The organism is Azospira sp. MPR-E4 (assembly GCF_058809645.1).
This window is the reverse complement of record NZ_JBXAST010000012.1, coordinates 1-56,416: the sequence shown is the minus strand read 5'-3', so window position 1 is coordinate 56,416 and position 56,416 is coordinate 1. Positions and strand designations below refer to the sequence as shown.

Genomic DNA, 56,416 nt, shown 5'->3' with positions numbered 1-56,416 from the left:
CGTTCCGCAAATACCCCCTGTACTTCGACGCCCTGTTCTGCAACCTGGTGGCCGCTGGTGAGCAGGCCGGCATCCTGGACTCCCTGCTAGACCGCCTGGCCATCTACAAAGAAAAAATCCTGGCGGTAAAGAGCAAGATCAAGTCGGCTCTTTTTTATCCGATCGCCGTTATCGTCGTCGCCTTTGTCATCACTGCCGTGATCATGATTTTCGTCATCCCGGCCTTCAAGGAAATCTTCAAATCCTTTGGCGCCGATCTGCCCGCCCCGACACTGGTGGTCATCGCCATGTCCGATTTCTTTGTACAGTTCTGGCCCATCATCTTCGGCATCGTTGGTGGCGGCGTGTATGGGTTCCTTGAATCGTGGAAACGCTCCGAGAAAGTACAGATTGTCATGGATCGACTGATGCTCAAGGCCCCCATTTTTGGAGACATCATCCGCAAAGCCGTCATTGCCCGATGGACCCGTACCCTGGCCACCATGTTTGCCGCAGGGGTGCCGTTGGTCGAGGCTCTCGAGTCGGTGGGAGGAGCCTCCGGCAATCACGTCTACAAGGTGGCAACCCGCCAGATACAGAACGAAGTCAGTACCGGTACCAGCCTGACCAATTCCATGCAGAACGTGAACCTGTTTCCCAATATGGTGATCCAGATGGTCGCCATCGGCGAGGAATCAGGTGCCCTGGATTCCATGCTGTCAAAGGTTGCAGACTTCTTTGAACAGGAAGTGGACGACGCAGTGGAGGGGCTCTCCAGCCTGATGGAACCCATCATCATGGTCATCCTCGGGGGCCTGATCGGCGGCATGGTGGTCGCCATGTACCTGCCGATCTTCAAGCTGGGCTCGGTGGTATGAGCCCGATGGAAGAGTTCCTGGCAAACCCCGCTCTCGCAACGACTCTGGCCGGAATCCTGGGCCTCCTGGTCGGCAGCTTCCTCAACGTCGTCATCCACCGCCTGCCACGGATGATGGAGCGGGACTGGCACCTGCAGTGCGCCGAACTGCGGGGGGAAACGGCTCCGGAAAAGGAACGGCTGAGCCTCGCGACCCCGGCCTCCCGCTGCCCCCATTGCGGCCACGCCATCCGGGCCTGGGAAAACATCCCGGTCCTCAGCTTCCTGCTCCTCAAAGGCCGCTGTTCCGGTTGCCAGGCCCCGATTTCCCTGCGCTACCCGTTGGTGGAGGCCTTCACGGGCCTGCTCTCCGCCTTCACGGTGTGGCACTTCGGTCCGACCCTGGCAGCTGCTGCCGCCCTGTTGCTGCTGTGGGCCATGGTGGCCCTGACCGGCATCGACTTCGACACCCAGCTGCTGCCAGACTCCATCACCCTGCCCCTGGTCTGGCTCGGCCTGCTGTTCAATATCTCCGGCACCTTCACCGACATCAGCTCCGCCGTCATCGGCGCCATGGTCGGCTACCTGTCCCTGTGGAGCGTCTACTGGCTGTTCAAGCTGGCCACCGGCAAGGAAGGTATGGGCTACGGCGACTTCAAGCTGCTGGCGGCCATCGGCGCTTGGCTCGGCTGGCAGATGCTGCCCCTGACCATCCTGCTCTCCTCCCTGGTCGGTGCCGTCGTCGGCGTGGCCCTGATCGTGCTGGCCCGCCGGGGCCGCAACGTGCCCATTCCCTTCGGTCCCTATCTGGCTGCAGCGGGCCTGCTGGCCCTGTACTGGGGCCAGGAACTGACCCAGTCCTACCTGCGGCTGCTCTAGCCGCTTGAATTCTCCGGGTTTCACCCCCATTTTCCCAGCCGGGGCCTGCATAAGGCCGGCCCCGGTTCGGGTATAATTTCGCTTTTCCGGAGTTCCTCATGCCGATTTACGAATACCGTTGCCCCGCCTGCGGCCATCAGCAGGACCACATGCAGAAGATGAGCGACGCCCCCCTGACCGCCTGTCCCCAGTGCGGCAAGGACGGCTACGCCAAGCAGATTTCTGCCGCCGGCTTCCAGCTCAAGGGTTCCGGCTGGTACGCCACCGACTTCAAGGGCGGTAACGGCGCCTCCCCGGCCAGCAGCAAGAAGGCCGACAACCCGCCGCCCTGCCAGGGCGGCGACGGAGCATGCGCGTGCGCGGGCAGCTGATCAAACGCTACTTCATCACCGGACTGCTGATCTGGGTGCCCCTGGCCATCACGGCCTGGGTGCTGAACCTGATCATCGGCACCATGGATCAGTCGCTGCGGCTGCTGCCGGAGGCGATCCATCCGCGCAACCTGTTCGGCTTCGACATTCCGGGGGCCGGCGCCATCCTCACCCTGCTGATCATCCTCGTCACCGGGGTGGCGGCGGCCAACTTCATCGGCGAAAAGCTGGTGCGCTGGTGGGAAAAGCTGCTGGCCCGCATTCCGGTGGTCAATTCGGTCTATAACAGCGTCAAGCAGGTTTCCGACACCCTCTTCTCCCAGAGCGGCCAGGCTTTCCGCAAGGCCCTGCTGGTGCAATACCCGCGCCAGGGTTCCTGGACCATCGCCTTCCTCACCGGCCAGCCCGGCGGCGACGTGGTCAATCACCTGGTGGGCGACTACGTCAGCGTCTATGTGCCGACCACGCCCAACCCCACTTCCGGCTTTTTCCTGATGCTGCCGCGCAGCGACACCATCGAACTGGAAATGAGCGTGGACGAGGCCCTCAAGTACATCATTTCCATGGGCGTCGTCGCACCGCCGGCCCGGCACCTGCCGCCGCCCCAGCCCCATCACTGAACCACAAGAATCAACCCTTCTGGAATCACCATGCGTACTCATTATTGCGGACAACTCAATTCCGGCCTGAACGGCCAGGAAGTCACCCTTTGCGGCTGGGCTCACCGGCGGCGCGACCACGGCGGCGTCATCTTCATCGACCTGCGGGACCGGGAAGGCCTGGCCCAGGTGGTGTGCGATCCGGACCGGGCCGACATGTTCAAGGTGGCCGAGTCCGTGCGCAACGAGTTCGTGCTGAAGATCACCGGCAAGGTCCGCCCCCGCCCCGAAGGCACCGTGAACCCCAACATGGCCAGCGGCGAGATCGAAATCCTCTGCCATGAAATCGAAGTGCTCAACGCCGCGGTGACGCCCCCGTTCCAGCTGGACGACGACAATCTGTCCGAGAACGTGCGCCTGACCAACCGGGTCATCGACCTGCGCCGGCCCCAGATGCAGAAGAACATGATGCTGCGCTACAAGACGGCCATGGCCTTCCGCCGCTTCCTCGACGGCCAGGGCTTCATCGACATCGAAACCCCCATGCTCACCAAGAGCACCCCGGAAGGCGCCCGCGACTACCTGGTGCCCTCCCGCGTGCATCCGGGCCAGTTCTTCGCCCTGCCCCAGTCCCCCCAGCTGTTCAAGCAGATGCTGATGGTGGCCGGCTTCGACCGCTACTACCAGATCACCAAGTGCTTCCGCGACGAGGACCTGCGCGCCGACCGCCAGCCCGAATTCACCCAGGTCGATATCGAGACCTCCTTCCTCAGCGAAGACCAGATCACCGCCATCATGGAAGAGATGGTGCGCTACGTCTTCAAAGAAGCCCTGGCCGTCGAGCTGCCCGCCCCCTTCCCGCGCATGACTTACGCCGAAGCCATGAACCGTTTCGGCTCCGACAAGCCGGACTTGCGCGTCACCCTGGAACTGACCGAAGTCACCGACCTGGTGGCCGACGTGGCCTTCAAGGTCTTCTCCGGCCCGGCCACCAGCGGCGGCCGTGTCGCCGCCCTGCGCGTGCCCGGCGGTGCCAGCTTGACCCGCGGCGAGATCGATGAATACACCAAGTTCGTCGGCATCTACGGCGCCAAGGGCCTGGCCTACATCAAGGTCAATGACGCCTCCCAGCCCAACGAGACCGGCCTGCAGTCCCCCATCGTCAAGAACCTGCACGAAGCCGCCCTCAAGGGCATCCTGGAGCGCACCGGCGCCCAGTCCGGCGACCTGATCTTCTTCGGCGCCGACAAGACCAAGGTGGTGAACGATGCCCTCGGCGCCCTGCGCGTCAAGCTCGGCCACGAGAAGGGCTACCTCAACGGCAAGGCCTGGGAACCCCTGTGGGTGGTGGATTTCCCCATGTTCGAGTACGACGAGGACGACAAGCGCTGGACCGCCTGTCACCACCCCTTCACCAGTCCCAAGGACGGTCACGAGGAGTTCCTCTTCACCGATCCGGGCAAGTGCCTGGCCAAGGCCTATGACCTGGCCCTCAACGGCTGGGAAATCGGCGGCGGCTCCGTGCGTATCCACAAGGCCGACGTGCAGGCCAAGGTTTTCGAAGCCCTCAACATCGGCGCGGAAGAGCAGCAGATCAAGTTCGGCTTCCTGCTCGACGCCCTCAAGTACGGCGCCCCGCCCCACGGCGGCCTGGCCTTCGGCCTGGATCGCATCGTCACCATGATGGCCGGCGCCGAATCCATCCGCGACGTCATCGCCTTCCCCAAGACCCAGCGCGCCCAGTGCCTGCTCACCGACGCTCCCTCCGACGTGGACGAGAAGCAGCTGAAGGAGCTGCACATCCGCCTGCGCCAGAAGGTGGAAGCCCAGGTCGAAGTCAGCAAGGGCTAAAGCAAGCCCGCCGCCATGCGCCGCTCCCGCCTCCTGCCCTCCCTGCTGACCGGCCTGGCCCTGCTGGGCGGACTGCTGGCGGGGCCGGCCGCGGCCCGGGAACCCAATCCCGGCCCGGCTTTCGGCGATGCCAGCGTCTCCGTCCAGGAGCTGCCGGCCGAGGCCCGCAGCACCCTCAACCTGATCCATCGCGGCGGCCCCTTCCCCTACCCCAAGGACGGCAGCACCTTCGGCAACTTCGAACGGCGCCTGCCCCTGCAGCCCCGTGGCTATTACCGCGAGTACACGGTGGACACCCCCGGCGCCCGTAACCGGGGCGCCCGCCGCCTCATCGCCGGCGGCCAGCCGCCGGTGGTCTTCTACTACACCGACGACCACTACCGCAGCTTCCGTCGTCTGCGGGACTGAACCATGACCGGCAAACCATCCCGCACGCCCGACTTTCCCGCCCTGCTGGCCAAGGCCGACCTGGCCGGCCCCTACCGCCTGCGCCCGGACCAGGCGCCGACTGCCCTGGCCGCCGCCCGGCAACTGGGCCTGAGCGTGGCCGAGATCGGCCTGGACGGCGACTTCCTCGCCGAGCTGGGACGGCAGCTGCAATTCCCCGAACACTACGGCGCCAATTTCGACGCCCTCTACGACTGCCTCACCGACCTGGCGGCCAGCCCGGGCCAGGGCTGCCTGCTGCTGTTCACCGGCGCCCCTGCCGCGGGCGTGGATGAAGATGACGAGGGCAGCCCGGTGGACACCCTCATCGCCGTGCTGCAGGCCGCCGGCGACGAATGGCGGGAGCAGGGCCGCCCCCTGTGGGCCCTGTTCGCCGTCCCCGGCCTGGCCCTGGATTCCCTGCCGGCGTGAGCGCCACCCCGGGCGAAACGCCCAAGCCCTACAAGCGGCCCGTTTCCGTCCTGGTGCTGATCCACACTCCGGAGCGGCAGATTCTCCTGCTCGAGCGCGTCTCCCACCCGGGCTACTGGCAATCCGTCACCGGCAGCCAGGAGGGCGACGAGCCCCTGGACGCCACGGCTCGGCGCGAGGTGCTGGAGGAGACCGGCATCGACATCGCCGGCGAAGGCCTGCCCCTGCGCAACTGGCAGCAAAGCCACGTCTTCGAGATTTTTCTCGAATGGCGCCATCGCTACGCCCCCGGCGTCACCCACAACACCGAGCACGTCTATTCCCTGGAGCTGCCGGCACCCCGGCCGGTGACCCTGGCACCGGGCGAACACCTGGACTACTGCTGGCTGCCCTGGCAGGAAGCTGCTGACAAGGTCTTCTCCTGGACCAACCGGGACGCCATTCTCCAGCTGGCCCAGCCCTAGAGGCCCAAGGGACGGCCATCCCAGGCCGCTACTGCCGCAGCGCCCCACCACGCCTTGCTCTGCCGGCACCCCGGCTCGTCATGCCCTTCCCTTTTTGATGCCAGCCCTGGCGCTGCTGGTGGCCTTCGTGCTTCCATTGGCCATCGTCATTCCCGTCCCATCTCCGCCATGCGCCGTCCCGCCCTGTTCTGCCTGCTGCTCCTCTGTTCCTCCCTGGTCCTGGCCCATGGCCATCCGGTGGCGGTGGCCGACGACCACCCGGACGCGCCCCGCCTGAGGCTGTGCAACCGGGCCGAGGACGTGGCCCTGCAGGCCCTCGGCGACCGGGACAAGGGACGTCCCCTGCGCCCCCTGCCGGCCGAAGAGGCCCATGCCGCCTTTCTCCAGTCCCTGGCGCGCCAGGTCTATGAGGAGCCCCAGATCCGCAGCCCCAAGTTCGCCCAGAGCCTGGCCCGGGGCCGCTGCAACGAGTACTGGGAGGCCCGCGGGGAGGGGCAGAACGCTCGCCCTTGAAAAGTTTTTGCCATGCCCTATATAGGAAACAGAAGGTGCCGTATGGATATGGCATCCGCCCTGAGTCCTTGAAGGAGAGATCATCATGAGCAATCACCTGACCCGCCTCAGCCAAGCCGGACTGGACCCGCTCGACGACCTGTTCCGGGGTTTCTTCGTGCGCCCGGTGGAGTTTTCCAACCAGACCCAGGCGCCCAGCATCAAGATGGACGTCAAGGAAGATGAAAAGGCCTATCTGGTGCACGCCGAACTGCCGGGCGTGAAGAAGGAGGACATCCATGTCCATGTGGAAGGCAATACCGTGGCCATCAGCGCCGAGGTCAAGCAGGAGAAGGAAGTGAAGGAAGGCCAGCGCCTGCTGCGCTCCGAACGCTACTTCGGCAAGGTTTCCCGCTCCTTCCAGGTGGCCCAGGACATCGATGACGCCCAGGCTTCCGCCAGGTTCAACGACGGCGTGCTGGAACTGACCCTGCCCAAACGGGCAGCCGCCAGCAGCAAGCGCCTCACCATCGACTGAGCCTGCGCCGCTCCCCAGACAGCCGGCAGCCACTGCCGGCTTTTTCTTTCCGCCCCCCGGCGGGTAGAATTCCCGGGTCTTTCATTCGGGAAACACCATGACCACCCCCACCCCCGCCCAGCAGGCCGCCATCCTGGCCGAAGCCCTGCCCTACATCAAGCGCTTCCACGGCCGCACCATCGTCGTCAAATACGGCGGCAACGCCATGACCGACGAGCACCTCAAGCAATGCTTCGCCCGGGACGTGGTGCTGCTGAAGCTGGTGGGCATGAACGTGGTGGTGGTCCATGGCGGCGGCCCCCAGATCGAGAACATGCTCGGCCGGGTCGGCAAGAAGGGCGAATTCATCCAGGGCATGCGCGTCACCGACGCCGAAACCATGGAAGTGGTGGAAATGGTCCTGGGCGGCCAGGTGAACAAGGACGTGGTCAATCTCATCAACCGCGCCGGCGGCAAGGCCGTGGGCCTCACCGGCAAGGATGGCGGCATGATCCGGGCCAAGAAGCTGCTGCTGCCCAACAAGGAAAACCCCGACGACCTGATCGACGTGGGCCAGGTGGGCGACATCGTGCAGATCGACCCCTCCCTCATCGGCAACCTGGAAGGCGCCGGCTTCATCCCGGTGATCGCCCCCATCGGGGTCGGCAAGGACGGCGAAACCTACAACATCAATGCCGACGTGGTGGCCGGCAAGGTGGCCGAGGTGCTCAAGGCCGAGAAGCTGGTGCTGCTGACCAACACCCCCGGGGTGCTGGACAAGGCCGGCCAACTCATCACCGGCATCACCCCCAAGCAGATCGACGACATGGTGGAGGACGGCACCCTCTCCGGCGGCATGCTGCCCAAGATCAGCTCCGCCCTGGATGCCGCCCGCAACGGCGTGAAGAGCGTGCACATCATTGACGGCCGGGTGGAACATGCCCTGCTGCTGGAAATCCTCACCGACCACGGCGTCGGCACCATGATCAAGAGCCACTGATGGCCATGCCCCGGGGCTGGCGGCAGGGTGGCCAGCCGGTCTGGATCTTCGATCTGGACAACACCCTGCACAACGCCAGCCCCCACATCTTCCCCCACATCAACCGGGCCATGACCGCCTACATCCAGCGCCACCTGGCCCTGGACGAGGCGGCCGCCCAGGCCCTGCGCCAGGACTACTGGCACCGCTACGGCGCCACCCTGCTGGGCCTGATCCGGCACCACGACATCGACCCTCACCATTTCCTGCGGGAAACCCACGACCTGGAGGTATTGCTGCCCGGCATCGTCTTCCAGCGGGGGGTCAAGGCCATGCTGCAGCGCCTGCCGGGACACAAGATCGTCTTCTCCAACGGTCCCCAGCACTACACCGAGGCCGTGCTCGAGGCCACCGGCATCGCCGACTGCTTCACCGCCGCCTATTCGGTGGAGCGGGTGCGCTTCCGGCCCAAGCCCGAGAGCCACGGCTTTCGCCACCTGTTCCGGGCCGAGGGCCTGAATCCGCACCGCTGCATCATGGTGGAGGACAGCCTGCCGAATCTGGCCACGGCCAAACGGCTCGGCCTGAAGACCGTCTGGGTGAGCACTGACTCCGCCGCCAGACTGCGCCAGCCGGCCTATGTGGACGTCACCCTGCGCAACATCCTGGACCTGCCCCGGGCCCTGCGCCAGCTATAATTTCCCCACCAATAACAAGGGGGAGAAGCACCATGGCCAGCAAGCCCGGCGAACGCAAGCTGCAGATTCTGCAAACCCTGGCGGCCATGCTGGAACAGCCCCAGGGCGAGAAAATCACCACGGCCGCCCTGGCCGCCCGCCTCGAATGCTCCGAGGCCGCCCTCTATCGTCACTTCGCCAGCAAGGCCCAGATGTTCGAGGGCCTCATCGAATTCATCGAGACCAGCCTGCTGGGCCTCATCAACCAGATCACGGCGGAAGAGGAAATGGGCCTGAAGCAGGTGGAACTGATCCTGCACCTGCTGCTGGGCTTTGCCCAGCGCAACCGGGGCATGACCCGGGTCCTCACCGGCGATGCCCTGGTGCACGAAAACGAGCGCCTGCAGGCCCGCATCAACCTGCTGCTGGAGAAGCTGGAGGCAGCCCTGCGGCAATCCCTCAAGGTGGCGGCCACCCAGGAGGGCCTGAGCCCCGCCACCGACTTCGCCGCCCTGGCCAACCTGCTGCTGTGCCACGTCAGCGGCCGCTGGCAGCAATACGCCAAGAGCGGCTTCAGCCGGGAGCCCCTGGCCCAATGGCCCCAGCAATGGCCCATGCTGTACGGGGCCTGCCTCAGCCAGGCAGCCTGACTTCCAATCGCCATGGACAATGAAAAAGGGCGCCGCAGCGCCCTTTTTCATTGGAGTAAGCGACCGCTTACTTGCGCAACCACTCCGCCGCGTCCAGGGCGAAGTAGGTGAGGATGCCGTCGGCACCGGCCCGCTTGAAGGACAGCAGGGCCTCCAGGACGCAAGCCTCCTCGGCCAGCCAGCCGTTCTGGATGGCGGCCTTGAGCATGGCGTACTCGCCGCTCACCTGATAGGCGTAGGTCGGCACGCCGAACTGCTCCTTGACCCGGCGCACGATGTCCAGATAGGGCATGCCCGGCTTCACCATCACCATGTCGGCACCCTCTTCCAGGTCCTGGGCCACTTCCCGCAGGGCCTCGTCCGTATTGGCCGGGTCCATCTGGTAGGTGTACTTGTTGCCCTTGCCCAGGTTGGCGGCGGAACCGACGGCGTCCCGGAAGGGGCCGTAGAAGGCGGAGGCGTACTTGGCGGAATAGGCCAGGATGCGGGTGTAGATCAGCTTTTCCGCTTCCAGGGCCTGGCGGATGCTGCCGATGCGGCCATCCATCATGTCGGAGGGCGCCACCACGTCGGCGCCGGCCTGGGCGTGGCAGACGGCCTGCTTGATCAGCACTTCCACGGTCTCGTCGTTGAGCACGTAGCCGCTGGCGTCGATCAGCCCGTCCTGGCCATGGATGGTGTAGGGGTCCAGGGCCACGTCGGTGATGACGCCCAGCTCCGGAAATTCCTTCTTCAGGGCCTGCACCACGGTGGGCACCAAGCCTTCCGGATTGTAGGCCTCGGCCGCATCCAGGCTCTTGCGGCTGCCGTCCACCACTGGGAACAGGGCCAGGGCGGGCACGCCCAGCTTGAGGGCGCGCTCGGCGGTATGCAGCAGCAGGTCCAGGCTCTGGCGGCAGACGCCGGGCATGGAGGCGACGGCTTCGCTGCGCTGGCTGCCTTCGAGGACGAAAACGGGATAGATCAGGTCGTCCGCAGTGAGCACGGACTCACGCATCAGACGACGGGAGAAATCATCGCGGCGCATGCGCCGCATGCGGGTGGCGGAGAACTTTCCGGGGATGGTTTGGCTAGTCATGGCAGGCGGTTCTGAACCCAGTAAAAAATTTTCAAAAAAATTGCACGGTTTGGGAACTTCTCTCCCCCAAGGCCTCTCTTAGAACGCAGATGGCTCACACCGTCTCCCGCTTTACCTCCCTGAGCGGGTGCCTTAATCAAGTTAATTAAGGCATTTCGGCCCCCGGTTACCCCTTTACCGGGGGCTTTTTTATTTCTGTGCCGGAGCCTTGGCTGGCTTCGGTTTGCCCCCCGCCAGGACGGCTTTCTTGTTGCCCGGGGCGTGGGTCCGGTTCTGCTTGGCGCCGGCGGCGCTCTTGGCCGAACGGATCGGCCGGGGCGGCGGCGCCGGGCGCGGCGGCGGCACTTCCATGCCCATCCAGCCGGCGATCACCTTCTCCGCTTCCTCGACGCCGGTCTTCTTCAGGCTGGAGAACAGCTGGACGGTGCAACGTTCCCCCAGATCGGCCATGGCGGCCTTGACCTGACGCAAAACCAGGGACTGTTCCTGCCGCGTCAGCTTGTCCGCCTTGGACAGCATGATGTGCAGGGGCTTGCCCGTGGCGGCAAACCAGTCGATCAGATTCTGGTCCAGCTCCGTCAGGGGATGGCGGCTGTCCATGATCAGCACCAGGCCGGACAACGGCCCGCGGTGCTGCAGGTAGGGGCCGAGCAGGCCCTCCCACTGGGAACGGATTTCCTCCGGCGCCTTGGCATAGCCATAGCCGGGCAGATCCACCAGGAACTTGCCCTCTTCCAGCTTGAAGAAGTTCAGGTGCTGGGTACGGCCGGGGGTTTTGGAAACGAAAGCCAGCCGGGTGTGGTTGGCCAGGGTATTGATGGCGGACGACTTGCCGGCGTTGGAACGGCCGGCAAAAGCCACCTCCGCCAGGGCGTCCTCGGGCAAATCCCGCAAATGGGCGACGGTGGTTAAAAAAACCGCCTTTTGAAACAGGGCCATGGTGGGCCTTCTCCTTTTTCCGCTCCTCGCTTCGGAGCACCGAAGTGATATAGAATAGCAGGGTTTCGGCTTTTGCTTTCACGGGGTTCAGCCCCCAGGCGAGGCAAACTCCGGCCGCAGCAATGCTCAAAGAATAACCCTGGCCTCCCGGGAGGGGCCGCGCGATCCCGCTCCGGCGGCCTAGCGTCTATACCGAATTTTTTGGATCGATAGAAGGAGTTTGGACATGATTCGCACCACGGCTCTGGCGCTTCTGCTCGCCGCCAGCTTCACCGCCCACGCCAACCCGGAAGCTGCTGCCAAACCGGACCCCGCCAAGGGCAAGCCCATTGCTGAAGCCGTCTGCGGCGCCTGTCACGGCACCGACGGCAACAGCCTGGCTGCCGCCAACCCCAACCTGGCCGGCCAGATCCCCGAATACATCGTCAAACAGCTGTCCAACTTCAAGCCCGGTGCCGACGGCAAGGCGCCCCTGCGCAACAACGCCATCATGGCCGGCATGGCCGCCACCCTGGCCACCGAAGACGACATGAAGAACGTGGCCGCCTACTTCGCCGCCCAGACCCTGAAGCCCCAGGTGGCCAAGGACGAAAAGCTGGTGGCCCAGGGCCAGAAGCTGTGGCGCGCCGGCGACGTGAAGAAGGGCATCCCCGCCTGTGCCGGCTGTCACGGCGCTGCCGGTGCCGGCCTGCCCGCCCAGTTCCCCCGTCTGGCCGGCCAGTGGGCTGAATACACCGAGAACCAGCTGAAGACCTTCCGCTCCGGCGAGCGCGGCAACGATCCGGAAAAGATGATGCGCACCATCGCTGCCAAGATGAGCGATCAGGAAATCAAGGCCGTGGCCGAGTACGCTGCCGGCCTGCGCTAAGCCGCACTCCCAGCAGCACCGAAAAGGGTGGCATTTGCCACCCTTTTTCTTTTTCCGCGGCATTTTTTCCGGCGCCGGCGGTCCTACCGCCAGCTACGGAAATTATTTGTCGCCGGAGGGAATTGGCGGCCGGGGATTTCCGTATATCCGTATGCAACATCACCCTACGGAGATCACCATGAAAATCCACACCTGCATCGCCGGCATCGTTCTCGCCACCGGACTGGCCGCCTGCGCCAGTTACGGCGGCGGCCCCGCTCCAGCCATGGTCGCCCAGGACGCCCTCACCGGCAGCAACGGCATGACCCTCTACGTCTTCGACAAGGACCCGGCGGACGGCAGCAAGAGCGTCTGCAACGGCCCCTGTGCCAGCAACTGGCCGCCCCTGTTCGCCAACGAGATGGACCGGGCCAACGGCCACTTCAGCGTCCTCACCCGGGACGACGGCAAGAAGCAGTGGGCCTACCGGGGCAAGCCCCTCTACTACTGGGTCAAGGACCAGAAGCCGGGAGACCGCAGCGGCGACGGCGTAAACAACGTCTGGCACGTGGCCAAGCCCTGAACCATGGAGGAAGCGCCGCTCCTGGCCGAGATTCCCCGGCTACGCCGCTACGCCCGGGCCCTGGTGGGCGACCGGGCGGCGGCGGACGACCTGGTGCAGGACACCCTGGAACGGGCCTGGAGCCGGCGCCACAGCTGGCAGGATGGCCGCCCGCTGCGTCCCTGGCTGTTCTCCATCATGCACAACCTGCGCCTGGATCAGCTGCGCCGCCCCGGCATCGCCCCCCAGCCACTGGACGAGCGAATCCCGGAACCGGGTACCCGGCCCACCCAGAGCGACGCCCTGGAACTGGCCGACCTGGCGGCAGCCCTCTACCGCCTGCCGGAGGAGCAACGGGCGGTGATCCTGCTGGTGGCACTGGAAGACATGAGCTACGACGCCATAGCCCAAACCCTGGCCATCCCCCGGGGCACCGTCATGTCGCGCCTCTTTCGCGGCCGCGAGCATCTGCGCCGCCTCATGGCGCCGGAGTCCGGCGTCACCCATTTGAGGGTCGTACCATGACGCCCCAACCCATTCACGAAGACGAGCTCCAGGCCTGGGCGGACCGGCGCCTGCCCGCCGAGCGGCAAGCGCAGGTGGAGTCGTACCTGGAACAGCATCCCGACACCCACGACCGACTGCAGGCCTACCAGGCCCAGAACCGGGGCCTGCAATCCCTCTTCCAGCCGGTGCTGGAGGAGGACATTCCACCGCACCTGCAGGAACTGCCCCGGCCGGCGCCCCTCCTCCGGCAGCGCTTCCTCACCTGGCCCTGGCAGAGCGCCGCCGCGGTACTGCTGGTGCTGTCGGGCGCCCTGGCCGGCTGGCAGGCCCATACCTACCTGCCGTCGCCCAGCCTGGCTGCAGCCCTGCCCCGCCAGGCGGCCATCGCCCACGCGGTGTATGCACCGGAGGTGCGCCACCCGGTGGAAGTCGGCGCCGACCAGGAAACCCATCTGGCCGCCTGGCTGTCGAAACGGCTCGGCGCTCCCCTGCACCCGCCCCGCCTCGGCGCCCAGGGCTTCGAACTGGTGGGCGGGCGCCTGCTGCCGGGCGGCCAGGGCCCCGTGGCCCTGTTCATGTACCAGGACGGGGGCGGCCAGCGCCTGACCCTCTATGTCAGCGGCGAAGGCACCGGCAGTGGCGACACCTCCTTCCGTTTCAGCCGGGAAGGGGACGTCAGCGTTTTCTACTGGGTGGACGGTCGCTTCGGCTATGCTTTGTCCGGCACGCTGGACAAGGCAAGCCTGGGCACCATCGCCACCCAGGTCTATCAACAACTGGAAGCCCGCTAGGCCGGCCCGCCCCGAGCCTGCCCAATCCTCACCTCCGGAGCCGCCCATGCTGATCCGCCGCCCCCCCGACCTGCAGCCATCCGAGATTACGCCGGAGCCCCTGGCCCGGGGTCGCCGTGCCCTGCTCAAAGGCCTCGGCGCCGGCGCCGCCCTGGCCGGCCTGGGACTGCCCCAGATCAGCCAGGCCGGCAGCCTCGGCACCCTGCGCCCCAGCCCCTTGAGTAGCGACGAAAAGCTGACGCCCCTCAAGTCGGTCACCGGCTACAACAACTTCTACGAGTTCGGCACGGACAAGGAGGACCCGGCCCGCCACGCGCCCGGCCGCCTCAAGACCCGGCCGTGGACCGTCACAGTGGAAGGGGAGATCAAGCGCCCCCGCACCTTTTCCATCGACGACCTGCTGAAGCTGGCGCCCCTGGAGGAGCGCATCTACCGCATGCGCTGTGTCGAAGGCTGGAGCATGGTGATTCCCTGGGTCGGCTTTCCCCTGGCGGAGCTGATCCGGCAGGTGGAACCCAACGGCCAGGCCCGCTTCGTCGAATTCGTCACCCTGGCGGACCCCCAGCAGATGCCCGGCGTCCGCTCTCCGTTACTGGACTGGCCCTATGTGGAAGGACTGCGCCTGGACGAGGCCCAGCACCCCCTGACCCTGCTGGCCGTCGGCCTCTATGGCGAGGTGCTGCCGGCCCAGAACGGGGCGCCGATCCGTCTGGTGGTGCCGTGGAAGTACGGTTTCAAGAGCGCCAAATCCATCGTGCGCATCCGCTTCGTCCGCGAACAGCCCCGCAGCACCTGGATGAAGGCCGGCCCCAGCGAATACGGCTTCTACTCCAACGTCAACCCGGCGGTGGACCATCCCCGCTGGAGCCAGGCGACGGAACGGCGCATCGGCGAATTCATCAAGCGCAAGACCCTTCCTTTCAACGGTTACGCCGACCAGGTGGCCGGCCTCTACAGCGGCATGGACCTGCGCCGCTTCTTCTGACATCTTTTGCCCATGACCTTCCAGCCCACCCCGCGCCAACTCTCCGCCATCAAGGCCGCCCTGTTCCTGCTCACCCTGCTGCCGGCCCTGCACTACGCCCACGGCCTGTGGTCGGACAGCCTTGGGGCCAATCCCATCGAAGCCCTGACCCGGGGCATGGGCATCTGGACCCTCAACTTCCTCTTTCTCACCCTGTGCGTCTCGCCCCTGCGCAAGCTCTCCGGCTGGCACTGGCTGCTGCGCCTGCGCCGCATGCTGGGGCTAACCGCCTTCGCCTACGGTTGCCTGCACCTGCTCACCTACCTCTGGCTGGACCAATTCTGGGACGTGGACGCCATCGCCCGGGATATCTGGAAGCGCCCCTTCATCACCGTCGGCGCCACCGCCTTCCTGCTGATGCTGCCCCTGGCCCTGACCTCCAGCCACGCCGCCATCCGCAGCCTCGGCGGCAAGCGCTGGCAGAGCCTGCACCGGGCCGTCTATGCGGTGGCGATCCTGGGAGTGGTGCATTACCTGTGGCTGGTGAAACGGGTGGCCCTGCTGGACCCCATCATCTACGCCCTGGTCCTGGCCATCCTGCTGGGATGGCGCGTGGTGGAACGCATCCGGCTGAACGGCCCCTGGCCGACCCGCAGCACGCCGCCGGCAGTGCAGCCTGTCGTCTTCCACCCGTATGGCAAATCAACGCCGGGCGGCCGCCATGGTCGCCCGTAGGTAAGCCATCCCCTCAGTTGGGCAAACGGATATGGTCAGGCCGCAAGGTCAGATAGGGCGATGCGTCGCCATGGGCCGCCACCATCCAACCGGGCCTTCCCTCTAGCGGATTGGGGCCGATTCTCCGCACAGGGTCTTCGCCCCGGCTGACCTGCTGCAATTGCCCGCCCGTCGGCGCCCGGATGCCATCCACGGCGTCCGGCAGCGAAATCACCAATGCTCCATCGACAAAGCTGATGGCGTAATTGTTGCTGCTCAAACCCGAGGCGCTCAACGTATAGGTTCCGGCCTTGGAGGCGCCAAAACCATTGCCGCTGAAGACCAGACTGCCCTGAAGATCGCTCAGGTCGTCGCCATTAACCAGGCCACTGACGCTGATGCCCGGCGTACCGTTCCAGGCCTTGCCATCCTCCATGCGGTCTACATTGTTGACCCGGATGGTCAGCGGGGCCTTGGCCACCTGCAAGCTTCCATCCACATAGGTAATGGCATAGTTGCTGGCGTTCCCGGACGTGAAAGCCGCATTGCTGCCGGAAAGTGCAAAACTCTGGCCCGCTGCCGCGTTGCCCGGAGCACTAGTGGTCAGGACAGAGTTGCCCAGGGCGTCGCTACCGACCAAGGAGCCTCCAACCAGGTGCACACCACCGCGACTGGGATTACCGTATCCGTAGTAGCGAGACTGGTCGTTCACCTGCACGGTAATGGCACGGGGTGTGATGGACAGGACTCCATCGACAAAGGCGATATCGTAATTGCCGCTACTTAGGCCGCCAGGGCGTAGGGCGTACTGCCCGGCATTTTCCGCGCCTTGGGCGCTGCCGCCGAAGGTCAAACTACCGCTCAACACGCCGACGCCCTCACCGTTCACAAAGCCGCTGTAGCTGGCGCCATTGCCGCCGCTCCAGGCCTGACCGTCATAGGTCTTGCTGCCGTTGTTGGCGGCAACGGTCAATGCCGCCTTGTTGATGGTCAGATTGCCCGCGAGGTAGGAAATATCATAGTTGCCGCTGGAAAGCCCGCCGGGGATCAGCGTGTAGGAACCGGCATTGCTGGCTCCCTGGGCGCTACCGCCGTAGCTGAGGCTACCGGAAAGAACGCCGGCCCCCTCGCCATTAACAAAGCCGCTGTAACTCACCCCGCTGCCGCCACTCCAGACCAAGCCGTCATAGGTCTTGCTGCCGTTGGTGGCGGCGACGGTTAGCGCAGCCTTGCCGATAAACAGATTGCCATCCACGAAGCTAATGTTGTAGTTGCCGCTGGAAAGCCCGCCGGGCGTCAGGGTATAGGTACCAGCATTGGTCGCCCCTTGGGCGCTACCGCCGTAGTTGAGGCTGCCGGAGAGAACTCCTGCCCCCTCGCCATTGACGAGGCCGCTGTAGCTCACCCCACTGCCGCCATTCCAGGCCAGCCCGTCGTAGGTTTTGCTGCCATTGACTGCGGTGACGGTGAGAGGCGCCTTGCCGATGACCAGGCTGCCGCCCACGAAGGTGATGTCGTAGTTGCCGCTGGAAAGCCCGCCGGGCGTCAGGACATAGGTGCCGGCATTGCTGGCCCCCTGCGCGTTGCCACCGTAGCTGAGACTGCCGGAGAGTACGCCAGCCCCCTCGCCATTGACAAAGCCGCTGTAGCTCACCCCATTGCCACCGCTCCAGGCCAAGCCGTCATAGGTCTTGCTGGCGTTTCCGGCCGTGATGGTCAGGGGCGCCTTGGTAATGGTCAGCGTCCCGTTCTGATAGGTGATAAGGTAGTTCCCCACATTACCGCTGGCAAACTCGGCGCTGCCTGAAGTCAGAGCGTAGCTCTGACCGGCATTGGACATCGCCGTGGCTGAGGTGCTGACCGTGGTAGTTTTCAGGCTGTCACCATTGGCGAGAGAGCCACTACTTAGAACGAACTGGGCATTCCCCGGGTTGGCACTACCGTAGGTCCGGCTGAGATCCTCTGGCCTAAGGGTAATGGGGCGGGGAGTAATGGTGAGCGTACCGTCCACGTAGGTGATGCTGTAGTTGCCAGCATTGCCGGAGGTAAAGGCCGCATTACTCGGTGTCAGGGCATAGCTCTGACCTGCGTTGCTACCGGCAGTGGCAGCGCTGCTCAGTGATGCATTACCCAATGCATCACTTCCCACCAGAGAACCGCTGACCACGGATACCCCGCCATTAAGGGCATTGACATCGCCATAGTATCGGCTCTGGTCGTTAGCCTTGACGGTGATGGAACGGGGGGCGATGGTCAGGGCGCCGTCCACATAAGTGATGGCGTAGTTGCCGCTATTCAAACCCCCGGCCGTGATGGCATAGGTGCCCGCATTGGCTGCGCCCTGGGCGCTGCCCGAGAAGCCCAGCGTGCCGGAGAGGGCGCCGGCATTTTCCCCATTGACGAAGCCGCTGTAGGTGGCGGAACCTCCGCTCCACGCCTGGCCATCGTAGGTCTTGCCCGCATTTCCGACAGCAATCGTCAGCGGCGCCTTGGTAATGGTCAGGATCCCGTTTGCAAAGGAAATGTCGTAGTTACCGCTGGAGAGTCCCCCCGGTGTCAGGGTGTACGTCCCAGCATTGACAGCCCCCGCAGCCCCGCTAACGGAAAGTGAGCCGCTCAGGGAGGCAGCGCTATCGCCGCCGACTAAACCGGTGTAGATGGCGCTGGGCAGGCCTGCCCAGGTGAGGCCGTCGTAGGTCTTGCTGACATTGCTTGCCGTAACCGTCAGGGGAGCCTTGGTAATGGTCAATGTGCTGGGTACATAGTAGATGGTGCCGTAGTGCTGATAGCTATCCGGATCGTTAACATTGGTGGGAAAGCTCAAACCCTGGGGAGTAATGCTGTAAGTACCCACATTGACGGCGCCTTGGTAACTGCCAGCATAGGAAGTGGTGCCACTGACATCGGCCCCGACAACTGTTGCACTGGGATTGCTGAGCACTTGGCCATCGTAGGTTTTGCTAACGTCATCGGCAAACACATAAGCATCACGCTGGAATCTGCGCAAAACAGGAGTGCTGTTCTGGCCTGGCGGGAATGACCAAGTATTGGTGAAGTCAAAACCCGTATAGCTGCTGGATTGACCAGGGGATAGGCCGGTACCAACGATGGAAACCCCCTGATCAAGCGTCCAAGAGGTATTAAAGTAATTATCTGCGGATGCAAAGAAGGGGTGATTGCTATCCGCATTTCCGATAATTCCTCGGCTTGTTGCGTAGCAATTTCCATAGTTGTACATGTTGGATGCGTGATTGCCGAACAGCCTTACTGTGTTACCAAAAGAATTTCCAAAAATTGGATCCCCTATGAATCCAATCAAAGCCCCGAAATAGGAATCCCGGGGTGCGTTCGTCACCAAAAAATTGGATTTCGAATAGCTATCGGAAATCTGTGTGTTGCCATATGCGATGCCAACCAAACCGCCAATAAATTGGTAAGGAGCACCGCTAGCCGCATCGATGGTTCCTGTGGAATAGGAATTAAGCAAGCGTGATCCATCCAACGTACCAGCTAGTCCGCCTATTGCGGTGTAGATGGTTCCTTTGACCGCCCCATTTTCCGAAAACACGCCATCAATCGCGGTTGCCCTTGCGTAACCTACAACCGTACCTATTCCATAGACTAATTCGCCACTACCATCATGGCCTCCCGCGGAAACGCTGGCATTGAGCAGCCCGAAATCGGAAAGCCTGCTGTTGTTCGAATAGCCGAAGAGGCCGGCTAACATTTGGTTGGGCCGGTTAATGGTCAGATTTTTGATGGTGTGTCCAAGGCCGTTAAAGTTACCGACGAACGCTTGCCCTGCATTACCAATCGGGTTGAAACCCGCGCCACCATTCCAGCTGGCAGTTGCGCTCGCATCGATATCGACAGCCAACGCGTAGTTGCCACTGGGCGCATCAGCCACGGACTGAAGGTCCGTTACCGAACGGATCAGGCGGTAAACCGCCTCCGTCCCAACAGTGCCCATTTTTAAGCTCGCATTACTGCCGCTGAGGGTAATGCGCGCCCCGTGGCCAAAAACTGGAAGGCCAAGGGTATATAGCCCACCGCCTAAAACCAGACCGGCACTATTACCCGTGGCAGTAATATCGGCATTGACGTTGACATCGTTCTGGGCCTGAAGTGTTAACGTGGTATTGGTACTCCAACTGACCGGCGCATTGACGTTGATATCGCCGTTCCCGGCCTGGCCGCCGTCGGTACTCCGAATGGTGACGTTGTTGCTGGCCAGGTCTGCGGAAAGCTGCCGTCCAGTCAGATCGCCGCTGGTCAGGCCAATGGTAAAGTCGTTGGGGTCGATCAGCCAGGTGCCCGTCTTGCCTTTGGCCGCCAGCGTTGTCACCTTGCGCCCCTCGGCGAGGCTGACCTTGGCGGCACTGGTCTCGACAAAGCCACCGTTTCCCTCGGTGGGCGCGGAGGCATCCAGCAAGCCGCTGTGCTTCACCTCCCCATGACCAAGATCGGCCAGCAGCAGGATGCGGCCTTCGTGCTCAGTCAAGGTCCGAGCTTGAATGGTGCCGCTGTTGGATACCACGCCAGCAGACAAGGTATCTGCTGCCTTGCTGGTCATGATCACCTGGCCACCATCGGCCACGATCATCTGCCGGTTTTCCACCAGGGTTTTAACCGTAGCCGGCTCTACCGCCACTTGCAGGTAACCGTTGGCTCCGCCATCCAGGGTAATGCGATCCCCTGCCGCCAGCACAACATTGCCCAGACGAGCGGAGAGAACCCCCTCGTTCTTCACTGTGGGCGCCAGCAAAGCCAGCACCCCCTGATCCTTGACCGTGATTTCGCCTTGCTGGTTAATCCCACCGGAGGCGCCATTGCGCTTGAAGCGAAGCTTGCCTGCAAGAAAATCCTCATTGGTGATATCCAGCGTGGAGGCCACCAGCCCCCCCACATCCACCTTGCTGCCAGCCCCAAAAATGACCCCGGCAGGATTGACAACATAGACCTGCCCATTGGCATTGAGCTTGCCGTAAATCTGACTGGCCTCACCGGACAACACCCGATTCAGGGCCACACTCGAAGCCGACGGTTGGTGAAAAGTGACGCTCGCCTGGCTGCCGATATCAAAACTCTGCCAGTTGATGATGGCCTGATTGCTGCCCTGGTTCACCGTCATGGTTGAGCCGGATTGGCTGATGCCAGCCTGTCCGGCAACTACTTGCCCGCCCGTGGGCAGCGTAGTCGGGGCCGGAGCCGCAGCGTACGCTGCGACTGAAGCGACAGAACCGGCCAGCAGCAGGCCGACAGAACGGGGGCACAAGCTGCTGCCGGAAGATTTTCCGCGCGCAGTTTCCGGGGCAACGGCATAACCGCCATTCTTTGCATTCCAAACTAATCGATAGGCTCGGTTCATGTATTCCTCGACGCTAGCGGGGGAAAAGGTCAAAAGACTGCGGATAGGGATAGCCATAGGCGGGGGTTGCCGCTGGCACTGCCGTCACTGTTTTCACCTTTGCTGCCGGCCCCGGCATTACTGCCGATTGGCGCAGCGTAAGTAGCCGAGAAACGCCAGTCACCTGCTCCTGCCCAACTAACCCCGATACCGGCGCCTTCCAGGTGATATTGGTTAGGTTGAGCGCTGCCCCCCTGCCAACCTGACCATTCCCGTTTGTGCTGTCGGACACGCCCATAGTCGTAGAAGAGCTGGCCGCGCCAACCAAAAGTCAGTTCCCGCTGCAATTCCAGTTTGGCAAGAAGGCCCTCATCACCACTACCTTCATTCACCGGATATGCCCTTACACCACCAGGGCCACCAAGGGAAAAGCGCTCGGAGCTGGCTAGGTTGCGGTCAGCCCACTGGCCGTTGATGCCGAACTGCAGCAACCACCCCGTATTTCCCAGGGACTGCAGGCGATTCCATTGGAGCGTCACCTTGTCGTAGCTCCCAGCGCTCCGGGGCCCGCTAGCATCGGCGGAGCGCTCCCCCCCAATATCCCCGATACGTAGGCGCCCCGAAATCAATTGCAGCGCGCCCCAACTGCTGCCGCCCCCCCACAGAGCGTCGCGAATGTCGCCATTTATCCCGTAGCTCCAGGCTTCCACATTCTGCCGACGCAACGGCGCCGACATTGCATCATCGGCATACTGACGCTGCTCGTGACCCAGGCTAAACCGCAAGTTGCGGTCAGCCTGGCGAACCCAGGCGTAGTTGAGCGTGGCCCCTGCCGTCGTAGCACTCCCCTGGGCCTTCAGGCTGGAAAACCTCTCCCCAAGCCGATAATCCAACACGGATGTGGAAAGGCCGAGAGCCCAACCATCGCCCCCCAACGGCGAGCTGTATTGCAGAGTCAGGCTGCTTAAGTTCTCTGCGGCCAAGGTACGCAGGGAAAGTCGGTCACCGCGACCACTAAGGTTGTTGAGGCCGACCCCGCCTACCAGCTGCCATTCACCGGTGGATTTCACCCCCTGGTTGCTCACCCCAAGGTCTGCGCTCAGAAAAGGTAGGTCATCGATTTTCAGCAGCAGGCGCGAGGTACCAGGCACCTCCCCAGCCTCCAAAATACCTGTAGCCCGAACACCCGCCAGATCATTGGCCAGCAGCAGCCCCCGTTCCAGGACATTAGCCGGTAACGGCTCCCAATTTTTCAGGCCCTGGGTCACCACACTTTCCACATAGACGCCGTCAGTTCGCTGCCCATGCTGCTCACGCCGGACCCCACCGTAGCGCCCCTCCACTACCTGCAAACGCAAGTGGCCAGCAGTAACATCCTGAACCGGAAGATAGACGCGGACATACCAACCCCGTTGCCGATAATAGCGGGCCACCCGCTGAGCAGCACTTTCCAGTTCCGCCAACGTCAATGACTGACCGCGCAAATCTTCCAGCAACCCTTCGAGTTCGGCAGCGGGAATCAGCGTCGCGCCTTCCACGGAAAAGCTCTTGACCGAAACCCGGACAGCTTTTGCACCGTCCGACATCGGGCGTTCCAGGGGCGCATTGGGACGATTAGCTGGCAACTGCCGTTCCAATGCCCGTTCTGCCTCTCTCTGCAATGTCCCTGCATCCGGAGGCATCTGGGCTATGGCAGAAGAACAGGCAAGCAAGAGGGCTATCGGTTTCGCTGCGGTCGTCATGCAAGGGGCCGTACGTGTAAAAATTGCCGCAAGCATAAGAAGCGGGCGTAAGAAGAGCGTAATAGTGTTTCTGTTACGCTAGCCTCCTCAGTCCCATCGGGGACCCTCGACTTATCATGCTACGACCCATGTCACCAACCGCATCACCACCATCGCCCCCCACGTTCCTTAAATTGCTTGGTTGCCCTCGGCTGTATCAAGGGGAGCAGGATCTCACGCCGAAGGTAAAGTACCGCAAAGGCTGGGCCCTACTCGGCTTTCTGGCGGCCCATCCCGGACAATGGCAGCAGCGGGCCCATCTGGCAGAACTGTTGTGGCCCCATCTGAACAGCAGCGCCGCCAGAACCAACCTGCGGCAAGTACTGAACAATCTGACCGGACTACTCGATGGCACCGGTGCATCCGATGCATTGGAGCGGGATGGCCAACGAATACGCTATGTTCTGGGGCAGGGCTTGGATGTCGACATCCATGAGCCGACAGGAGGGAATATGGAGGCCTTACTGTTCCAGGAAGAGCCTCTGGTCGGCATTTCCATTCCCTCCCGGGACTATGAGGAGTGGTTGCTGGAGCTTCGCCGGACGTTGCACCTAAACCGCTTACAGCAACTGCAAGCCGTGGTGGAACGGCTCCAGCGTACCGGCCACCATGCCGAAGCCCTAACCGGTGCTAATCGACTGTGCGCCTTAGTACCACACGACGAAAGCTATGCTCGACTCCAGCTTGAACTCCTGCGCAGCTGCGACGGAGCGCAGGCTGTCACCTCCCCGTTGGCCGATAGCCGCGGGATTCAGCGCTACGAGCCCTCCCCTCTGCCGGAGTTACGACATATCACAGCGCTGTACTGCGACCTGGGGCTGTCCATCGAAGATGGCAGAGGAGCCGACGGGGACTTGCTGCTCGCCATCGTCGCAGTAGTGCAGCGCCACGGAGGCTCACTCACTTCAGCTACCGGCCGCGGCATCCTGGCGCTATTCGGCCTGCCTCCCGCAGTCGAACGATCAACTGAACGAGCACTGTTAGCCGCCAGCGATCTGCGCCGGGGACCGTGCCACCACCTCTGCCTGAACATTGGGATCGCAGCGGGGGAAGTCCTGCACCAGCGGCAAGCGACCACACCTTTTTTCTTCGGCCATGCGCCCGACCATGCAATTTTGCTTGGCTGGCATGCCAAGTCCGGAGATACGCTCCTCAATGAGGCTGCGACTCAGCAGATCGGACACCTGTTTTCCTTGCAGGCGGTACCTGTCGGCCCCTCTCTCCATGGGCAGCCCCCGATTCCCGCCTGGCGACTCGGTGGCGCAACCTCGCAACGCCACGACGGCGATCGCGACACCATGCCCTTGGCTGGCCGCCATGGTGAATTGCGCCAGTTGCAGCAACTGTGGGATGAGGTGCTAAGCGGAGCTCCCCGCATTGCCATTACCCGCGCTGCTGCAGGCATGGGCAAGACCCGCTTGATGGAAGAGCTAGCCCGTCACGTGCACGCTCAGGGAAACCAGGTCTATCGCATAGAATGCCGCCTGGAATTACAGCACCGCCCCCTGGGTGCCGTGATTGCCTGCCTTGAAAGCGAGGCGGATATTGCAGCCCATGACCCAGCACCGCTAAGAAGGGAAAAACTGGAGAGGCATCTATCACTTACGGCCCCCCATATGGCCGATTCGCAGAAAATATCTCTGTTGGAGGCCATTGGCGCCCCAGCCCTTGGTGCTCACCCCCTGCAGGCAAAGAGCCTGCTCTTTGCAGCCATGCTGCAGCTACTGGCAACGGCATCTTCGCGAGGGCCGGTGCTACTTCTGGTGGACGACTTACACTGGGCCGACATGGCCACTCTGGAAATCCTCGAGATTCTGGTTAAAGGTCTGGGCAATCAACCGATTCTTCTCATGCTGACGGGACGGAACGACTTGCTCGCACACTTGACGGAACCCAACATTCTACGGCTGGACCTCCCCCCCCTGGACATGAGCTCGGCGCTAGCTCTGATCAATGCAGCCGATTGGATGAACAAGCTGTCTGAAGGCGCTAAGCAGCACATCGCCTTCGTCTGCGGCGGCATTCCTCTTTTTCTGCAACGTTTGACGCGGGACATGACCGAAGGTCGGACGTATCACCAGCCGATTGCCGAGCTTCTGCAAAGCGAACTGGATCGCCTGGGAGCGGCCAAGGATGTGCTGCGCAGCGCAGCGGTGCTTGGTAGCAGTTTCAGCAGCGCCTTCCTGAGGGAATTACTACCAGACACTGCTGTTGACGAAGCACTGGATGCAGCTCTCGCGCAAAATCTCATCATTCCCTTGCGCGATGACTTGTACGAATTTAGCCATGCACTAATCCGTGACGCCGCCTACAACAGCCTTCCCAAAGAACATCGCCGGCGTTTGCACCGGCATACGGCTTACCTACTCCAGGAGCGAGGTGGAACGCCATCGGAAGCGGTCGCTCGTCATTTTGCCGCGGGCCATTGCTGGGAGGAGGCGACCCACTGGTGGAACCAGGCCGGCAATGAGGCAATGTCCCGAGAGTTCGCCAGCGATGCATTGCGCTGTTTCGAAGCTGCTGAAAAAATCTGCGCAAGCAATGGCTTGCAAGCATTGCAGGCAACCCAACTACAACTGGGCTATGCCGCTCAGATGGCACAGGGATTTGGTTCGCCCCTAGCCCACCGACTTTTTTCTCAGGTAGCCGCCGGCTTGGAAAAGGATGCCCATCTCAGCGGCAATCGGCGGATCGCCTATTTCACGGCCTTGAGCGGTCGCTATATGGGCGGCAGTTCCCAAGGGGAAGTGGAAGGGCTGAAGATTGCCAGACGCCTTCAGTCCATCGCCCAAAGTGATACGGAGCGCCTTATGGCGAGCTTTGCTCTCGGCAACTCTCTCTTCTGGCGCGGGGAGTTGAAGGAAGCCAAACAATGGCAAGAAGCCGGCATCGATATCTCCACCCGACTCTTGCCCCGGGACCGGATACGCTTCTGCGTTGACGACCCAGCGGTCACCTGTCGCGCCTTCCTGGCCTGGAACCTGTGGTTTCAAGGAGATGAGGAGAAAGCAGTCTCGATGGCGAACGAGTCTGTCCAACTGGCACGTCAAAGCGGACGGATCCACACCCTGTGCTTTGCACTGACCTTTGCCGTAGCCGTCCACTGGAGCCGAGACGACTGCGCCGCGGTATTCCGCCTCGGAGAGGAAGGACGGGCTCTAGCGGCCCAGTACGGGTTACCCCTGTGGCAAAGTGTAAACAGCCTGTTCCTACTGGGGGCAGCAGCCCAAAGCGGCGAACTGACAGATAACAGTGCCCTTTTCGCCGCTGCCGCCCAAATGCAGGAGGCCTATCATGCCGGCATCACGACCTCGCGCTGGATCACCGCCCGTGCGCTGCAAGCCCAGGAGGCCTGGCGCGAGGCGGAAACCCTGCTGGACGTTACCATCGACGAGGCGGTGCGCTACGAAGATGAGTACTGCCTTGCCGACATTCTTTGGCTCAAGGGGGAATGCTTGCTGCAGCGGCAGGACTTTGCGGCGGGAGAAAGGTACTTCCAGCAGGCGGAACTACTTGCATCCACGCAGCAGGCGGAAGGATTGTTACGGCGCTTCGCCGGGTGGCGAAAAAGGAATGCGAACCAGCGCCCCTAAGATTTACTCGGCACGCCGAGGAGGTGGCAAGTCCAAGCGCACGATGCTGCGCCCGTCTGCAGTCTTCTTCGGCGCCGTTTTCCAGGCATGGCCGTAGACCATCTCCAGCGTCACCGGCACCCGGCCGTCCCTGGCCTTGGCGGCAAAGGCGGCGGCTGCCTGGCGCCACAGACGGGGCGTCATCAGGCCGTGGCGGCGCGCCGTCATGGCGACGGTGTCGCCGGCGGCCTTCAGTTCGGCAGCCAGGGCGTCAAAGTCCGGATAGGTCAGGGTGAGGATTTCCATATCCATCACCGGATCGGCGAAACCGCAATGGACCAGCAGATCGCCCCAGTCGTGCATGTCGATGAAGCGCTGGGTGTGGGCGTAGCCATCGCCGAAGGCGGCCCGCAGTTCCTTCAGCGTATCCGGGCCGAAGGTGGAAAACATCAGCAGCCCCCCGACTTCCAGGGTGCGATGCAATTCCTTGAGCACCGGTTCCGGGTCATTCACCCAGTGCAGCATGAGATTGGACCAGAGCAGGGAGAAACTGCCTCCGGCAAAGGGCAGCCGGGCCGCCTCGCCGCCCGCCAGGGCCGGCCCCCGGGAGCCACCACCGAGCCAGGCGGGAAGCCGGGAAAGCAACGGGCCGCTGGCCGGATGCTGGCGCCGGGCCTGGTCCAGCATGGCCGGCACGGCGTCCACGCCAACGGTGAGGGCCTGGGGATAGCGGGCCTGGAGAGGCGCCAGGTCGGCGCCGGTGGCGCAGCCCAGATCGAGGATGCGCGCCGGCTCCAGGCGCACGTAGTCGAGACGTTCGGCCATGCGGCCGCCCACTTCCCGGGCGACAAAGGCGGCGCCGTCGTAGCCGGCGGCGGCACGCGCAAAGGCGCGCCGCACCTGGCGGTCGTCCACCAGGGGAGCCGCGGCCTGTTCCATGGGGCTTAGACGGGCTTGAGGCCGAGCTTGGCGAACATGGCGTCGTCCTGGTCAGCCTGGGAGTTGCCGGTGGTCAGGAGCGCTTCGCCGTAGAAGATGGAATTGGCACCGGCCAGGAAGCACAGGGTCTGCAGTTCCTCGCTCATCTCGTGACGGCCGGCGGAGAGGCGCACATAGGAGGTGGGCATGGTGATGCGGGCGGCGGCGATGGTGCGCACGAACTCGATACCGTCCACCGGATTGACGTTGGCCAGGGGCGTGCCGGGAATCGGCACCAGGTTGTTGATGGGCACGGATTCCGGTGCCTTGGGCAGGTTGGCCAGCTGGGCGATGAGGGCCGCCCGGTTCTTGCGGGTCTCGCCCATGCCGATGATGCCGCCGGAACAGACGTTGATGCCGGCATCCCGCACCTGCTCCAGGGTGTCGATGCGGTCTTCCTGGCAATGGCTCTTGATCACCTGGCCGTAGAATTCCTTGTCCGTATCCAGGTTGTGGTTGTAGTAGTCGAGGCCGGCATCCTTCAGCTTTTCGGCCTGGCCGTCCTTGAGCATGCCCAGGGTGACGCAGGTCTGCAGACCCAGGGCCTTGACGGCGGAAATCATTTCGGTGACCTTGTCCAGGTCCTTGTCCTTCGGACCGCGCCAGGCGGCGCCCATGCAGAAGCGGGATGCGCCCCGGTCCTTGGCGGCCTGGGCGGCCTTGAGCACGTCATCCAGGGGCAGCAGGGCTTCCCGCTCCACATCCGTGCTGTAGCGGGCGGACTGGGAACAGTAGCCGCAGTCCTCGGAACAGCCGCCGGTCTTCACGGAGAGCAGGGTGGAACGCTGGATCGCATTGGGGTCGAAGTTTTCCCGGTGCACCTGCTGGGCGCGGAAGACCAGGTCCATGAAAGGCAGATCGAACAGGGCCTGCACCTGCTCCAGGCTCCACACCGGCTTGTCGGTGGCAGCATGGGCGGAAGCACTATTGGCGGCGGGAGAAGTGGCGGAAACGGCGGCTGCGACTGCATTCATGGCAAAACCTTTGCGAAAAACCCTACTGACATCCATACTATTAAGTATGGCTCATAATTATGAATAATCCCGGAGCACGGGTGAAATGTCAATTGTAGCCCAAAGCCGGAAAGTCCTCGGGCGGGCCTGGAAATTCGCTTTGAATTCAGTGCTTCCGGCCAGTTGCCTGCTGTGCCACGACCGCTGTGAGGAAGGCATGCTGTGCACCGCCTGCCGTGACGACCTGCCGCTGCTCGGCGCCAATGCTTGTCCCCGCTGCGCCGAACCCGGCACCGGAGGCCTGACCTGTGGCCACTGCCAGAAACAGCCTCCCCACTTCGACCGCGCCTGGGCCCCATGGCGTTACGAGCATCCCGTGGACCGGCTGATCCAGGCCTTCAAATATCAGGGCCAATTGGGGCTGGCACCCCTCTTCGCCGAAGGGCTGGCGCGACAGCTGGCACCCCTGGCCGACCAGTGGGACGCCATCGTGCCCCTGCCCCTGCATGGGGAGCGGATGAGCGAGCGGGGCTTCAACCAGAGTCTGGAACTAGGCAAGCACCTGGGCCGGCTGCTGAACCTGCCGGTCCTGTCCCAGGTCTGCCAACGGACGCGAGCGACAACGGCCCAGGCAGAACTGCCCATCGACAAGCGCCACGCCAACGTCCGCGGCGCCTTTCATTGCACCACCGCCCTCGACGGCCAACGGCTGCTCCTGCTTGACGACGTCCTCACCACCGGCGCCACCCTCTCGGAATGTGCCAGAACCCTGAAACTGCATGGCGCACGGCAGGTGGATGTAGGCGTCATTGCCCGCACCTGTCATCATTAGCCTTTTTTCGCCGCCGCCCCGATGTCCTTTTCCTATCAGCGCCATCTGCAGTGCAGCCTGTTCCTGGTCGGGGCCATGGCCTGCCTGCCCTTCCTCAATCCGCACCACTACAACCCCATTCCCTCCTTTTATGCGGAGTGGTGGGCCGGCCTGCTTGGCCTGTTGGCCAGCAGCCTGTTCCTGCGGGAGCCGGCACGCCAGGATCTGCGCCTGCCCCTGGGCGCCCTGATTCCCTTTGCCCTCATTGCCCTGTTCCTGTTTCAGCTGGTTGCCGGCAAGGTCCATTTCCTGCACCAGGGCCTGCTCTTTTGCCTCTACCTCATCTGGGCCTGCCTCATGCTGCTGCTGGGCCGGGTGCTGGTCAGGGAAGCCGGCCTGGAACGCCTGGCGCAGACGCTATCCATCGGCTTTCTCTGCGGCGGCCTGATGAGCCTCCTCATCGTCGGCCTGCAGTCGTATCGTCCCGACTGGCTGGGCCTGGAATTCATTTTCCCCACCCGCAATGGCCAGGTCTTTGCCAACCTGGGGCAACGCAACCAGTTCGCCGACTATCTTTGGCTGGGTGTCCTCTCCGCCATCTATCTCCAGGCCCGGCAGCGCCTGCGCCCGTGGCAGTTCCTGCTGGCCGCCATACCTCTGGCCCTGTGCGCCGTCTTCACGGCCTCCCGCTCCGTCTATCTGTACATCGCAGCCACGGCCATCCTGAGTTTTGCCATGGGCTATCGGCAGTCCGACTTTGCTTCGATTCGCAAAGGTACCGGGTGGGTCATCGCCGCCGCATTGCTGGTGGAGCTTGCCAAGCACTTCGGCAACGTGAGCGACGTTGCCATGGTCACGGCCGGTGAGCGCCTGTACAGCGACCCCGGCGGCATTTCCACCCGTTTTGCCTTGTGGCAGATCGCCTGGAACAGTTTCCTCCAGGCTCCCCTGCTGGGCGTCGGCCTGGGCGCCTTCTCCTGGCAGACCTTCGTCCTGGCCGGTTCCGTCCCACCGGGCAGCCTGCCGGGTGCGGCGGAACACGCACACAACCTTTTCGCCCAGCTGCTGGCCGAATTCGGCATCGCCAGTTTGCTGACCCTGATGCTCGTCGGCGTGGCGCTGTGGCGCGAATTCCGGAAGCAGGCATGGGGGCATGGGCATTGGTGGGGACTGGCCGCCATCACCATCGTCGGACTGCACAGCCAGCTGGAATACCCCCTGTGGTACGCCTTCTTCCTCGGCCCCATGGCCATCCTCCTGGGAGCGCTGGCCCCCAGGCCCATTTCCATCGACCTGGGCAAGCTCGGCCCCCGGGCAATGGCGCTGCTGCTGCTGGCCGGCATCTGGGTCATGGGCAACCTGTATCGGGACTATTCCCTGCTGGAGGACACCATGCACTGGCGGGATATCGACACGACCCAGCAGACCTCCTGGCCGGAGGTGCATACCCGCTTGAGCAAACTCTACGGCGAGTCCCTGTTCCCCCACTACGTCCAGCTCTACTACGCGCTGGCCGCCCCCATCAGCCCGGACAATCTGGAGGAAAAACTGGCAATCACCGCCGACAGCCTGTTGTTCTCGCCGGTGGATCGACTGGTCTTTAAGTATCCGGCCCTGCTGGCCCTGGCCGGGCGCCAGGATGAGGCCCAACAGATGCTGCAGCTGGCCATCCTCGCCTATCCCGCCCGGGTGCCAGCGGCACTGCGTCAGGTGCGGGTGCTGGCCGACAAGTATCCGGAAATCAGGACGCTGGCAGCTTCCCTGGAAAAGGCCGAGGCGACCGCCAAGCAGCCTCCCGGATTCAGCGCAGGCGCTGCTCCACAAACGCCGCCATCTCCGGCGTCAGGGAACCGCTAGCCCGGGCCGTCTGGAAGGCCGTACGCGCTTCTGCCCCGTTGCCTTGGGACTCCAGGGCCAGGCCAAGGCCGATCCACCAGCGGCCGTCATTCGGGCTGAGGCGCAAGGCCGCCCGGTAGTGCTCGGCGGCATCCTTGCCATTGCCCAGTCGTTGCAGGACATTGCCGGCCAGCCCCTGGTAATCGGCGTTGTTGGCGCCCGCCCCCATGGAGGCCTGCAGGCTCTGCCAGGCGCCTGCCGCATCCCCCTTTTCGATCTGCAGCCGCGCCAGGGCCATGGCCCACTGATAGCGTCCGGGCTGAAGTTGTACCGCCTCGGACAGCAACTCCCGGGCCTCATCATAGGAACGCTGCTCCAGCAATGCTTTGAGTAGCAGTTGCCGGGCGGCTGCGTGAGTGCCATCGACCTTCAGACAGGAGCGCAGTGCATCCATGCCGGACTTGAGCTGTCCCTGGGCCAGCAGGGCAGCACCCCGCCTGTACTCGGACTCGGCACGCTCCTGGGGAGTGGCCTGCAGGGGCGTTTTTTCGATGTGAACAGGTCCATCCCGCGTTTCACCTTTGCTCGCAACACTGGCAGCAACCCCGCTCACAACTTTGGCAGGGACGGCTTGTGGCACGGTCACAGGAACTGGCGCAACCGCAGGGCTCTCCTTCGCCAGCGGGGCACTCCGGCTTTCCTGGGGAATGGATGATTGCCGCGGCTGGGGCATCGAAAGCACATCCGACAGCCGCAAGGGCATGGGCTCTGCGGCAGCTGGGGCCGGTACCGGTGCCGGTACCGCTATCGGCACGCTGCCCCCCGCGGATGGGACAGCCGGGGGCTCATCCGTCGGAATTCCAGGGGGAGACACCACGACCGCGGCCACAGGCGCAGCCTCACCTTGCGTTGCCAAAGGCAGGTAAAAATAAACGGCTGCCGTCGTCAGGGCGATACTGCCGCCGGCGATAACCCAAGGCAGAATGGAAGAACGACGGCTCGGAGGAAGGGGGCGTACCTCGTTGGGCAGGGCCCGCTGCACTTCTCCTGCCTGGCGCTGGTCCAGATCCTGCAGCATCTGATTGATCAGGCTCATGGCAACCCTTCTACCACCAGAGACGGAGCGAGCGGGTGCCTTCCGTATCCCGGGCGGCAGCCTTGATGTGCTTACCCCTTACCTGGAAGTGTCCCTCGCCGAATACGGCCAGCAGGGCCTTGTGGGCTAGGATGTTGATCAGGCGGGGCGTACCGCGGCTGGCGCGGTGCAACCCCTTGATGGCGCCGGAGGAAAACAGCTCTTCGCCCCGATAACCGGCCACCCGCAGGCGGTGGGCCACGTAGGCCGCCACCTCGCGACGCCCCAGTCCGGGCAGGCGGTAATGGAAGGCGATCCGCTGTCGCAGTTGCCGGATTTCCGGTATGCCCAGTTTTTTGTCCAGCTCCGGCTGTCCCAGGATGACCCACTGCAGCAGTTTGCGTTTTTCTGTTTCCAGATTGGAAAGCAGGCGCAGGGCCTCCAGGCTCTCCAGCGGCATGGCCTGAGCCTCGTCGATGCAGACCACGGTGGACTTGCCCTCCCGGGCGATATCCAGCAAACGCTTGTTGAGGGACTTGAGCAGGTGGTACTGATCGATATCCGGCGCCACCTTCAACCGCAATTCCTCTGCCAGGGCCAGGTAGAGGGTACGGGGCTCAAGGTTGGGGTTGGGCAGATAGGCGGTAACGAACTTGTCGCCCAGATTCTGCAGGAGACGGCGGCAGAGCAACGTCTTGCCGGTGCCGACCTCCCCGGTGATCTTGACGAATCCTTCTCCCGCACGAAGCGCCACCAGAAGGGTATTCAAGGCCTCCTGGTGGCCGGTGGTGGCGTAGACAAAACTGGTGTCGGGCGTAATCCCGAACGGATACTCCACCAATCCGAAATGCTTCAGATACACGACGCCCCCCCGGCTCCGGCAGATGTCATTGGGGCAGGGCTCTCCGGGGATCGAAATCGTCGAGGCGGGACTGGGTGTTCTGCAGATCGGACTGCCAGTCGGATTCGTTCTGGATGACCGTGGGCTTGAGCAGGATCACCAGTTCCCGCTTGTTCAGGACCTTGGATTTCTGACCGAACAGGTTGCCGATAACCGGAACCTGATGGATTCCTGGCAGGCCGTTGCTGGCATCGGACTGGTCCTGGGTCATCAGGCCGCCGATGGCCACGATCTCCCCGTCGCGAACCCGCACGATGGTATCGGACTCGTTGATCCTGCTGGTGGCCAGGGGCAGAGTCATGGCCAGATCCGTACCCAGGCTCAGGCTCTTGTTCTTCTCCGTCACCACGCTGATGGAGGGGTGGATATGCAAGGTGATCAGGCCACTCTCGTTGATTTGGGGCGTCACATCCAGGGCAATGCCGGAGAAGAACGGCTGCAGCGTCACCGTCGGGGTGGTGGTAGTGGTGGTGGAAGCAATGGTGGTGGAACTGACGTTGGTCACATAGTATTCGTCGGTACCGACCTTCAGCACGGCCTTCTGGTTATTCAGGGTGGCAATGCGAGGGCTGGACAGCACTTGGGTATTGCCCTGGGTCTCCAGGAAATTCAGCAGCGCGGCGAAGCTCTTGGTGCGGAATGCCAGGCCAAAGAAGCCGTTGGTGCCAACCGATCCCAGATTTCCGTCTGTCCCCGGACGAATGGAAGCATTGGCTGAGGTCAGTGCTCCTGACGGAGACAGGGATGTACCATTGGCAGCCACGCCAAGGGTCGTGTGGCCACTGAAGGACGCCCAGTTGATGCCCGACTGATAGGCATCGCTCAGGGCCACATCAATGATCTTGGCCTCGAGCATGACCTGGCGCTCGATAATGGCCTGGGTGGCCCGCAGATACTGCTCCACATTGCGCAACTCACCGGGCATGGCACGCACCAGAATGACGCCGGAGTGGGAGTTGATGATGACACTACGCCCGTCCTCCGTCCCGACGATGGCTCCCAGAGCCGTCTTCAATTCCGTCCAGAAGTCAGCATCCTGCGAGGTGTAGACACGGCTACTGTCCTGGGCGCGGGTTGCGCCGGCACCAGCACCCGTGGTGCCGGCGGCAGTGGCAGCCTGAGCCTGGGCGGAAGAGGTCGAACTGCCAGAGGTGCTAGCACCAGGGGAAACCACACTAATGGAACTGGAGGTCACCCGCACATCGCTGGAACCCTGACGCCGGCCGGCCAAGTAATTAACCTGGAAGACCCGGGTCTGCATCGCATTGGACATGACGGTGATGCGGTTGCCCTGCACCCGGAAGTCGTAACCATACAGGTCCCGCAGACTCTCCAGCGCCTCCCGCAGGGTGACATTTTTCAGATTGACCGTGATCGAGCCCGCCACTTCCGGCGGCACCAGCATGCTGTAGCGGGTACCGGAAACCAGCGCCATGAAGACCTGGGACGCAGGAGCATTGGTCACCGCCAGGTCAAAGCGAGGCTCAGCCGGCGGCGCCTTGGGCACATCCAGTTGCAGCGGCGGCAGCAATGCCTGATTCACAGCATCGGCACTGGCGGAGCGATTGGCATCCACCGCACCTTTCATCTCGCTCTGGATACGCTCATAAGTGGCACCCGGTTTCCCTCCCGAGGTAACGCAACCGCCGAGAAACAGGGAGGCCAGAATGCCGATCAAGGCTCGCTTCATAAATTACCCCTTTGGTTCCTGCGCCCGACGGGCTTGGGAACTTCAACTACCGTTTTCTTGTTCACATCGGGAGTCATGCGTAGAACCTCGCTCCCCAACGGCCCTTTCAGGACCACTTCATTTTCTTTTATCTTGACCAGAATGCTATCGCCCACTTTGCCGCCCAGGGGGACCATCGCACCGCTGATGACTGCCACCGGAGTTCCCTGCCGGCGCAGCACGACTGACTGCAGGACGGGGCCGGACACCGCCGCACCGCCTTCCGGAGAGACATGAACCCAGGCCTCCGGTGGCCGGGTAGGATCAGGCAGAGCACTATCGTCAGCGATGGCAGGCATCATCGCCAAACAGCCACCCCAAAACACCAGGCATTTGATTCGTGTCATAGGACCAACCACGCCTTATCCAGGCTGAGGGTATAGACCCGCAGGGTCAGAATGGAACGGGGGTACACATCAACTTTCAGTTCTGCCCCCTCCCACAGCAGCCGCTCCGGTGCCGACTCCAGATCGGCCAAATAGCCAAGGAGGTCGCCATAGCTGCCGGCCAGGCGTATCTCGATACCGTGGCGGTAAAGATTCAACTCGGGAGTGCTGGCAGCACTCGGACCATCGATGGCCGGCACCGGCGCCACGGTACGCAGACCCAGCATCTGCAGGCTCTTGCGACGCCCCATCAGGCGTTCCAGCAGGGCCGGAGCAGCCTGGGGGGAAACGAGGGTGCCATCAAACGATTTCAGTTGTCCATCCAGGCTGGTAACCCGGCTCTTCAAGGCCTGCAGGACCTGAGCCCGATTTGCCGCACTGCTCGCCAATTCGGACTGGGCCACCTGAAGCTGTTGAGAGAGGTTCGCAGCCTCATTTTCATGTTGTTCCGCCAAGACAATCTGAGCCCGGCTCCGGATCAGCGGAGAGGATAGCAGCAAGGCATCGCCAAGGAACAACACCAGGAAGACAACGGCTACTGCGATGATGGTCCGTTCTCTTCTGTTACGGGCATCAAACCATGCCAGCCAGGCCAAAAACTGCCCCTTCATTGCTCACTCCCCTTGCGCTCAGTTGCGTCCCGCTCCCCAGCAGAAGAGGAGCGCAAAGGCTTCAAGACGAAATTCACATAACTCTGGGAGGGCTTTGCCACTGGCTCGGATGCCTTGGCCGTACCACTTTGCGAGGCATCGGGCGCCTCCGGTAGACGAACGTCCAGGGCGGCAAACTCCCGCCCCACGAACACCGGCTCCCGATTGAGGCGACGAATATATTCGGGCAGCAGGGACTGGTCAGTCATACGACCACGAATTTCCAATCCATCGCCCGCCGCTCCCAGAGAAAAACTGGTGAGCCACAAACCGGGCAAGGACTGACGGGCTAGGCCGCGGAAATAGTCGGCAAAACCCTGCCCCTCCTTAGGCGACCCCTGTTCCAGCAGGGCCAGCACCTGTTCCCGCTCAGTCACGGCGCGTTGTAGGCGGGAAAGCTCGGCATCCTTCTCCACCGGAGTTTTGGCGGCCGCCAACTGCTGACTAACCTCCTGTAGCTTGGTCTTCAACTGGGTAACGGACTGCTCGCCAGCCTTGGCCCGTTCTGTAGCGGATGCCACGCGGTACTGGATCAAAGCGGCCGCAATTAGCAGCAGCACTAGCAACGTAGCGATGGCCATTGCCAGATTGCGTCCAGTAACCCACTCCTTCTCGGGAAGCAGGGCGGGACTGAACAGATTTATTTGTTGGCTCACACCACCCCCTTAACGCATCGCACAACCGAGCAGCTTCAGGCACTGGGCCTGGCGCTCCGGATGGCGCAATTCGGGAATACCGGGGAAATGCAGCACACTCCCCAAATCCAGAGTTTCGACCGGCACATAAACGTTGGGGGTCAGGGCAGCCTTCAGGCTCTCGCCACCCGGCACCTGGGCCAGCCAAAGTTGCCCCATCGGCACGAAGCTGTACTGGCGATCAAAAGTATCCAGGGTCCGCTGGACCTCTAGCACGATGCGGTCGAATAGCTGCTCACGACGTTCGTCCGCAGCCCCTTCCAACGCCTGGCGACTGACATCAATGCGGCGGCTGACATACAACTCGCCCTGAGCACTGACCGTCAGCAGGCCGCCATCATCGTCGAAAGTCAGGAGAGCGACGGCCCTGTTGTCCTTTTCCAGCAAGGCGGCGATATTGCGCTGCCCCATATCGGGAACATCAATGGCTTCCAGTTTGAGTCCGGCACCGGCCACTGCCGCAGCCAGCGGCGACAGCACAGCATTGGCCGCAACTACCACCAGCACCTGTTGCGCCCGCCCACTGCCCTGCTGACCGGGAACATCCAGCACATCCAGGGTTGCCGCCTCTACGGGATAGTCCAGCATATCCTTGATCTGCCAACGCAAGGCTTGCCGCCGCTCGTCGAGAGGCACACTGGGCGCCTCGACCTGCAACACCTGGAAGTCACCGGAATTGAGCATGACCACGCAACGATGGGAATGCAGGCGCTTTTCCTTGCGCAAACGCTGCAAGGCCCCCTGCAAATCGCCTCCCGTGGCGTAGGACTCAAGCAGAACGACCTCGGGCATCTGTCCGGGAGCCTGCTGCACATGGGCCAAATCCACCCGATCCTTCAGGCAATTTATGGCCAGCCAACCATCCGACCGTTTGGCGGATGCGCTAGAGATAGAGGGGGCGGACAGGGAGATGGACATAGACGTCTTGATATTTCACTAAAAGATAACAATATATGGGCCTAATTACTATGAATTTTTACCCACATCAGTAGTTCTCCCGATAATACAGGTAGGCCCCCCGGTTCAAGCCAAACGCCGCTCTGGCTAAGGGATCCCGGTCAAACGAGGCACTGCCGTCCCAGCGCCCTGTCATATAACTCATGGCGGCAGAGCTAGTTGCCGCACACTTGGCATCGTCCCCCAAATCCACACAGACACGGAACGTGGAACGCAAACCGGGAGAGGCAAAGCGCAAGCGCCCCTTGCCTGCGGCAATCTGCGTCACGGTTGGCGCCCCCAGGGTTGCAGAGGTGTCACCAGCCACCCTAGCCGAGGCTACGTTGGCTGGCTGAATCGCGGTGCAGTTGTCCTGGGCATTGAGCACGAAGGCCAGGCCGTTCCAGAACCGGGCTTCCATGCCGACAGACAGGGGCAGCAATTCGGAGCCATAGGCGGTGGTCAGTTGCAGCAAGCCGAAGCGAACAGCCGTCGTCGCCAGCTTGGCCCGCTCATTGCCGTCAGACCGGTCGGCATCCAGATTCAATGCGCTGGCCACCAAAGAAACACCATCCTGGTCCTGGGGTGCGACACCGATGGTGAAATTGGTATATGGACCGTCAACGGTTGCCGCGCGATTCAATACGAGGTTGCCGGTGATCATTGCGACCCCGGCACACCATCGATTGGTCGGAGACCCGCTGCAGGCAGTAGAGACTGTGCCGGGCGTAAAACCGAGACGGGTTCCGTCCCCCCCGGGAAAAACCGTAGCACTCCCGGTGGCAGGATTATCCAAGGCCCAGAGATTGAAGCTGTTGCTATCCAGGGGGGTGGCACCGGCTTTCGCCAGCCAATTACCCATGGTCAAGCGGGAATAGCCCCGGACAACGTCGTAGTTCACGGTGGTAGTGCCACCGGCTGCCTTGGCGATCACGGAGAAGCTCAGTCCGATGGGCTCCCCCATGTAGGTAAAGCCATCCAAGTTCCGGTTACTGCAACTCGACAAATCGCTGCGATTATCGAGCGTCACTGCCGACAATTCGAAATGATCGGGAATGAAACGCCCCCACCGGGTAGACGTTGGCGAGCCGATATCGCAGCCGTATTTGCCGTTGATCGCGCTGTTGGAGGTGCTGTCGACGATGCAGTCGTCCCGCCCGTTCTGATCCACGGCCGTGAAAGTGCTATCCACCACTGCATCCGCGGACAGATCAAAGAAACCCACCTCGCCATACTTGCATGTACCGCTAGCCATCCCGGAAGATGCATTTGCGGAACTGAAACTGCAGGACAACGGGGCAGGAGACACGCTCGTTTCACTGATCACATCGGCCACTTTGGTGGCGACAATACGAGGTGAACCGGTGTAATTGATGTTTTGGGCCGTGGTGGCTTCCAGGGAAAAATCCGCTCCAGCCTTTACCACCGGATACACGGTAGCCCCGGCAGATGTTGCCAACGTCACCGTCCCTAGCTTCGCCTCAACTTTGTTGAATGAGAGGGGGCGGATGGCAAAGATATCGGAAGAGCAGGCCACAGTAGTACCGTTGACCTCTTTCATCCTGACCAGGACATTGCTGTAGGCCGAACCGATGTTGAAAGTCGGCGACAACTTGAAGCCCTTGTCGGACGAAGAAAACGACATCGTCGTCGAGGCAAAACTGGACTTGGCCGAACAAGTTGCCTCTTTGTTGGCCGTCGTACTGTTGTCGATCAACTCTACGGTGACATCTTTTTTGGCATCAGCCGCATAGCCGGGATCGATACCGGTGCCACCACCATTCAGTACCGCAATATTCAGTGCAAAATCGACGCCGACCAGTTTGGTATAGATGTGGGCACCGGCCTGCTGCACATTGATATCCGTCCTGGCCATGGCGCTATCGATGGCATTGAATCCCTTCGCCGTAGTGCCATTGGGAGGAACGATAGTCTGTGCGCAAATCCTCAGGCCGGATATTTCGTGAGTATTGGTATTGTCCCCGGTGGAGCCGGTAAAGGAAATTTGCCAGTTGTCCGGCACGGGCACCTGGACGGTCGTCGGCGTGAATCCCGGCGCGTAGGCATCAAAAGGTGCCAGTAGATTGGTGTACCCGTTGGTCGGGCAGAAATCCGTACTGCAACTGGTATCCCGATTCACCTGGACCAAGGCCGTTTTGTTGGCTGTCGTATAGTTTCTGGCGTCAATCACCACCTGATAGTAATAACCACGGGAGGGGACGGAAGAATTACGATCATCGATGGTGTAGTTTCCCGACTGCTGATCAGAGCGGGCCAGATAGGAGTAGCCCTCGCTGTATAAAGCCTTGTTCGAACTAGAGGGAACTGCATATGAGCCCCGCACAGCCACGACCTGACTTAAGCCCCCTGGCCCATCGATGCGCCCTTCGGAAGGATTCGTATAGTTACCGAACTCGTCGAAGCCAACGCCGATCCAGCCGCCAGCAAAGCCGAGAATTCCAGTCTTTTGCGCATACCCCAGAGAGCCACCAAAAGCTCCTGGATTAGGTGGAACGCTGTTATCGGACAAAGTGACGGCAAGACCATCCGCCCCGTTGCCGTTATAGGCAAACTGCCTGAATTCCACCGAGATATAGTTCCCCGCCGCCGGGAAAATAGCACCCAAGGTAGCGGAAGTCGCCTCCTTGGTTTGACTGTCCGTCAGACGTAAGCGGCCACTGACAAAGGACGGTGTATAGCTGCGGGGCCCCAGCGTACTGACCGTCCATTTGGAGTTAAAGATGCCAGAGGTCAGGTTGGAACCGGTGAAACTGTCGCAATAGCAGGTGACACCGGACGGCACAAACGGAGGAACGGAACACTGGCCCGGATTGGGCGAACCGGGCTGGCCGGTCACGAAAGTGCCGAAGCGATTCAGACCAGACAGGCTGACACTGTTCGCCGTATAAGAACTCAAGGCCAGCACCGGAGATGTCCACGCACCGCTGGTGTACCTACTTCCGGCGAAGGTGGAAACCTGGGCCCCACCCAGAATGTCGGCGGCAACAAACTGGAAGGTCGCGTTATAGGAGCCGGCGATGGGCAGGGAGGTGAGCGTATCCCCCGCAATTCCCAGGGTCCAGTAACGATTCACGTCCATCAGGGGGTTGATGCCTGAGGTGTTGATCTGGGGATGCTGCCCCCTGGTCGTGCTCCCGGTCAGGGTGCCACCGCCGATACCGGCAAACCAGGGGAAGTCAATGGTCATGGGCGCGTAGGCGCTGCCATCGCCAATGGGATAGGTGCAGGTGGCGTTATAGGGCGGGAAGCTCAGGCGCAGATTGCCGATGACGTAGCTGGCTGCACTGCCGCCGCTGATGCTGGCCGGACAATAGGTTCCGGTAACTGCCAGCACATAGCTGCCGGCAGTGATGTTTCCCGAAGTCAGGGTCAACGTGCCGGGCACCGTGACATTGCGGCTCAAGGTCACACCGGCGCTGTTGTTCATGGTCATGTTGCCCAGGCTGGAATCCGAGCTGCCGCCAATGGTCTGGGCCGAGGTGCCATTGAAGATCCAGCTGGTATTGGGCAGGGCGATGCTGCCGTTATTGGTCAGCGCCCCCTTGACGTTCAACGTCGAGTAGTTGGATGAAGAAACCGTGCTGCCGCTATTGACGGTAAAGTTGGTCACCACATTCTGGCTGTTGTAGAACGTGGTGGCCTGGGTACCCGCTTTCTGGAAAATCAGATTGGTGACGGTCAGCGCATTTGAACTGGTCAGGTCGCCACCGACGTTGAAAGTCGTAGCCGTTAATGGCGCATTGGAAGTGGCAGTGCCGCTCACCGTCATGGTGCCGGCCGTCAGGCCGGCGCTGCCGTTATTGTTTAGGTCGCCGCTGACGGAAAGCGCAGTGCGCACTGTCATCGGACTACTGCTGGTCACATTCCCCGTCACCGTCAAATTGTCGACGGTAAAGGCTGTCCCCGTATTGGAAACGCTACCGCCGGCAGTAATGTCGAAACTGCCATTACTGCCGTTATCCAGGATAGAGCCGGAATTGGTGATATTGCCATTCACTGTCAGCGCCCGCGTCCCAGTTCCCGTCTGGGTCAGGGAGCCGGAATTGATGGTCAGGGAAGCAACCGTGCTGCTGGTGTTGAAGGAAACCGCGTGGTTATTAATGGTGGCGCTATCGACACTGGAGGGAGGTCCGTCTCCCGGACCTGCACCGCAGTTCCAGGTAGTTGCGGTACTCCAGTTGCCGGAAGCTGCAGAAACGCAGGCCCGAGGGGGGGGCGTGTAATCGACATCTATCTGGATGTAATCCACGTAAACGGTGTGTGCCGCACCCGAACTACTCGCTTTGGTGGCGGAAAATGCGACACCAAAAGCGCCCGCATTCACGGTCGCCGGAGTCCAGGCGGCTCCCCAAAGGTTCGTGGCGCCGCCATGACTTTCCACCACATCTGAAGTGGTATACGCCGTCGTCGTTGCCATATTAGAACCCACCACAACACCACCCGAAACCAGGCGCACGGATGAGTCCTTACTGCCACCGTTATTGGCCGAAGAGGAGCGTCGCTCGACATTGACGGTGATGCCGTTGATCGTAGCCCCCGCCGGAACGGCAAAGCCGAAGTCATGACAATAGAGATACTGGGAAATGGTTCCATCCAGGGAAACCGTCGCGTTGAAGAAGTTGGGACTCACCGCCCACCCGGGATTTATCCAAGCCTGGGTGCCGGCGCCAGCCAGGTTCTCGCAGGTTGAGGGATTTGCACTCAGGGTCACGGCAAAGGCGCCGGCACCAGCGATCATCGCCGCCAGAGCGAAAATAAATTTGACGACAAGACCTTTTACACGGGAACGCTGCATCCGCTCACCCCACTTTCGCCTGCAATGGTTGATCATGGACATGCCGGTGTCACTCCATCAACGACACAGCCGGTTGTCACGCGAACCTGCCGCTCCACATAGTCGTTTCCGACTGCGGCAACATCTTTACAAGAGCCAGAGTTGGGAACGTTACAAGCCGTTGACGTGATCTCGTAGACACTAACCACGGAACCGCTTTCGTCAGTACTGGCAACACGTTCGCAGACCACACTGGCCACAAACCCGGCAAGCTCCGTTCCGGCAAAGGTGATATCGGTCCCGGCACCACACTGACCGGCCCGCAACAACTGAAACAGCCCCCACTCGGCCCCCGCCCGGGCTGCCTGGTAGGCCCGCGCCCCTTGCACATCCTGGGCGCTGCCCCGGTTCTGGGCCGAGGTCAGCCACAGCATGTAGGTTGCCAGGGCGGCAAAGAGAATCAGCAGAAACACCGCGGCGATGATCGACACCCCGCGTTGCCGCCGACGACTAGACAGAATCCGCTTCATGGCACATTGCTCACATGCACCTGATGCAACATGGTCACTGACTCACCGGCTTCCTCCAGCGTCAGGGACATGGAAACAACGCCCATACGGGTATTGGCCACATTGGCATCGTAAGTCATGGTGCAGGCATCGGCGCGGTTGGCCACCCGATTAGCAAGCAGTACCGGCGCCACGCTGGGGGGAGTGGGCTGGTTTTTCTCCACTAGGGAGTAGCCTGAATAGCGGCGCAGCAACCCGGCATCCGGATTGCATTCATAGGTCACGCGCCGGTCCACGATGAAAAACCGAGCGCCGGGAGAAGGAACCGGAAAATGGAAGGCTGCAAACTGCACCACGCTGCCCGCAATGCCGGTGACAGGCACCATATTGTTGCCGGTATAGGCATCCGCCCCCGAATCCGTCCCCAGATTGGCAATGGCGACATGGTCCCCCGCCTGAAAAACCGGTGGAGTACCCAGTACGTCGAAGCCGTTGGCGTCCGCAATGCCAAATTCCAACGGATTGCCGCCACCTGCAGCAGTCGGATCGGCACGATAGCGCCCGCCAGCCCGGGTCTGCAGAAACTCGAGGTAACGCACGTTACCGACTGCAGTTATGCGGATGCTGTTGGGCAGGGCTAGGCGTAAATCCCGCGCCATACGGCGCAAGGAGGTATCCGCCGTATCCGTCAGGCGGGCCCGGCGCTCCGTGTCGAAATAGCCTTCGATGGGGACCCGAATGAACAAGCCCACCAGCGAGCCCGCAATCCCCAGCAGCACCATGGCGACAATGGCTTCGATCAAGGTGAAGCCCCGCTGACGATGACGCGCCTGGCTCATGGCGACACCCGCGGCGCATGACGGGTACGGAAGCCATCGAGGCTGATCCGGGCGTTGTTGGGGCCGGTCACCAACACATTGACCAGCAAGGATTCAGCTGGAGAGATACCGGCAATGCCAAACTCAGAAACGGTTACCCAAGCCCTATAGCCGGCGGGTGCAGCAATGCCGGAGGACAAATCCGTCGCAGCAATTTCCTTCGGCTCGCCGAATTTATCAACATAATCGTTGACGTTATCGTACGGGCGAGTCTCAGCGCCATCCGGCTTAACCCCCTCAGCCATACCAGTACTGCACTGGGCCGTGTTGGTGGCAGAAAAAAAATTAGGGTCCAGGGGCTGGCAAAAGGTGAATCCAGCAGAAGTAATCTCTTCCATCAGGGATTCGGCCAAGGCCAAAGCCTGCTTTCGCGGCAAGGGGTCGGCACTGAAGCGAAATGCAGCACTCATCGCAGACAACAATCCAACCACCCCAATCCCCACCACGAGAATGAACACAATCGTTTCGATGAGAGTGAAGCCCCGCCCTTCAATGGAGGACTGGGTAACCGATAACAGGCCACTGGGCCGACCGTCAGTAGTGCACATACCCGGTTTCGCCCTCGATGCTCAGGGAAAAATTCCCTTCAGCGGAAGTTATATTCAGTTGTACTGTCGTCGTGGGAGATAAACGACCCAAGGGGTCAAACTGCAAGGGGACTTTATCGGGGAAGCCTGCCAACATGATGCCGACTGGGATAGGCAAAACGTAGTTACCAGAACTGTTCGGATTGGTTAGGGGCTGATTACAAACGCCACCGCTGGCTGCAAACTGGGATTTGCTAACGGAAATTTCCGCACCGTTTGCTGCAACGCACACTATACGTCGCTGCGCCACTGCTGTACGCCTCGCTTCCTGTAGCAGTGACAGCAACTGGTCAGAGAACCCCCGGGCAGAAAAACCGTGCCTGCCGTCGAACTTGGGAATGGCAAAGGCAGCCAGAATGCCGAGCACGATCATCGTGGTGACCAACTCCACCAACGTAAACCCTCTAGATGATCTCATGCCTGGGACACCCTTAAAAAAACGGCCCGAGACATGCCCGGGCCGCCCTATTGCCCTAGTTACGGGCACCTACCAGCCTGAACTTATTAGTTGCAGGCGTTGGTAGCGGAATAGTTGGAAGTATAAGTCGGCACCTGGCCAGCCGCTGCGGGGGCGGTATAAGTGATAGAACAAGACGCTGCAGTAGCGGCCTTGCTATGTTCGATATTGGTACCATTGACAACAATTTCAGGACTCAAATCCATCGCTTTGGCAAGTTCTGTTGCATTCGAAGCATAACCGTTCAGCGTCGCCACCGAACCGCCGGGAACCGCCACAGTGCTGGAGCCGGAAAGATTACCCGCTGCTGCCGCCTTGCCGTAAATCATGGAATTGGCACCACGCATGGAGCCTTCTACACCGGCCATCACCGCCCTGCGGGCATCGCTGCCCAGGTCGATGAACTTGGGCAGGGCAGTTGCAGCCAGGATACCCAGAATGACGATCACCACGATCAGTTCGATCAGGGTGAAACCTTTTTGTTGGCTTTTCACAGTAAAGACTCCTTTAGAAAAAAACTACAGACATTCAGAATTGTTGATCGCAGTACCAATGACCGGTGCGATGACAGCAGTACCGGAAATCTGCGCCGACTGATAGGTGAACTGGCAATTGGTGCCGGTACCGCCTGGAACTGCAATGGTCAGGGTAGTGGCAGCTCCGGCGCCGCCGCCGCTGGTCACGTAATCCACCCCCGCGCCAGCAGCAGCCCCGGCCAGCAAGCCAGCAGCTGCAACAATACCGTTAGCATCGGCCGTCGGATATTGAGCAACCCCGGTAATATTGACCCCCTCCATCGGAACGTTGATCACCGAGGCATTCGCAGGACAAGCTCCGCCGTTTCCAGCACTAGCCAAACAGGTAGCATGGAACAGGGCAGAAGCAGCGCGCACGGAAGCTACTGCACCCTGTAACTTGGCTTGGCGCGCCTGCACCTGCAGATTAACGAAACGAGGCAAAGCCGTTGCCGCCAGGATACCCAGGATGATGATCACCACGATCAATTCAATAAGGGTAAAACCCTTCTGCTTGGCCTTGATTAACTTCACTGCTTTCTCCCTGCGGGTGAAACCGCATAATGTTTTGGCAACCACGCGCACGCACATTGACCAGTAAGGCGCATTCCTTCAAAAACTCGCCCATGGGGCGGGGACTCTCGGTACACCGCGGCAATTGTGAACTCTACGCTGCCGGACGTCATTTCGCTTGTGAAAAAGTTCTCGGAGAACCTTGGCTGATAAAGGATTTTCTTCCGCTCCACATCAAAATACCAAGCCCCAGCTTGTAAGTTGCGATCATCCCCGGAGATTACACCCGCATAGGAATAAACCGCCCCATGTAAAGCAGGGAAAGGATTCTCTGTTGCCAAATGCACCAAGGCCCCATCACCTTCCACACCGATGCGGGCCGCAGCCTCTAACCATACTCCGGCTCGTATAGTGTCCAGTACAGAAACCACAGCTGTTCGCTCAACCGCCATCTGCACTTCTCGAAATCGGTACAGCAAAGCCGCCAGCAACACCAAAGCAACCACTAGAACGACCAGCAGCTCAAAACGGGAAGCCCCCCAAGCCCGGTGCCTCATTGTTATCCGCGCTTGAAGGCAACCCTGCCCAGGTCCCAGATCGGCAGGAAGATGCCCAATGCCAGAATCAGCACCAGGATGCCGAGGGCGACGATGAGAATGGGCTCAATCTGCTGGGACAGGTTTTTCAGTTCGTATTCCACCTCCCGCTGATACATGTCCGCCACCTCTTCCATCATGTCGTCCAAAGCACCAGACTCCTCCCCGACAGCCACCATCTGCAGCACGATGGGAGTAAATACCCTGGCACTGATGGCGGTACGCAGGACGGACTCACCCCGCTCCACGCCTTCGCGCATTTTCTCGATCTTGTCCGCGATGAAGACATTGTCTACCGTCTGGGCCACCACGCTCATGGCCTGCACAACAGGCACGCCGCTACGCACCGCCAAGGCGAAGCTGCGGGAAAAGCGAGCCAGCGTGGCCTTTTCCACAATCTTTCCGGCAATGGGGACCCGTAGCTTGGTCCGGTCCCACAGGTAGCGCCCCACAGGTGTCGCCACCCAGGCGCGGAAGGCAAATATCCCCCCGATCAATCCCGCCAGCAGGTAGGGCCAATCGGCCACCATGAAATCGGAGAAATTGATGAGCAACTGGGTCATGAAGGGCAACTTGGCATTGAAGCCCTTGAAGACCTGGGCGAAAGCAGGAATCACCCAGATATTCACCACCACAATGGCAATCGCCATGGCCGCCACTACAAAGCTTGGATAACGCAGGGCCGACCTCACCTGGTTGCGCATGAACTGCTCGAAATCCAGGTGGTAGAAGAGACGGAGGAATATCTCCTCCAGCCGACCGGTCATTTCCCCCACCCGCACCATGGAGAGATAGAACGGGGGGAAAACAGTCGAGTGACGCGCCAGAGACGCGGACAATTCACGGCCGGAGTCCAGGCTCTCCCGCACTTCCTGCAACAGCCGCTTCATGGCGCCGTTGCTGCTGGATTCCTGCAAGCCGGCCAAGGCGCGCATGATCGGCACGCCGGCCTTGAGCAGGGTATAGATCTGGCGGCTGAAAAGCAGCACGTCCACATGACGGACTTTTTCCGCAAACAGGGTCAGGTTGAACTTGAAGCCGCCCCCATCCTCCTGCTTGGGAGCCGGCTTGATTTCCAGCGGCGTAATTCCCTGCAACAACAGTTGATCGGCCACGGCCGAAGCAGACATGGCCTCCAGGGAGCCATTGACCAGGCCACCGCCGCTGCTGCGGCCCCGATAGCTGAAATTGGCCACGCTCAGTCTTCCGTCTGGCTGGCCACGCGCATGGCCTCGTCAATGGTGGTGCGGCCCTGACGGGCCAGGCGTACCGCATCCCGGCGCAGGGTGTTGCCGCACATCTGCTTGCGGGCTGCCTGCATGAAGATGGAAGGATCGTCCTGATTGGTGGCTTCCACCACCTCGCTGGTCATTTCCAGCATTTCCCATACACCGGTACGCCCCTGGTAGCCGGTTCCGCCGCAGTGGGGGCACCCGGTACCCTTCTTGAAGTGGTGACCGTCGAGCTGCTCGCCCAGTTCATAGCGCAGCCACTCGCGCTCGTGGGGCTCCGGCACATGGGGCGCGGCACAGGAATCGCAGATCACGCGCACCAGACGCTGGGCCAGGACCAGTTGCAGGGACAGAGCCACCATGTAGCGCGGCACCCCCATGTCGAGCAGGCGGATAGGCGTGGAGATGGCATCGTTGGTGTGCAGGGTGGACAGCACCAGGTGGCCGGTCATGGCGGCCCGCATGCCGATTTCGGCCGTCATCTGGTCGCGCATTTCGCCCACCAGGATGATGTCCGGATCCTGGCGCAAGGCCGTACGCAGCACCCGGTCAAAGGAAAGGTCGATCTTTTCGTGCACCTGCACCTGGTTGATGCCCGGCAGCCGGTATTCCACCGGGTCTTCCACGGTGATGACCTTCTTTTCCGTGGTATTCAGTTCGGACAGGGCCGCATACAGGGTGGTGGTCTTGCCGGAGCCGGTGGGCCCGGTGACCAGGACGATGCCGCTGGGGCGGTGGATGGCATGCCGCAGACGGTCCAGGATATGGGCCGGCATGTGGATGTTGTCGAGGCCGAGGATACCGTTGGACTGGGCCAGTATCCGCATCACCACCGACTCGCCGTACTGGGTGGGCATGGTGGAAATACGCACGTCCACCGGATTGTTGCGCACCTTGATGTTGAAGCGTCCATCCTGGGGCAGGCGCTTTTCGGAAATGTCCAGGCCGGACATCAGCTTCAGGCGCAGGGCCACGGCAGTGGCGATTTTCGGGTCGGCCTCGGTCTGGATGTGCAGCACGCCGTCGATGCGGAAGCGGATGCGCAGGCGCGCCTCCTGGGGCTCGATGTGGATGTCCGATGCGCGGGTGCGCAGCGCTTCCTCGAACACGGTCTGCAGCAGCTTCACCACCGGCGCATCTTCGGCGCCCGGGGTCAACCCCAGCAGTTCGCCGAATTCGATGGGCATGTCGCCCAGCTCGGCCTGCAGTTCCTTGGCCAGGCCGGAGATTTCCTCGGTACGCCGGTACAGGCGGTCGATGGTGACCAGCAGCTGGCTCTCGGTTACCACCGCCAGCTCGATATCCCGCCGGACGAGGCGGACGATTTCGTCGTAGGCCAGCAGGTCGGTGGGATCCACCAGACCCACCAGCAGGGCGCTGCCCCGGTCTTCCAGGGGAATGGCGCGGAAGCGGCGAGCCTGGGCCTCGGGCAGCAGCTTGGTGAGGTCCGGCTTGACGTTGAAGGTCTTCAGGTCGAAGAAGGGAATGCGCAACTGGCGGGCCAGCGCCTGGGAAATCTGCTCCTCGCTGACGTACCCCCCATCCACGAAAATGCGGCCCAGCTTGCGGCCAGTCAGCTTTTGCTCTTCCAGGGCCAGCTTGAGCTGCGCTTCGGTCAGCAGCCCTTGCTGAATCAACAGGTCACCGAGTCGGATTTTCTCCGGCCGCGCCATAAAATCTCCAATCTGCTTTAAGATTGACGCTTAATTTTTTGAACTATAGCGCTTTTTTACCAACCAACCCAAGCCGCATTGTGCCTTCGTGACCGCCATCATTCTTTACCAGCCCGAAATCCCGCCCAACACCGGCAACATTATTCGCCTTTGCGCCAATACTGGCTGTGAATTACATCTCATCGAACCTTTGGGATTCGATCTTTCGGACAAACAATTGCGGCGGGCGGGGCTGGACTACCACGAATATGCCAAAGTCACACGCCATGGAGACTGGCAGAGCTGCCTGGCGGCCATGGCGGGACGGCGTCTTTTCGCCCTATCCACCCGCGGCGGACAACGTTACGACACGGTGCGATATCGGCAAGACGATGCCTTCGTTTTTGGTCGGGAAACGGCGGGTTTGCCTGAGGAAATCCTGGGCCAGTTTGCCCCGGAGCAACGACTGCGCCTGCCGATGCTGCCGGACCAGCGCAGTCTCAATCTTTCCAATGCTGCCGCCGTGATGGCGTTTGAAGTTTGGCGGCAACTGGACTTTGCCGGCGGCCGTTAGGTCATCGGCAAATCAGCCCTGCTCGGGCTTGGGGTCCCGGGAAAGCAGCTGGCTCGCCGCCTCGGCGGCCGGCAGGTCGTGGTGCAGCACCGCATCCACGGCGGCAGTGATAGGCATGTCGATGCCCAGGCGACGGGCCAGTCCGGCCACCTCGGCGGCCGTGCTGACACCCTCCGCCACATGCCCCAGATCCACCAGGGTCTGGGCCAGGGTCTTGCCCTGCCCCAGGGCCAGGCCAACCCGGCGGTTGCGGGACAGGTCGCCGGTACAGGTGAGGATCAGGTCACCCATCCCCGCCAGGCCCATGAAGGTTTCCCGCCGCCCGCCCAGGGCCTCGCCGAGACGGGCGATTTCGGCCAGTCCCCGGGTCACCAGGGCCGCCCGGGCATTGAGTCCCAGGTCCAGGCCGTCGGCGATGCCGGTGGCAATGGCCAGCACATTCTTCACCGCACCGCCCACCTCCACCCCCACCACATCATCGTGGGCGTAGATGCGCAGGCGCAGCGTATGCAGCTGCCGCGCCAGGCGGGCCGCCAGTTCCCCATCGGCAGAAGCCAGGGTGATGGCCGTCGGCTGCTGCCGCGCCACTTCATCGGCAAAGCTGGGGCCGGAAAGGGCGCCACAGGGATGATCGGCGCCCAGCTCTTCCGCCACCACCTGGTGCGGCAGCTTGGCGGAACCAGCCTCCAGGCCCTTGCAGGCCCACAGCACGGGTACCGTGCCGGCCAGGCCGGCAGCCTTGAGGCTGCGCAGCGTGGGACGCAGACCGATCAGGGGCGTCGCCACCAGCAACAGGTCCGCATCGGCGGCCGCCCAGGCCAGGTCGGAGCCGACCTCCAGCCCCTCGGGGAACGAAGCACCCGGCAGGTAGCGGCTGTTGGCCCGCTCCCGGGCCATGATCTCGACCTGGGGCTGCTCCCAGGACCACAGACGGACCCGGTGGGCCGGAGCAAAGGCGATGGCCAGCGCGGTTCCCCAGGCGCCGGCACCTAGAACGGCAATATTCATGGATGGATCAATACTTAAAGACCCCAGACCTGGTTGGCCCGGAGATAGCCGGTCTGGCCATCGCGATGCCGGACCTTGGCCCAGCCGGCCGGCGCCGCTTCCAGAAGCTCAAGGGCGACGCCCTTTTCCGCCTGGAATGCCAGGGGTGAGGCGGTATCGGCAGCCTGGTGCACCTCGGCCCGGTCCGCAGTCACCTGCAGGGTGCGGCGATCCGCCAGGGCGGCCCGCTCGATCCAGGCCAGACCGCCGGCCGCATCCCGGACCTTGGCCCAGCCTTCCAGATTGACCACCACTTCCACCGGGGTATAGCGGCGGATGATGAACTGGGGCACCCCCTTCTTCGAGGGCGAATCGTAGAGGATGGCGGCAGCCGAGCCTTCGCCCGGCTCCACCGAACGGTAGTCAGCCGCCTGGACGGCCAGGGCCGGCAGACAAAGAAGCAGGGCACGCGACAAAACCGTCATCCAAGAAGATACGCGCTGGCACATGTCCTACCTCCGGCTGCCGGTTGAATTACTGGATGGGAACTTCGTTGGCACCAGCCTGCTGGGCTTCGGCCTGACGGGCCATGTAGAGGGCCTCGAAATTGACCGGCTGCAGCACCACGGGGGCAAAGCCGGCGCGAGCGATGGCGCTGGAAACCACTTCCCGGGCATAGGGGAAGAGCACATTGGGGCAGGCGATGGCCAGCAGGGGCTCCAGATTTTCTTCCGGCACGTTGCGGATCTGGAACACGCCGGCCTGGCCGGCTTCCACCAGGAACACGGTCTTGCCGTCTTCCAGCTTGGCGGTGACGGTGACGGTCAACACCACTTCGAACATGCCGTCGCCCAGACCGGAGCCTTCGCTACGCAGCTGGATGTCCACCTGGGGGGAGGTCTGCTCCAGGAAAATCTGGGGCGCATTCGGCACTTCGACGGACAGATCCTTGACGTACAGCTTTTCGATGGCGAAAACGGGGGATTCGGCTTGGCTCATGGTTTGGATTTCCAGTGATTCGGTTGAAAGGGAGACTCAGGACTCGTCGGCCAGCAGGGGCACCAACCCCCCGGCACGGTCCAGGGCATAGAGGTCGTCGCAGCCGCCGACGTGGGTGTCGCCGATGAAAATCTGGGGCACGGTACGCTTGCCGCCGGTCTTTTCCATCATTTCCTCGCGGCGGGCCGGCTCCAGGTCCACCCGGACCTTCTCGATTTCGGCCACGCCCTTGCTCTTGAGCAGTTGCTCGGCGCGGATGCAGTAGGGACAAACGGCGGTGGAATACATCAGAACACGTTTCATGACGGACTCCTCAGGCCTTGCCGCGGGACAGGGGCAGGCCGGCCTGGGTCCAGGTGCCGACACCGCCGGAGAGATTCACCACCTTGGCAAAGCCGACCTTGCGCATCTGCTCGCAGGCCTTGGCGGAACGGATGCCGGAAGCGCAGCAGACCACGATGGCCCGGTCCTTGTACTGGTCCAGGGAGGCCAGGTGTTCGTCCAGCTTGTTCAGGGGCGTGTTGCGGGCATTGGGCAGGTGGCCGGTGGCGAACTCGGCCGGATCGCGCACGTCGATCACCAGGGCATCTTCCCGGTTGATCAGCAGGGTGGCGTCGGTGGCGGAAACGGCCTTGCCGCCATTGCCGCGCAGCAGGGAAACCACCAGGGCCAGGCCACTCGCCAGGACCAGACCGACCAGAAAAGCGTTCTGCTTAATAAAATCCAAACCAGACTCCGTAAGGGGTGATGAGGGGAAAACGACTCGGGGAGATTACCGCAACCACGCCCCCCAGGGGTGATTCTAGTGGCCGCTGCCCTGGGGCACGCCGCAGAAGACCTCGCGCATCATGCCGATCAGTTGCAGGGTACGGGCGTCGCCCACCCGGTAATAGACCCGGTTGGCGTCCTTGCGCGTCAGCAGCACGCCCTTCTCCCGCAGGATGGCCAGGTGCTGGGAAATATTGCTTTGGGAGGTACCGACAGCATCGACGATTTCCTGCACGCAGGCTTCCTGATCGCCGACCACGCAGAGTATCTTCAGGCGCAAGGGATGGGCGATCGCCTTCAGCGCCCGGGCGGCCAGTTCGATATGTTCCTGCTTTTCAATCAAGTTAAAGGAAGCTTCCACCGCGGCACTTCTCCAGTAAAACCCGGGCTGGCGAACGGCTGCGTCGGGCGCGGAAGCTCCGGACAGGCTCGTGGCTGGGGCGAAATCATTATAAAATAATCCATTAATCTAGCCTACCGAGTGCCGGCTCGATTTAATCCACATCAACCGTCTTTGCAGTAGTGCGGTCAAAAAACCCTCTCCCCACCCCCAATCTGGCCACAGCCCCATGTACAGGACCGCATCGCCGCAGCGCCCCCTGACCTGCCCCACTCTCCACTTTTCGCGGGTAATGCCGGGGTGAGCGGCACGCGGCATTCCGGCACATCCACCTCGCCACGGCCAAGCGGCCTCGGGCGAACCCTTCTGCTGGCCCTGTTGGGGGGCCTGTCCCTGCACCAGTCCGCCTCTCTGGCCGCCACGCCGGCGACCAAACCCGCCGCTTCCAGCAAAACGCCGGCCAAGGTGGTGGTACAGAAGGCGCCGCTGAAAAAGTCGGCACCGCCGACCAAGGCACCTGCCAAAACCACGGCCAAGCCTGCGACCAAGGCCGTGCCGGGCAAAGCCCCGACCAAAGCCGCCAGCACGCCGCGCAAAGCGGCGGCGGTTGCCGCCGGCGTGACGGCCGGCGCCGTTGCCAATCCGGAGCATCAGGCGGAAAGCAGCAAGGCTGACCTGAAGGAGCTGCAGGGCCGCATCGACAGCCTGCGCAAGGAAGTGGCCACCGCCGAGGAATCCCGGGCCGACGTGGCCGACCAGCTGAAGGATGCGGAAAAGGGCATCTCCAACCTGTCCCGGGACCTGCGCCAGCTGTCCGGCCAGCGGGGCAACCTGCAGAACACCCTGCAGCAGCTGGCCAGCCAGGCCCGGGAACTGGAAGGCACCCTGGCGGGCCAGCGCACCCAGCTGGAGCGGCTCCTGACCCGTCAGTACATGGAAGGGGGCGAGGGTTCCGACTCCCTGCGCCTGCTGCTGAACGGCGACAACCCCAACCAGATGGCACGGGACCTCTACTACCTGTCGGCCGTGGCCAAGGCGCGTACGGCCCTGCTGCAGCAGATCGGCAGCACCCTGAAGCAGAAGAAGGCCCTGGCCGAAGACACCCGCAACCGGGAAACCGAGCTGGCCGAGGTGGAAGCCAAGCAGAAGGAGCAGCACCAGCAGCTGCTGGCCCAGAAGAACCAGCGCCAGGCCACCCTGGCCAAGATTTCCCAGCAGATCGAATCCCGCCGCAAGGAAATCGGCGCCCTGCAGCAGGACGAAAAGCGCCTGACCCGCCTCATCGACGGCCTCTCCCGCATCATCGCCCAGCAGAAGGCCCGGCCGCCCAAGCCCGAAGCCAAGCCCAGGGCGCCGGCGGAACGGCCCGCCGGAAGCGGCGGTCAAACACCCGGCATCGACAACGACAAGACCCCCGACGCAGGCCTGGCGCGCTTCTCCGGGGACTTCGCCCGCCTCAAGGGCTCCCTGCGCCTGCCGGTGCGGGGCACCGTCAGCAATCGCTTCGGCACTGCCCGCCAGGAAGGCAGCACCTGGAAGGGCCTCTTCATCCGGGCCGCCGCCGGGGGTGACGTCCATGCCGTGGCCGCCGGCCGGGTGGTCTTCGCCGACTGGATGCGGGGCTTCGGCAACCTGCTGATCCTGGACCACGGCGACGGCTACCTGACCATCTACGGCAACAACGAATCCCTCTACAAACACGTGGGGGAAACGGTGAAGCCGGGCGAGGTTGTCGCCGTCATCGGCAACAGCGGTGGCAACCCGGAATCCGGTTTATACTTTGAACTTCGCCATCAAGGCCAGCCGCTCGACCCGCTCAAATGGGCGAGCTTGAAGTAGGAGACTTTTTGTGAAGATGGGCAAGCCGTTGAAACAGGTGGGACTGATCGGGGTCGGCATGGTGGCCGGCATCCTGCTGTCGGTCCAGATTTCCGCCATCGCCGACAAGGAAACCCGGGCCGGGCTGCCCGTCGAGGAGCTGCGCACCTTCGCCGAAGTCTTCAACGCCATCAAGCAGGGCTATGTGGAGCCGGTGGAAGACAAGAAGCTGATCACCAATGCCATCTCCGGCATGCTCTCCAATCTGGACCCCCACTCCTCCTACCTGGATGCGGATTCCTTCAAGGAACTGCAGGTCGGCACCCAGGGCGAATTCGGCGGCCTCGGCATTGAAGTCGGCATGGAAGACGGCTTCGTCAAGGTGGTTTCCCCCATCGAGGACACCCCCGCCTTCCGCGCCGGGCTCAAGGCCGGCGACCTGATCGTCAAGCTGGACGACACCCCGGTCAAGGGCATGACCCTCTCCGACGCCGTCAAGCGCATGCGCGGCAAGCCCAAGACTCCCATCACCCTGACCATCGTGCGCAAGGGCGAGCAGAAGCCCATCGTCGTCACCCTGAACCGGGAAGTGATCAAGGTGCAGAGCGTCAAGTCCAAGCTGGTGGAACCGGGCTACGGCTACGTGCGTGTCACCCAGTTCCAGGAAAACACCGGTCCCTCCCTGGTCAAGCACCTCTCCGACCTGTACAAGGACGGCGCCCTCAAGGGTCTGGTGCTGGACCTGCGCAACGACCCGGGCGGCCTGCTCAACGGTGCCGTCGGCGTCTCCGCCGCCTTCCTGCCGGCCAAGGCCCTGGTGGTGTCCACCGACGGCCGCACCCCGGACGCCAAGCACCAGTACTTCGCCAGCGCCGAGGACTACCTGCGCGGCAGCCGCGACGACTACCTGAAGAACCTGCCGGCCGAAGTGAAGAAGGTGCCCCTGGTGGTGCTGGTGAACGGCGGCTCCGCCTCCGCCTCCGAAATCGTCGCCGGCGCCCTGCAGGACCACAAGCGCGCCGTGGTGCTGGGCACCCAGACCTTCGGCAAGGGCTCGGTGCAGACCGTGCTGCCCCTGCCCGGCAACACCGCCATCAAGCTCACCACCGCCCGCTACTACACGCCCAACGGCCGCTCCATCCAGGCCAAGGGCATCGTGCCGGACATCAATGTGGAAGAGTCCGCCAACGGCGCCTCTCCGGAGCGCCTGCGGGAAGCCGACCTGGAACGCCACCTGATCAACGACAAGGAAAAGGAAGCCGCCGCGGCGCCCAAATCCAAGGATGGCAAGGCCAACGGCAAGAACAAGGGCAAGGAAGAGGATGAGAAGTCCGAACTGCCGGCGCCGGCCGAATTCGCCTCCAAGAGCGACTACCAGCTGAACCAGGCCCTCAACCTTCTCAAGGGTCTGCAGATCATGCAGAATAAGCCGTAACGAGCCTAACAGCAGAACCTCGGGGAGAGGGCCATGAAACGAGTCGCCGCCAAGTTGTCGCGCCGTCTGGATACTCAAAAGAAGCGGGAAATCCTGTTTTCCCGCTTCCCCCCGGGGCAAGTGCCTGAAGCCGCCGATCTGCTGACCGGCCTGGAAAACCTGGACGCCGTGCCCGAGACGGAAAAGCGGGCCGTGGCCGTCGCCTACGACCTCACCGACTACACCTACCGGGGCCTGGAAGAAGGCCTGGTGGACCAGGGCTTCCACCTCGACAACACCCTCATGAGCAAGCTGATGCGGGCCCTCATCTACTATGTCGAGGAAACCCAGCTGCACAATCTGGAAGCGCCCGAACGGCCCCTCAAGTCCTCCTCCAAGGCCTACGCCCAGGCCTGGGAACGCCACCCCCACGGGGACCACGACGAAACCCCGCCCGAATGGCGGGAATACAAATAGCCCGCACCGGCCACGCCCCAGGGGCCGCAACAGCGGCCCCTTTGTTTTGCCTCGCCGCGCACTGCGGCCCCTTTTTTTGCC

Annotated in this window: 55 protein-coding genes (1 of these 55 cut by a window edge); 26 read left to right on the top strand and 29 right to left on the bottom strand. The window is 62.4% G+C overall.

Annotated features, from left to right (window positions below; all coding sequences use genetic code 11):
* The 13 genes from AC1RTA_RS06000 to slmA form a co-directional block, all read left to right on the top strand.
* A protein-coding gene (locus tag AC1RTA_RS06000; protein WP_492784227.1) for a type II secretion system F family protein crosses the window boundary here: on the top strand, positions 1-857 show its 3' portion. 388 nt of this gene lie to the left of the window's left edge; 857 of the gene's 1,245 nt are visible here — the last part of the coding sequence; the start codon falls outside the window, past its left edge; the stop codon is at positions 855-857.
* Positions 858-862: 5 nt separating this feature from the next.
* The gene (locus tag AC1RTA_RS05995) at positions 863-1,714 is read left to right on the top strand and encodes a prepilin peptidase (RefSeq protein ID WP_492784237.1); all 852 of its coding nucleotides are present in this window, start codon (positions 863-865) and stop codon (positions 1,712-1,714) included.
* A 98-nt stretch (positions 1,715-1,812) separates the two neighbouring features.
* Positions 1,813-2,085, top strand: coding sequence for an FmdB family zinc ribbon protein (locus tag AC1RTA_RS05990; protein ID WP_492784226.1), 273 nt, complete (start codon positions 1,813-1,815; stop codon positions 2,083-2,085).
* Positions 2,064-2,705 (top strand): DUF502 domain-containing protein, encoded by a 642-nt coding sequence (locus AC1RTA_RS05985; RefSeq protein WP_014236417.1) that lies wholly within the window; start codon positions 2,064-2,066, stop codon positions 2,703-2,705. The genes AC1RTA_RS05990 and AC1RTA_RS05985 overlap by 22 nt, the downstream gene beginning before the upstream one ends.
* 30 nt (positions 2,706-2,735) lie before the next feature.
* On the top strand, positions 2,736-4,535 hold the full coding sequence (gene aspS, locus AC1RTA_RS05980) for an aspartate--tRNA ligase (RefSeq protein ID WP_130459328.1): 1,800 nt from the start codon (positions 2,736-2,738) through the stop codon (positions 4,533-4,535).
* A gap of 15 nt (positions 4,536-4,550) precedes the next feature.
* Complete coding sequence (locus AC1RTA_RS05975) at positions 4,551-4,943, top strand: guanyl-specific ribonuclease (protein WP_492784225.1); 393 nt, start codon at positions 4,551-4,553, stop codon at positions 4,941-4,943.
* Positions 4,944-4,946: 3 nt separating this feature from the next.
* Positions 4,947-5,393, top strand: a complete 447-nt coding sequence (locus AC1RTA_RS05970; protein WP_130459330.1) for a barstar family protein — start codon at positions 4,947-4,949, stop codon at positions 5,391-5,393.
* Complete coding sequence (gene nudB / locus AC1RTA_RS05965; RefSeq protein ID WP_492784224.1) at positions 5,390-5,857, top strand: dihydroneopterin triphosphate diphosphatase; 468 nt, start codon at positions 5,390-5,392, stop codon at positions 5,855-5,857. Before AC1RTA_RS05970 ends, nudB begins: the two co-directional genes overlap by 4 nt.
* Before the next feature lie 168 nt (positions 5,858-6,025).
* Positions 6,026-6,370, top strand: coding sequence for a hypothetical protein (locus tag AC1RTA_RS05960; protein WP_492784223.1), 345 nt, complete (start codon positions 6,026-6,028; stop codon positions 6,368-6,370).
* Positions 6,371-6,455: 85 nt separating this feature from the next.
* Complete coding sequence (locus AC1RTA_RS05955) at positions 6,456-6,887, top strand: Hsp20/alpha crystallin family protein (protein ID WP_014236411.1); 432 nt, start codon at positions 6,456-6,458, stop codon at positions 6,885-6,887.
* A gap of 97 nt (positions 6,888-6,984) precedes the next feature.
* Positions 6,985-7,866, top strand: a complete 882-nt coding sequence (argB, locus tag AC1RTA_RS05950) for an acetylglutamate kinase (RefSeq protein WP_014236410.1) — start codon at positions 6,985-6,987, stop codon at positions 7,864-7,866.
* A complete protein-coding gene (locus AC1RTA_RS05945; protein WP_492784222.1) occupies positions 7,866-8,543 on the top strand; it encodes a pyrimidine 5'-nucleotidase in 678 nt (225 codons plus the stop codon). Before argB ends, AC1RTA_RS05945 begins: the two co-directional genes overlap by 1 nt.
* A 32-nt stretch (positions 8,544-8,575) precedes the next feature.
* Complete coding sequence (gene slmA / locus AC1RTA_RS05940) at positions 8,576-9,172, top strand: nucleoid occlusion factor SlmA (protein ID WP_130459334.1); 597 nt, start codon at positions 8,576-8,578, stop codon at positions 9,170-9,172.
* A 67-nt stretch (positions 9,173-9,239) separates the two neighbouring features.
* Here slmA and hemB read toward each other — a convergent pair whose 3' ends face one another.
* Together hemB and yihA are read right to left on the bottom strand one after the other, a co-directional pair.
* Entirely contained in the window at positions 9,240-10,250 is a 1,011-nt protein-coding gene (gene hemB, locus AC1RTA_RS05935; RefSeq protein WP_014236407.1) for a porphobilinogen synthase, read from the bottom strand.
* Between the two features lie 189 nt (positions 10,251-10,439).
* Positions 10,440-11,189, bottom strand: coding sequence for a ribosome biogenesis GTP-binding protein YihA/YsxC (gene yihA / locus AC1RTA_RS05930; RefSeq protein WP_492784221.1), 750 nt, complete (start codon positions 11,187-11,189; stop codon positions 10,440-10,442).
* A 226-nt stretch (positions 11,190-11,415) separates the two neighbouring features.
* Between yihA and AC1RTA_RS05925 the strand changes: the two genes are divergently transcribed.
* The 6 genes from AC1RTA_RS05925 (at position 11,416) to msrQ (ending at position 15,595) form a co-directional block, all read left to right on the top strand.
* Positions 11,416-12,057, top strand: coding sequence for a c-type cytochrome (locus AC1RTA_RS05925; RefSeq protein WP_014236405.1), 642 nt, complete (start codon positions 11,416-11,418; stop codon positions 12,055-12,057).
* 178 nt (positions 12,058-12,235) lie between these two features.
* Positions 12,236-12,619, top strand: coding sequence for a COG4315 family predicted lipoprotein (locus tag AC1RTA_RS05920; RefSeq protein ID WP_492784220.1), 384 nt, complete (start codon positions 12,236-12,238; stop codon positions 12,617-12,619).
* 3 nt (positions 12,620-12,622) lie between these two features.
* Entirely contained in the window at positions 12,623-13,123 is a 501-nt protein-coding gene (locus AC1RTA_RS05915) for an RNA polymerase sigma factor (protein ID WP_492784219.1), read from the top strand.
* A complete protein-coding gene (locus AC1RTA_RS05910; RefSeq protein WP_014236402.1) occupies positions 13,120-13,896 on the top strand; it encodes an anti-sigma factor family protein in 777 nt (258 codons plus the stop codon). Before AC1RTA_RS05915 ends, AC1RTA_RS05910 begins: the two co-directional genes overlap by 4 nt.
* Positions 13,897-13,942: 46 nt before the next feature.
* Entirely contained in the window at positions 13,943-14,881 is a 939-nt protein-coding gene (gene msrP, locus AC1RTA_RS05905; RefSeq protein WP_492784218.1) for a protein-methionine-sulfoxide reductase catalytic subunit MsrP, read from the top strand.
* A gap of 12 nt (positions 14,882-14,893) precedes the next feature.
* On the top strand, positions 14,894-15,595 hold the full coding sequence (gene msrQ, locus AC1RTA_RS05900; protein WP_492784217.1) for a protein-methionine-sulfoxide reductase heme-binding subunit MsrQ: 702 nt from the start codon (positions 14,894-14,896) through the stop codon (positions 15,593-15,595).
* Between the two features lie 13 nt (positions 15,596-15,608).
* Here msrQ and AC1RTA_RS05895 read toward each other — a convergent pair whose 3' ends face one another.
* On the bottom strand, positions 15,609-20,942 hold the full coding sequence (locus AC1RTA_RS05895) for an MBG domain-containing protein (RefSeq protein ID WP_492784216.1): 5,334 nt from the start codon (positions 20,940-20,942) through the stop codon (positions 15,609-15,611).
* Positions 20,943-20,971: 29 nt separating this feature from the next.
* The gene (locus AC1RTA_RS05890) at positions 20,972-22,507 is read right to left on the bottom strand and encodes a ShlB/FhaC/HecB family hemolysin secretion/activation protein (RefSeq protein ID WP_492784215.1); all 1,536 of its coding nucleotides are present in this window, start codon (positions 22,505-22,507) and stop codon (positions 20,972-20,974) included.
* Between the two features lie 284 nt (positions 22,508-22,791).
* Between AC1RTA_RS05890 and AC1RTA_RS05885 the strand changes: the two genes are divergently transcribed.
* Positions 22,792-26,295: an ATP-binding protein gene (locus AC1RTA_RS05885; RefSeq protein WP_492784214.1), complete on the top strand. Its 3,504-nt coding sequence runs from the start codon at positions 22,792-22,794 to the stop codon at positions 26,293-26,295.
* A gap of 3 nt (positions 26,296-26,298) precedes the next feature.
* Here AC1RTA_RS05885 and AC1RTA_RS05880 read toward each other — a convergent pair whose 3' ends face one another.
* Both AC1RTA_RS05880 and bioB read right to left on the bottom strand, forming a co-directional pair.
* Positions 26,299-27,213 carry a methyltransferase domain-containing protein gene (locus tag AC1RTA_RS05880; RefSeq protein WP_492784213.1) on the bottom strand — a complete coding sequence of 305 codons (915 nt, stop codon included), beginning with the start codon at positions 27,211-27,213 and terminating at the stop codon, positions 26,299-26,301.
* A 5-nt stretch (positions 27,214-27,218) separates the two neighbouring features.
* Positions 27,219-28,226 carry a biotin synthase BioB gene (gene bioB, locus AC1RTA_RS05875; protein WP_014236398.1) on the bottom strand — a complete coding sequence of 336 codons (1,008 nt, stop codon included), beginning with the start codon at positions 28,224-28,226 and terminating at the stop codon, positions 27,219-27,221.
* Positions 28,227-28,374: 148 nt separating this feature from the next.
* Here bioB and AC1RTA_RS05870 point away from each other — a divergent pair, with 148 nt between their 5' ends.
* Both AC1RTA_RS05870 and AC1RTA_RS05865 read left to right on the top strand, forming a co-directional pair.
* Positions 28,375-29,037 (top strand): ComFC family protein, encoded by a 663-nt coding sequence (locus tag AC1RTA_RS05870; protein ID WP_492784236.1) that lies wholly within the window; start codon positions 28,375-28,377, stop codon positions 29,035-29,037.
* 21 nt (positions 29,038-29,058) lie between these two features.
* Positions 29,059-30,873: a PglL family O-oligosaccharyltransferase gene (locus AC1RTA_RS05865; RefSeq protein ID WP_492784212.1), complete on the top strand. Its 1,815-nt coding sequence runs from the start codon at positions 29,059-29,061 to the stop codon at positions 30,871-30,873.
* On the opposite strand, the gene AC1RTA_RS05860 is transcribed toward AC1RTA_RS05865, so the two are convergent.
* From AC1RTA_RS05860 to AC1RTA_RS05780, 17 genes are all read right to left on the bottom strand, one after another.
* On the bottom strand, positions 30,818-31,948 hold the full coding sequence (locus tag AC1RTA_RS05860) for a tetratricopeptide repeat protein (RefSeq protein ID WP_492784211.1): 1,131 nt from the start codon (positions 31,946-31,948) through the stop codon (positions 30,818-30,820). The genes AC1RTA_RS05865 and AC1RTA_RS05860 overlap by 56 nt on opposite strands.
* Positions 31,949-31,958: 10 nt before the next feature.
* Positions 31,959-32,789 carry an ExeA family protein gene (locus AC1RTA_RS05855; protein ID WP_492784210.1) on the bottom strand — a complete coding sequence of 277 codons (831 nt, stop codon included), beginning with the start codon at positions 32,787-32,789 and terminating at the stop codon, positions 31,959-31,961.
* 25 nt (positions 32,790-32,814) lie between these two features.
* Positions 32,815-34,506: a pilus (MSHA type) biogenesis protein MshL gene (gene mshL, locus AC1RTA_RS05850; protein WP_492784209.1), complete on the bottom strand. Its 1,692-nt coding sequence runs from the start codon at positions 34,504-34,506 to the stop codon at positions 32,815-32,817.
* A gap of 8 nt (positions 34,507-34,514) precedes the next feature.
* On the bottom strand, positions 34,515-34,904 hold the full coding sequence (locus tag AC1RTA_RS05845) for a hypothetical protein (RefSeq protein ID WP_050804269.1): 390 nt from the start codon (positions 34,902-34,904) through the stop codon (positions 34,515-34,517).
* Positions 34,901-35,554, bottom strand: coding sequence for a type II secretion system protein M (locus tag AC1RTA_RS05840; protein ID WP_492784208.1), 654 nt, complete (start codon positions 35,552-35,554; stop codon positions 34,901-34,903). The genes AC1RTA_RS05845 and AC1RTA_RS05840 overlap by 4 nt, the downstream gene beginning before the upstream one ends.
* Complete coding sequence (locus tag AC1RTA_RS05835) at positions 35,551-36,249, bottom strand: PilN domain-containing protein (protein ID WP_492784207.1); 699 nt, start codon at positions 36,247-36,249, stop codon at positions 35,551-35,553. Before AC1RTA_RS05835 ends, AC1RTA_RS05840 begins: the two co-directional genes overlap by 4 nt.
* A 9-nt stretch (positions 36,250-36,258) precedes the next feature.
* A complete protein-coding gene (locus tag AC1RTA_RS05830) occupies positions 36,259-37,206 on the bottom strand; it encodes a hypothetical protein (protein ID WP_492784206.1) in 948 nt (315 codons plus the stop codon).
* Between the two features lie 67 nt (positions 37,207-37,273).
* Entirely contained in the window at positions 37,274-42,082 is a 4,809-nt protein-coding gene (locus AC1RTA_RS05825; protein ID WP_492784205.1) for a hypothetical protein, read from the bottom strand.
* Complete coding sequence (locus AC1RTA_RS05820; protein WP_492784204.1) at positions 42,073-42,549, bottom strand: hypothetical protein; 477 nt, start codon at positions 42,547-42,549, stop codon at positions 42,073-42,075. The genes AC1RTA_RS05825 and AC1RTA_RS05820 overlap by 10 nt, the downstream gene beginning before the upstream one ends.
* The gene (locus AC1RTA_RS05815) at positions 42,546-43,367 is read right to left on the bottom strand and encodes a PulJ/GspJ family protein (RefSeq protein WP_492784203.1); all 822 of its coding nucleotides are present in this window, start codon (positions 43,365-43,367) and stop codon (positions 42,546-42,548) included. Before AC1RTA_RS05815 ends, AC1RTA_RS05820 begins: the two co-directional genes overlap by 4 nt.
* The gene (locus tag AC1RTA_RS05810; RefSeq protein WP_492784202.1) at positions 43,364-43,954 is read right to left on the bottom strand and encodes a type IV pilus modification PilV family protein; all 591 of its coding nucleotides are present in this window, start codon (positions 43,952-43,954) and stop codon (positions 43,364-43,366) included. Before AC1RTA_RS05810 ends, AC1RTA_RS05815 begins: the two co-directional genes overlap by 4 nt.
* The gene (locus tag AC1RTA_RS05805; RefSeq protein ID WP_492784201.1) at positions 43,941-44,411 is read right to left on the bottom strand and encodes a prepilin-type N-terminal cleavage/methylation domain-containing protein; all 471 of its coding nucleotides are present in this window, start codon (positions 44,409-44,411) and stop codon (positions 43,941-43,943) included. The genes AC1RTA_RS05810 and AC1RTA_RS05805 overlap by 14 nt, the downstream gene beginning before the upstream one ends.
* A gap of 86 nt (positions 44,412-44,497) precedes the next feature.
* Positions 44,498-44,944 carry a prepilin-type N-terminal cleavage/methylation domain-containing protein gene (locus AC1RTA_RS05800; RefSeq protein WP_492784200.1) on the bottom strand — a complete coding sequence of 149 codons (447 nt, stop codon included), beginning with the start codon at positions 44,942-44,944 and terminating at the stop codon, positions 44,498-44,500.
* 24 nt (positions 44,945-44,968) lie between these two features.
* Positions 44,969-45,499, bottom strand: coding sequence for a prepilin-type N-terminal cleavage/methylation domain-containing protein (locus AC1RTA_RS05795; RefSeq protein WP_492784199.1), 531 nt, complete (start codon positions 45,497-45,499; stop codon positions 44,969-44,971).
* A complete protein-coding gene (locus AC1RTA_RS05790; RefSeq protein WP_492784198.1) occupies positions 45,496-45,984 on the bottom strand; it encodes a hypothetical protein in 489 nt (162 codons plus the stop codon). Before AC1RTA_RS05790 ends, AC1RTA_RS05795 begins: the two co-directional genes overlap by 4 nt.
* Positions 45,985-46,037: 53 nt before the next feature.
* Positions 46,038-47,270: a type II secretion system F family protein gene (locus AC1RTA_RS05785; protein WP_492784197.1), complete on the bottom strand. Its 1,233-nt coding sequence runs from the start codon at positions 47,268-47,270 to the stop codon at positions 46,038-46,040.
* 2 nt (positions 47,271-47,272) lie between these two features.
* Positions 47,273-48,979, bottom strand: coding sequence for a GspE/PulE family protein (locus tag AC1RTA_RS05780; RefSeq protein WP_492784196.1), 1,707 nt, complete (start codon positions 48,977-48,979; stop codon positions 47,273-47,275).
* 88 nt (positions 48,980-49,067) lie between these two features.
* Here AC1RTA_RS05780 and trmL point away from each other — a divergent pair, with 88 nt between their 5' ends.
* Positions 49,068-49,532 (top strand): tRNA (uridine(34)/cytosine(34)/5-carboxymethylaminomethyluridine(34)-2'-O)-methyltransferase TrmL, encoded by a 465-nt coding sequence (gene trmL, locus AC1RTA_RS05775; RefSeq protein WP_492784195.1) that lies wholly within the window; start codon positions 49,068-49,070, stop codon positions 49,530-49,532.
* A 12-nt stretch (positions 49,533-49,544) separates the two neighbouring features.
* On the opposite strand, the gene AC1RTA_RS05770 is transcribed toward trmL, so the two are convergent.
* From AC1RTA_RS05770 to AC1RTA_RS05745, 6 genes are all read right to left on the bottom strand, one after another.
* Positions 49,545-50,540, bottom strand: a complete 996-nt coding sequence (locus tag AC1RTA_RS05770) for an NAD(P)H-dependent glycerol-3-phosphate dehydrogenase (RefSeq protein WP_492784194.1) — start codon at positions 50,538-50,540, stop codon at positions 49,545-49,547.
* A gap of 14 nt (positions 50,541-50,554) precedes the next feature.
* Complete coding sequence (locus AC1RTA_RS05765; RefSeq protein ID WP_492784193.1) at positions 50,555-51,004, bottom strand: SH3 domain-containing protein; 450 nt, start codon at positions 51,002-51,004, stop codon at positions 50,555-50,557.
* 49 nt (positions 51,005-51,053) lie between these two features.
* Positions 51,054-51,518 carry a protein-export chaperone SecB gene (secB, locus tag AC1RTA_RS05760; RefSeq protein ID WP_014236376.1) on the bottom strand — a complete coding sequence of 155 codons (465 nt, stop codon included), beginning with the start codon at positions 51,516-51,518 and terminating at the stop codon, positions 51,054-51,056.
* A gap of 36 nt (positions 51,519-51,554) precedes the next feature.
* A complete protein-coding gene (gene grxC, locus AC1RTA_RS05755; RefSeq protein ID WP_014236375.1) occupies positions 51,555-51,821 on the bottom strand; it encodes a glutaredoxin 3 in 267 nt (88 codons plus the stop codon).
* A 10-nt stretch (positions 51,822-51,831) separates the two neighbouring features.
* Positions 51,832-52,245 (bottom strand): rhodanese-like domain-containing protein, encoded by a 414-nt coding sequence (locus AC1RTA_RS05750; protein WP_014236374.1) that lies wholly within the window; start codon positions 52,243-52,245, stop codon positions 51,832-51,834.
* Between the two features lie 75 nt (positions 52,246-52,320).
* Positions 52,321-52,629, bottom strand: a complete 309-nt coding sequence (locus AC1RTA_RS05745) for an ArsR/SmtB family transcription factor (protein ID WP_172974818.1) — start codon at positions 52,627-52,629, stop codon at positions 52,321-52,323.
* Positions 52,630-53,004: 375 nt separating this feature from the next.
* Between AC1RTA_RS05745 and AC1RTA_RS05740 the strand changes: the two genes are divergently transcribed.
* Genes AC1RTA_RS05740 through AC1RTA_RS05730 form a run of 3 tightly spaced genes read left to right on the top strand, consistent with a single transcriptional unit; the run spans position 53,005 to position 56,335 of the window.
* Positions 53,005-54,465 carry a murein hydrolase activator EnvC family protein gene (locus AC1RTA_RS05740; RefSeq protein WP_492784192.1) on the top strand — a complete coding sequence of 487 codons (1,461 nt, stop codon included), beginning with the start codon at positions 53,005-53,007 and terminating at the stop codon, positions 54,463-54,465.
* 16 nt (positions 54,466-54,481) lie between these two features.
* A complete protein-coding gene (locus tag AC1RTA_RS05735) occupies positions 54,482-55,879 on the top strand; it encodes a S41 family peptidase (protein WP_043798861.1) in 1,398 nt (465 codons plus the stop codon).
* 33 nt (positions 55,880-55,912) lie between these two features.
* Positions 55,913-56,335, top strand: a complete 423-nt coding sequence (locus AC1RTA_RS05730) for a hypothetical protein (RefSeq protein WP_014236370.1) — start codon at positions 55,913-55,915, stop codon at positions 56,333-56,335.
* The last annotated feature ends 81 nt before the right edge of the window (positions 56,336-56,416 follow it).

What these genes read in the sequence shown, in the direction of transcription:
- AC1RTA_RS05770 (WP_492784194.1), bottom strand. Translation starts at nt 50,540, where the DNA reads ATGAATATTGCCGTTCTAGGTGCCGGCGCCTGGGGAACCGCGCTGGCC.
- AC1RTA_RS05975 (WP_492784225.1), top strand. Translation starts at nt 4,551, where the DNA reads ATGCGCCGCTCCCGCCTCCTGCCCTCCCTGCTGACCGGCCTGGCCCTG.
- AC1RTA_RS05735 (WP_043798861.1), top strand. Translation starts at nt 54,482, where the DNA reads ATGGGCAAGCCGTTGAAACAGGTGGGACTGATCGGGGTCGGCATGGTG.
- AC1RTA_RS05820 (WP_492784204.1), bottom strand. Translation starts at nt 42,549, where the DNA reads ATGAAGCGGATTCTGTCTAGTCGTCGGCGGCAACGCGGGGTGTCGATC.
- AC1RTA_RS05730 (WP_014236370.1), top strand. Translation starts at nt 55,913, where the DNA reads ATGAAACGAGTCGCCGCCAAGTTGTCGCGCCGTCTGGATACTCAAAAG.
- bioB (WP_014236398.1), bottom strand. Translation starts at nt 28,226, where the DNA reads ATGAATGCAGTCGCAGCCGCCGTTTCCGCCACTTCTCCCGCCGCCAAT.
- AC1RTA_RS05840 (WP_492784208.1), bottom strand. Translation starts at nt 35,554, where the DNA reads ATGAAGGGGCAGTTTTTGGCCTGGCTGGCATGGTTTGATGCCCGTAAC.
- AC1RTA_RS05845 (WP_050804269.1), bottom strand. Translation starts at nt 34,904, where the DNA reads ATGACACGAATCAAATGCCTGGTGTTTTGGGGTGGCTGTTTGGCGATG.
- AC1RTA_RS05970 (WP_130459330.1), top strand. Translation starts at nt 4,947, where the DNA reads ATGACCGGCAAACCATCCCGCACGCCCGACTTTCCCGCCCTGCTGGCC.
- AC1RTA_RS05830 (WP_492784206.1), bottom strand. Translation starts at nt 37,206, where the DNA reads ATGTCCATCTCCCTGTCCGCCCCCTCTATCTCTAGCGCATCCGCCAAA.
- AC1RTA_RS05805 (WP_492784201.1), bottom strand. Translation starts at nt 44,411, where the DNA reads ATGAGATCATCTAGAGGGTTTACGTTGGTGGAGTTGGTCACCACGATG.
- AC1RTA_RS05885 (WP_492784214.1), top strand. Translation starts at nt 22,792, where the DNA reads ATGTCACCAACCGCATCACCACCATCGCCCCCCACGTTCCTTAAATTG.
- AC1RTA_RS05910 (WP_014236402.1), top strand. Translation starts at nt 13,120, where the DNA reads ATGACGCCCCAACCCATTCACGAAGACGAGCTCCAGGCCTGGGCGGAC.
- AC1RTA_RS05925 (WP_014236405.1), top strand. Translation starts at nt 11,416, where the DNA reads ATGATTCGCACCACGGCTCTGGCGCTTCTGCTCGCCGCCAGCTTCACC.
- AC1RTA_RS05995 (WP_492784237.1), top strand. Translation starts at nt 863, where the DNA reads ATGGAAGAGTTCCTGGCAAACCCCGCTCTCGCAACGACTCTGGCCGGA.
- AC1RTA_RS05890 (WP_492784215.1), bottom strand. Translation starts at nt 22,507, where the DNA reads ATGTCGGACGGTGCAAAAGCTGTCCGGGTTTCGGTCAAGAGCTTTTCC.
- msrP (WP_492784218.1), top strand. Translation starts at nt 13,943, where the DNA reads ATGCTGATCCGCCGCCCCCCCGACCTGCAGCCATCCGAGATTACGCCG.
- AC1RTA_RS05880 (WP_492784213.1), bottom strand. Translation starts at nt 27,213, where the DNA reads ATGGAACAGGCCGCGGCTCCCCTGGTGGACGACCGCCAGGTGCGGCGC.
- slmA (WP_130459334.1), top strand. Translation starts at nt 8,576, where the DNA reads ATGGCCAGCAAGCCCGGCGAACGCAAGCTGCAGATTCTGCAAACCCTG.
- AC1RTA_RS05920 (WP_492784220.1), top strand. Translation starts at nt 12,236, where the DNA reads ATGAAAATCCACACCTGCATCGCCGGCATCGTTCTCGCCACCGGACTG.
- AC1RTA_RS05780 (WP_492784196.1), bottom strand. Translation starts at nt 48,979, where the DNA reads ATGGCGCGGCCGGAGAAAATCCGACTCGGTGACCTGTTGATTCAGCAA.
- AC1RTA_RS05765 (WP_492784193.1), bottom strand. Translation starts at nt 51,004, where the DNA reads ATGACGGTTTTGTCGCGTGCCCTGCTTCTTTGTCTGCCGGCCCTGGCC.
- AC1RTA_RS05865 (WP_492784212.1), top strand. Translation starts at nt 29,059, where the DNA reads ATGTCCTTTTCCTATCAGCGCCATCTGCAGTGCAGCCTGTTCCTGGTC.
- AC1RTA_RS05985 (WP_014236417.1), top strand. Translation starts at nt 2,064, where the DNA reads ATGCGCGTGCGCGGGCAGCTGATCAAACGCTACTTCATCACCGGACTG.
- hemB (WP_014236407.1), bottom strand. Translation starts at nt 10,250, where the DNA reads ATGACTAGCCAAACCATCCCCGGAAAGTTCTCCGCCACCCGCATGCGG.
- msrQ (WP_492784217.1), top strand. Translation starts at nt 14,894, where the DNA reads ATGACCTTCCAGCCCACCCCGCGCCAACTCTCCGCCATCAAGGCCGCC.
- argB (WP_014236410.1), top strand. Translation starts at nt 6,985, where the DNA reads ATGACCACCCCCACCCCCGCCCAGCAGGCCGCCATCCTGGCCGAAGCC.
- AC1RTA_RS05945 (WP_492784222.1), top strand. Translation starts at nt 7,866, where the DNA reads ATGGCCATGCCCCGGGGCTGGCGGCAGGGTGGCCAGCCGGTCTGGATC.
- AC1RTA_RS05915 (WP_492784219.1), top strand. Translation starts at nt 12,623, where the DNA reads ATGGAGGAAGCGCCGCTCCTGGCCGAGATTCCCCGGCTACGCCGCTAC.
- AC1RTA_RS05990 (WP_492784226.1), top strand. Translation starts at nt 1,813, where the DNA reads ATGCCGATTTACGAATACCGTTGCCCCGCCTGCGGCCATCAGCAGGAC.
- AC1RTA_RS05955 (WP_014236411.1), top strand. Translation starts at nt 6,456, where the DNA reads ATGAGCAATCACCTGACCCGCCTCAGCCAAGCCGGACTGGACCCGCTC.
- secB (WP_014236376.1), bottom strand. Translation starts at nt 51,518, where the DNA reads ATGAGCCAAGCCGAATCCCCCGTTTTCGCCATCGAAAAGCTGTACGTC.
- AC1RTA_RS05860 (WP_492784211.1), bottom strand. Translation starts at nt 31,948, where the DNA reads ATGAGCCTGATCAATCAGATGCTGCAGGATCTGGACCAGCGCCAGGCA.
- AC1RTA_RS05825 (WP_492784205.1), bottom strand. Translation starts at nt 42,082, where the DNA reads ATGTCCATGATCAACCATTGCAGGCGAAAGTGGGGTGAGCGGATGCAG.
- yihA (WP_492784221.1), bottom strand. Translation starts at nt 11,189, where the DNA reads ATGGCCCTGTTTCAAAAGGCGGTTTTTTTAACCACCGTCGCCCATTTG.
- AC1RTA_RS05960 (WP_492784223.1), top strand. Translation starts at nt 6,026, where the DNA reads ATGCGCCGTCCCGCCCTGTTCTGCCTGCTGCTCCTCTGTTCCTCCCTG.
- AC1RTA_RS05815 (WP_492784203.1), bottom strand. Translation starts at nt 43,367, where the DNA reads ATGAGCCAGGCGCGTCATCGTCAGCGGGGCTTCACCTTGATCGAAGCC.
- AC1RTA_RS05895 (WP_492784216.1), bottom strand. Translation starts at nt 20,942, where the DNA reads ATGAACCGAGCCTATCGATTAGTTTGGAATGCAAAGAATGGCGGTTAT.
- grxC (WP_014236375.1), bottom strand. Translation starts at nt 51,821, where the DNA reads ATGAAACGTGTTCTGATGTATTCCACCGCCGTTTGTCCCTACTGCATC.
- AC1RTA_RS05810 (WP_492784202.1), bottom strand. Translation starts at nt 43,954, where the DNA reads ATGTGCACTACTGACGGTCGGCCCAGTGGCCTGTTATCGGTTACCCAG.
- aspS (WP_130459328.1), top strand. Translation starts at nt 2,736, where the DNA reads ATGCGTACTCATTATTGCGGACAACTCAATTCCGGCCTGAACGGCCAG.